The sequence below is a fragment of the Shewanella sp. S23-S33 genome, assembly GCF_043359565.1.
In the GTDB taxonomy this organism is placed as follows: domain Bacteria; phylum Pseudomonadota; class Gammaproteobacteria; order Enterobacterales; family Shewanellaceae; genus Shewanella; species Shewanella oncorhynchi.
Genome location: NZ_JBHFFD010000011.1, coordinates 1 through 57,671 on the forward strand (window position 1 = coordinate 1; position 57,671 = coordinate 57,671).

The 57,671-nt window shown below is 45.0% G+C and carries 54 protein-coding genes and 3 tRNA genes (1 of these 57 running past the window's edge); 34 read left to right on the forward strand and 23 right to left on the reverse strand.

Features of this window, described 5'->3' with window-relative positions:
* Positions 1-675: 675 nt before the first annotated feature.
* Positions 676-1,509, reverse strand: coding sequence for a CDP-diacylglycerol--serine O-phosphatidyltransferase (pssA, locus tag ACHA99_RS01880; protein ID WP_393940728.1), 834 nt, complete (start codon positions 1,507-1,509; stop codon positions 676-678).
* A 94-nt stretch (positions 1,510-1,603) separates the two neighbouring features.
* Between pssA and ACHA99_RS01885 the strand changes: the two genes are divergently transcribed.
* On the forward strand, positions 1,604-2,071 hold the full coding sequence (locus tag ACHA99_RS01885; RefSeq protein WP_393940730.1) for a DUF4124 domain-containing protein: 468 nt from the start codon (positions 1,604-1,606) through the stop codon (positions 2,069-2,071).
* A gap of 278 nt (positions 2,072-2,349) precedes the next feature.
* Here the strand turns inward: ACHA99_RS01885 and clpB are convergent, their stop codons facing one another.
* The 3 genes from clpB to rluD form a co-directional block, all read right to left on the reverse strand.
* Positions 2,350-4,923, reverse strand: coding sequence for an ATP-dependent chaperone ClpB (clpB, locus tag ACHA99_RS01890; RefSeq protein ID WP_105249964.1), 2,574 nt, complete (start codon positions 4,921-4,923; stop codon positions 2,350-2,352).
* A 199-nt stretch (positions 4,924-5,122) separates the two neighbouring features.
* On the reverse strand, positions 5,123-5,857 hold the full coding sequence (gene pgeF / locus ACHA99_RS01895) for a peptidoglycan editing factor PgeF (RefSeq protein WP_393940732.1): 735 nt from the start codon (positions 5,855-5,857) through the stop codon (positions 5,123-5,125).
* Entirely contained in the window at positions 5,858-6,832 is a 975-nt protein-coding gene (rluD, locus tag ACHA99_RS01900) for a 23S rRNA pseudouridine(1911/1915/1917) synthase RluD (protein WP_105249966.1), read from the reverse strand.
* A gap of 122 nt (positions 6,833-6,954) precedes the next feature.
* Here rluD and ACHA99_RS01905 point away from each other — a divergent pair, with 122 nt between their 5' ends.
* From ACHA99_RS01905 to hmpA, 6 genes are all read left to right on the forward strand, one after another.
* Positions 6,955-7,716 (forward strand): outer membrane protein assembly factor BamD, encoded by a 762-nt coding sequence (locus ACHA99_RS01905; protein WP_105249967.1) that lies wholly within the window; start codon positions 6,955-6,957, stop codon positions 7,714-7,716.
* A gap of 227 nt (positions 7,717-7,943) precedes the next feature.
* A tRNA-Phe gene (locus ACHA99_RS01910) sits at positions 7,944-8,019 on the forward strand.
* A 54-nt stretch (positions 8,020-8,073) separates the two neighbouring features.
* Positions 8,074-8,160 (forward strand) — tRNA-Leu (locus ACHA99_RS01915).
* A 68-nt stretch (positions 8,161-8,228) separates the two neighbouring features.
* Positions 8,229-8,315: transfer RNA gene (locus ACHA99_RS01920), tRNA-Leu, on the forward strand.
* A 165-nt stretch (positions 8,316-8,480) separates the two neighbouring features.
* Positions 8,481-10,106 (forward strand): methyl-accepting chemotaxis protein, encoded by a 1,626-nt coding sequence (locus ACHA99_RS01925; RefSeq protein WP_306682936.1) that lies wholly within the window; start codon positions 8,481-8,483, stop codon positions 10,104-10,106.
* A 250-nt stretch (positions 10,107-10,356) separates the two neighbouring features.
* Positions 10,357-11,550, forward strand: a complete 1,194-nt coding sequence (gene hmpA / locus ACHA99_RS01930; protein ID WP_306682937.1) for an NO-inducible flavohemoprotein — start codon at positions 10,357-10,359, stop codon at positions 11,548-11,550.
* 95 nt (positions 11,551-11,645) lie between these two features.
* On the opposite strand, the gene ACHA99_RS01935 is transcribed toward hmpA, so the two are convergent.
* Positions 11,646-12,368 carry a pseudouridine synthase gene (locus tag ACHA99_RS01935; protein WP_173496963.1) on the reverse strand — a complete coding sequence of 241 codons (723 nt, stop codon included), beginning with the start codon at positions 12,366-12,368 and terminating at the stop codon, positions 11,646-11,648.
* Between the two features lie 160 nt (positions 12,369-12,528).
* On the opposite strand from ACHA99_RS01935, the gene ACHA99_RS01940 reads away from it, so the two are divergent.
* Positions 12,529-13,455: a TPR end-of-group domain-containing protein gene (locus ACHA99_RS01940; RefSeq protein WP_105249971.1), complete on the forward strand. Its 927-nt coding sequence runs from the start codon at positions 12,529-12,531 to the stop codon at positions 13,453-13,455.
* A 106-nt stretch (positions 13,456-13,561) separates the two neighbouring features.
* Here the strand turns inward: ACHA99_RS01940 and ACHA99_RS01945 are convergent, their stop codons facing one another.
* Positions 13,562-14,197 (reverse strand): metalloregulator ArsR/SmtB family transcription factor, encoded by a 636-nt coding sequence (locus ACHA99_RS01945; protein WP_263178455.1) that lies wholly within the window; start codon positions 14,195-14,197, stop codon positions 13,562-13,564.
* 147 nt (positions 14,198-14,344) lie between these two features.
* On the opposite strand from ACHA99_RS01945, the gene ACHA99_RS01950 reads away from it, so the two are divergent.
* Positions 14,345-14,959, forward strand: a complete 615-nt coding sequence (locus ACHA99_RS01950; RefSeq protein ID WP_263192057.1) for an NADPH-dependent FMN reductase — start codon at positions 14,345-14,347, stop codon at positions 14,957-14,959.
* 56 nt (positions 14,960-15,015) lie between these two features.
* Positions 15,016-15,432 (forward strand): VOC family protein, encoded by a 417-nt coding sequence (locus ACHA99_RS01955; protein WP_028759264.1) that lies wholly within the window; start codon positions 15,016-15,018, stop codon positions 15,430-15,432.
* Positions 15,433-15,524: 92 nt separating this feature from the next.
* Here ACHA99_RS01955 and ACHA99_RS01960 read toward each other — a convergent pair whose 3' ends face one another.
* Positions 15,525-15,863, reverse strand: a complete 339-nt coding sequence (locus tag ACHA99_RS01960) for a DUF1971 domain-containing protein (RefSeq protein ID WP_168825047.1) — start codon at positions 15,861-15,863, stop codon at positions 15,525-15,527.
* 241 nt (positions 15,864-16,104) lie between these two features.
* Here ACHA99_RS01960 and ACHA99_RS01965 point away from each other — a divergent pair, with 241 nt between their 5' ends.
* On the forward strand, positions 16,105-16,575 hold the full coding sequence (locus ACHA99_RS01965; protein ID WP_219250433.1) for a YcxB family protein: 471 nt from the start codon (positions 16,105-16,107) through the stop codon (positions 16,573-16,575).
* 68 nt (positions 16,576-16,643) lie between these two features.
* On the opposite strand, the gene ACHA99_RS01970 is transcribed toward ACHA99_RS01965, so the two are convergent.
* A complete protein-coding gene (locus tag ACHA99_RS01970; protein WP_173496958.1) occupies positions 16,644-17,207 on the reverse strand; it encodes an acetate uptake transporter in 564 nt (187 codons plus the stop codon).
* Between the two features lie 806 nt (positions 17,208-18,013).
* Here ACHA99_RS01970 and ACHA99_RS01975 point away from each other — a divergent pair.
* The 5 genes from ACHA99_RS01975 to ACHA99_RS01995 all read left to right on the forward strand — a co-directional run bounded on the left by ACHA99_RS01975 (position 18,014) and on the right by ACHA99_RS01995 (position 21,885).
* Complete coding sequence (locus ACHA99_RS01975; RefSeq protein ID WP_028759260.1) at positions 18,014-18,250, forward strand: hypothetical protein; 237 nt, start codon at positions 18,014-18,016, stop codon at positions 18,248-18,250.
* A gap of 362 nt (positions 18,251-18,612) precedes the next feature.
* The gene (locus tag ACHA99_RS01980) at positions 18,613-19,476 is read left to right on the forward strand and encodes a MipA/OmpV family protein (RefSeq protein ID WP_219250276.1); all 864 of its coding nucleotides are present in this window, start codon (positions 18,613-18,615) and stop codon (positions 19,474-19,476) included.
* 5 nt (positions 19,477-19,481) lie between these two features.
* On the forward strand, positions 19,482-19,892 hold the full coding sequence (locus ACHA99_RS01985; protein ID WP_028759258.1) for a DUF3019 domain-containing protein: 411 nt from the start codon (positions 19,482-19,484) through the stop codon (positions 19,890-19,892).
* Positions 19,892-20,605 (forward strand): response regulator, encoded by a 714-nt coding sequence (locus ACHA99_RS01990; protein ID WP_006080570.1) that lies wholly within the window; start codon positions 19,892-19,894, stop codon positions 20,603-20,605. Before ACHA99_RS01985 ends, ACHA99_RS01990 begins: the two co-directional genes overlap by 1 nt.
* 11 nt (positions 20,606-20,616) lie before the next feature.
* Positions 20,617-21,885, forward strand: a complete 1,269-nt coding sequence (locus ACHA99_RS01995) for an ATP-binding protein (RefSeq protein ID WP_393940739.1) — start codon at positions 20,617-20,619, stop codon at positions 21,883-21,885.
* 104 nt (positions 21,886-21,989) lie between these two features.
* Here the strand turns inward: ACHA99_RS01995 and ACHA99_RS02000 are convergent, their stop codons facing one another.
* On the reverse strand, positions 21,990-22,295 hold the full coding sequence (locus ACHA99_RS02000) for a DUF1289 domain-containing protein (RefSeq protein ID WP_198573003.1): 306 nt from the start codon (positions 22,293-22,295) through the stop codon (positions 21,990-21,992).
* 176 nt (positions 22,296-22,471) lie between these two features.
* Between ACHA99_RS02000 and ACHA99_RS02005 the strand changes: the two genes are divergently transcribed.
* The gene (locus ACHA99_RS02005; protein ID WP_393940742.1) at positions 22,472-23,008 is read left to right on the forward strand and encodes a DUF4136 domain-containing protein; all 537 of its coding nucleotides are present in this window, start codon (positions 22,472-22,474) and stop codon (positions 23,006-23,008) included.
* A 94-nt stretch (positions 23,009-23,102) separates the two neighbouring features.
* On the opposite strand, the gene cysM is transcribed toward ACHA99_RS02005, so the two are convergent.
* Positions 23,103-23,981, reverse strand: a complete 879-nt coding sequence (cysM, locus tag ACHA99_RS02010; protein WP_263164178.1) for a cysteine synthase CysM — start codon at positions 23,979-23,981, stop codon at positions 23,103-23,105.
* A gap of 212 nt (positions 23,982-24,193) precedes the next feature.
* On the opposite strand from cysM, the gene cysP reads away from it, so the two are divergent.
* The 4 genes from cysP (at position 24,194) to ACHA99_RS02030 (ending at position 28,237) form a co-directional block, all read left to right on the forward strand.
* Complete coding sequence (cysP, locus tag ACHA99_RS02015) at positions 24,194-25,201, forward strand: thiosulfate ABC transporter substrate-binding protein CysP (RefSeq protein ID WP_393940745.1); 1,008 nt, start codon at positions 24,194-24,196, stop codon at positions 25,199-25,201.
* 187 nt (positions 25,202-25,388) lie between these two features.
* On the forward strand, positions 25,389-26,234 hold the full coding sequence (gene cysT / locus ACHA99_RS02020; RefSeq protein WP_105249982.1) for a sulfate/thiosulfate ABC transporter permease CysT: 846 nt from the start codon (positions 25,389-25,391) through the stop codon (positions 26,232-26,234).
* A 9-nt stretch (positions 26,235-26,243) separates the two neighbouring features.
* Positions 26,244-27,110, forward strand: a complete 867-nt coding sequence (gene cysW / locus ACHA99_RS02025; protein ID WP_028759251.1) for a sulfate ABC transporter permease subunit CysW — start codon at positions 26,244-26,246, stop codon at positions 27,108-27,110.
* Complete coding sequence (locus ACHA99_RS02030; protein WP_131523841.1) at positions 27,107-28,237, forward strand: sulfate/molybdate ABC transporter ATP-binding protein; 1,131 nt, start codon at positions 27,107-27,109, stop codon at positions 28,235-28,237. Before cysW ends, ACHA99_RS02030 begins: the two co-directional genes overlap by 4 nt.
* A gap of 309 nt (positions 28,238-28,546) precedes the next feature.
* On the opposite strand, the gene ACHA99_RS02035 is transcribed toward ACHA99_RS02030, so the two are convergent.
* The 4 genes from ACHA99_RS02035 to ACHA99_RS02050 form a co-directional block, all read right to left on the reverse strand.
* Complete coding sequence (locus ACHA99_RS02035; RefSeq protein WP_393940748.1) at positions 28,547-29,245, reverse strand: hypothetical protein; 699 nt, start codon at positions 29,243-29,245, stop codon at positions 28,547-28,549.
* Between the two features lie 299 nt (positions 29,246-29,544).
* Entirely contained in the window at positions 29,545-31,056 is a 1,512-nt protein-coding gene (locus ACHA99_RS02040) for an AAA family ATPase (RefSeq protein ID WP_393940750.1), read from the reverse strand.
* A gap of 94 nt (positions 31,057-31,150) precedes the next feature.
* Positions 31,151-32,296 (reverse strand): HlyD family secretion protein, encoded by a 1,146-nt coding sequence (locus tag ACHA99_RS02045; protein WP_393940752.1) that lies wholly within the window; start codon positions 32,294-32,296, stop codon positions 31,151-31,153.
* A gap of 1 nt (position 32,297) precedes the next feature.
* On the reverse strand, positions 32,298-32,690 hold the full coding sequence (locus ACHA99_RS02050) for a DUF3302 domain-containing protein (protein ID WP_028759246.1): 393 nt from the start codon (positions 32,688-32,690) through the stop codon (positions 32,298-32,300).
* A 275-nt stretch (positions 32,691-32,965) separates the two neighbouring features.
* Between ACHA99_RS02050 and purT the strand changes: the two genes are divergently transcribed.
* From purT to ACHA99_RS02080, 6 genes are all read left to right on the forward strand, one after another.
* Positions 32,966-34,141, forward strand: a complete 1,176-nt coding sequence (gene purT, locus ACHA99_RS02055; RefSeq protein ID WP_263178460.1) for a formate-dependent phosphoribosylglycinamide formyltransferase — start codon at positions 32,966-32,968, stop codon at positions 34,139-34,141.
* A 250-nt stretch (positions 34,142-34,391) separates the two neighbouring features.
* A complete protein-coding gene (locus tag ACHA99_RS02060) occupies positions 34,392-36,116 on the forward strand; it encodes an RluA family pseudouridine synthase (protein WP_198572997.1) in 1,725 nt (574 codons plus the stop codon).
* Between the two features lie 143 nt (positions 36,117-36,259).
* On the forward strand, positions 36,260-37,726 hold the full coding sequence (locus tag ACHA99_RS02065; protein ID WP_393940754.1) for a DUF3142 domain-containing protein: 1,467 nt from the start codon (positions 36,260-36,262) through the stop codon (positions 37,724-37,726).
* The gene (locus ACHA99_RS02070; protein ID WP_393940756.1) at positions 37,716-40,001 is read left to right on the forward strand and encodes a hypothetical protein; all 2,286 of its coding nucleotides are present in this window, start codon (positions 37,716-37,718) and stop codon (positions 39,999-40,001) included. Before ACHA99_RS02065 ends, ACHA99_RS02070 begins: the two co-directional genes overlap by 11 nt.
* Before the next feature lie 756 nt (positions 40,002-40,757).
* Positions 40,758-41,663 (forward strand): hypothetical protein, encoded by a 906-nt coding sequence (locus ACHA99_RS02075; protein WP_263178464.1) that lies wholly within the window; start codon positions 40,758-40,760, stop codon positions 41,661-41,663.
* A gap of 85 nt (positions 41,664-41,748) precedes the next feature.
* Positions 41,749-42,090, forward strand: coding sequence for an SMI1/KNR4 family protein (locus tag ACHA99_RS02080; RefSeq protein WP_393940758.1), 342 nt, complete (start codon positions 41,749-41,751; stop codon positions 42,088-42,090).
* A gap of 135 nt (positions 42,091-42,225) precedes the next feature.
* Here the strand turns inward: ACHA99_RS02080 and ACHA99_RS02085 are convergent, their stop codons facing one another.
* The 5 genes from ACHA99_RS02085 to ACHA99_RS02105 form a co-directional block, all read right to left on the reverse strand.
* Positions 42,226-43,179: a D-2-hydroxyacid dehydrogenase gene (locus ACHA99_RS02085; RefSeq protein WP_393940760.1), complete on the reverse strand. Its 954-nt coding sequence runs from the start codon at positions 43,177-43,179 to the stop codon at positions 42,226-42,228.
* A 35-nt stretch (positions 43,180-43,214) separates the two neighbouring features.
* A complete protein-coding gene (locus ACHA99_RS02090) occupies positions 43,215-43,847 on the reverse strand; it encodes an outer membrane beta-barrel protein (protein ID WP_393940762.1) in 633 nt (210 codons plus the stop codon).
* A gap of 41 nt (positions 43,848-43,888) precedes the next feature.
* Positions 43,889-44,677 carry a co-chaperone DjlA gene (gene djlA, locus ACHA99_RS02095; protein ID WP_219255254.1) on the reverse strand — a complete coding sequence of 263 codons (789 nt, stop codon included), beginning with the start codon at positions 44,675-44,677 and terminating at the stop codon, positions 43,889-43,891.
* A 69-nt stretch (positions 44,678-44,746) separates the two neighbouring features.
* Positions 44,747-45,424 (reverse strand): N-acetylmuramate alpha-1-phosphate uridylyltransferase MurU, encoded by a 678-nt coding sequence (gene murU, locus ACHA99_RS02100; RefSeq protein ID WP_198572992.1) that lies wholly within the window; start codon positions 45,422-45,424, stop codon positions 44,747-44,749.
* The gene (locus tag ACHA99_RS02105) at positions 45,421-46,464 is read right to left on the reverse strand and encodes an aminoglycoside phosphotransferase family protein (protein WP_393940765.1); all 1,044 of its coding nucleotides are present in this window, start codon (positions 46,462-46,464) and stop codon (positions 45,421-45,423) included. The genes murU and ACHA99_RS02105 overlap by 4 nt, the downstream gene beginning before the upstream one ends.
* A 159-nt stretch (positions 46,465-46,623) precedes the next feature.
* On the opposite strand from ACHA99_RS02105, the gene lptD reads away from it, so the two are divergent.
* From lptD to ACHA99_RS02140, 7 genes are all read left to right on the forward strand, one after another.
* The gene (lptD, locus tag ACHA99_RS02110) at positions 46,624-48,921 is read left to right on the forward strand and encodes an LPS assembly protein LptD (RefSeq protein ID WP_393940767.1); all 2,298 of its coding nucleotides are present in this window, start codon (positions 46,624-46,626) and stop codon (positions 48,919-48,921) included.
* Positions 48,922-49,163: 242 nt separating this feature from the next.
* A complete protein-coding gene (surA, locus tag ACHA99_RS02115) occupies positions 49,164-50,468 on the forward strand; it encodes a peptidylprolyl isomerase SurA (RefSeq protein WP_105249993.1) in 1,305 nt (434 codons plus the stop codon).
* A 6-nt stretch (positions 50,469-50,474) separates the two neighbouring features.
* Entirely contained in the window at positions 50,475-51,461 is a 987-nt protein-coding gene (pdxA, locus tag ACHA99_RS02120; RefSeq protein WP_105249994.1) for a 4-hydroxythreonine-4-phosphate dehydrogenase PdxA, read from the forward strand.
* A 15-nt stretch (positions 51,462-51,476) separates the two neighbouring features.
* Entirely contained in the window at positions 51,477-52,283 is an 807-nt protein-coding gene (rsmA, locus tag ACHA99_RS02125) for a 16S rRNA (adenine(1518)-N(6)/adenine(1519)-N(6))-dimethyltransferase RsmA (RefSeq protein ID WP_393940770.1), read from the forward strand.
* Positions 52,284-52,331: 48 nt separating this feature from the next.
* Positions 52,332-52,712, forward strand: a complete 381-nt coding sequence (apaG, locus tag ACHA99_RS02130; protein ID WP_028761528.1) for a Co2+/Mg2+ efflux protein ApaG — start codon at positions 52,332-52,334, stop codon at positions 52,710-52,712.
* Positions 52,713-52,733: 21 nt separating this feature from the next.
* Positions 52,734-53,558, forward strand: a complete 825-nt coding sequence (locus tag ACHA99_RS02135) for a symmetrical bis(5'-nucleosyl)-tetraphosphatase (protein ID WP_393940772.1) — start codon at positions 52,734-52,736, stop codon at positions 53,556-53,558.
* A gap of 97 nt (positions 53,559-53,655) precedes the next feature.
* Entirely contained in the window at positions 53,656-55,677 is a 2,022-nt protein-coding gene (locus tag ACHA99_RS02140) for a methyl-accepting chemotaxis protein (RefSeq protein WP_131523852.1), read from the forward strand.
* Positions 55,678-55,912: 235 nt separating this feature from the next.
* Here the strand turns inward: ACHA99_RS02140 and ACHA99_RS02145 are convergent, their stop codons facing one another.
* The 4 genes from ACHA99_RS02145 to ACHA99_RS02160 all read right to left on the reverse strand — a co-directional run.
* Entirely contained in the window at positions 55,913-56,326 is a 414-nt protein-coding gene (locus ACHA99_RS02145; protein WP_105249997.1) for a DUF3718 domain-containing protein, read from the reverse strand.
* Positions 56,327-56,545: 219 nt separating this feature from the next.
* Positions 56,546-57,028: a type 3 dihydrofolate reductase gene (folA, locus tag ACHA99_RS02150; protein WP_028761532.1), complete on the reverse strand. Its 483-nt coding sequence runs from the start codon at positions 57,026-57,028 to the stop codon at positions 56,546-56,548.
* Positions 57,029-57,055: 27 nt separating this feature from the next.
* Positions 57,056-57,529: a threonine/serine exporter family protein gene (locus ACHA99_RS02155; protein WP_028761533.1), complete on the reverse strand. Its 474-nt coding sequence runs from the start codon at positions 57,527-57,529 to the stop codon at positions 57,056-57,058.
* Positions 57,526-57,671, reverse strand: the final stretch of a protein-coding gene (locus tag ACHA99_RS02160) for a threonine/serine exporter family protein (RefSeq protein ID WP_113939893.1). 616 nt of this gene lie beyond the right edge of the window; only the last 146 of its 762 coding nucleotides appear in the window; the start codon falls outside the window, past its right edge; the stop codon is at positions 57,526-57,528. The genes ACHA99_RS02155 and ACHA99_RS02160 overlap by 4 nt, the downstream gene beginning before the upstream one ends.

Genomic DNA, 57,671 nt, shown 5'->3' on the forward strand with positions numbered 1-57,671 from the left:
ACTTAAAAGCAGAAACAAACTGTACATATTACTATGAACACTCATTGTTACATTGATTTAAATTTTTGACTGCCAACCCGAAGGCTAAGCAGTTTCGATTAACTCAACACCTGTGAGTGTCCACACAGATTTCTTGTTTTATCTTGTTAAAGAGCAACTCAATATTCGTAAGAGAACTTGAGTACCACACTGAGCGTCGAACGCTTCCAGTTGGCTAGGGCTGCGTATTCTACGCATTTCCCGTTTCGCGTCAAGGAGTTTTTGCAAACTTTCTCAACACTCATCAATCAGTAAACTCATCGATGAACTGTCACATCAGGCTGCTTAACGCTGTCTGCCGTGTCAGTGGATGCGCATTATAGGCAGCAGAAGATTTTGTGCAAGGGCTTTTTTAACAATCAGCGCCAAGCGAATGAATAACCACCAAACTGCAGAAATATACTGCAATACTGAGCAATATTGCTGTTTGGGTTGATAAGTTTGGCAAAAGAAATCGCCTATTGCAGGGATTTTAATAGATTGAATGGGCATAAACAGAAGTTGATAGCGATTTTTCGCTATATCTATCAGTAAACCTCTAAAAGCGTTATGCCCAGTGTGATGTCTTACTCTTGTTTGCACCTAGCTAATGATAAGCACTGATCAAAAGCACGAGCCCTAAGATTTATGCTCTTCTTATTTCTCTTTTTCGATATTTGTAGCGCTTTGTGTTTGTGCTGCAGCTTGGGTTGAGGAATTGATCTCGACATTCGTCACCGTATCATCACCGACAATATGAGCGACTTTAAGTTTTCTCACAGTTCGAATCGTAATGATCGGACCTGAAATCGCATATAAGTAAAAACCGACGCATAAGATCAATGCAGGTTGAACTGACACCACCACAAATACACCGACGACCAGTAAGATCACGATAAAGTTAACCTTGCCACGCCAGTCAATTTCTTTAAAAGAGTGATAGCGAAAATTACTGACCATCAATAGACCAGTTGCCGCAGTCACAAGGGCTGCAATCCAACTGATATTTTTTCCATCGAGACTGTATTGATTACCAAGCCAAATGCTGCCAGCAATAACAGCTGCAGCGGCCGGACTAGCGAGCCCTTGAAAATAACGCTTATCGGCAACGCCAACTTGCGTATTAAATCGAGCGAGCCTGAGTGCCGCACCTGCACAATAAATAAATGCCGCCAACCAACCAATTTTACCTAAGTCGGCTAATGCCCAATTGTAGGCGAGTAGTGCTGGCGCCATTCCGAAGGACACCATATCCGCCATACTGTCGTATTCGGCACCAAAATCACTTTGGGTATTAGTCAGTCTTGCCACTCGACCATCGAGACCATCACAGATCATGGCTATAAAAATGGCTATTGCAGCAGCTTCAAAGTTAGCATTCATGGAAGCAATCACAGCATAAAAGCCAGAAAACAATCCTGCTGTCGTAAAAAGATTAGGCAGTAAATAGATACCTTTATTCTTTACTGTTTGATTTGAAGAATTTTGCATACACTTATTACGCTAGTTCAGTGAAGAGAAGTTAGCTTTCAAGATAACATATTTTATTATCATGTCGATGAGAGACCAGTTAGGGATAATTTCGATGTTAAAAGTGAACATGTTCAGAATAATACTTTATCGATGGCTCTGGCTCGGCCTTTTCATTGGCCCCGTTTCTGCGGGCGTTATTTATACTTGGGTCGATGAAAATGGGGTGACACATTACAGCCAACAAGCCCCGCAACAAGAAAACATCAAAGCAGAAAAGCTCTACAGTGAAGATTTAGAGCAGGCGAAAGTGGGTTTTATCGCGCCGATAAAGAAAGCTGAGTCGACTGCTGAAGCCAATGAATTAGAAAAGTCAGCGGCACTGATTAAAGAAAAAGACGCCAAACAGGCTAAATCCATTTGTGAGAGTGCAAAACACAATTTAGAAATACTCACAACGCATACTAAGCTTATCCGCCAAACTTCCGATTCGGGTGAATCTGTCACTATGACAGAGGAAGACCGCCAAGCCTCGATTGCTCAGCAACAGGAAAGAATCAAACTCTTCTGTGATAAGAAGTAGCCAAATTTACTATGCCACTACATTAATGAACAACGATTAACGCTAATGCAATAAAAAAGGAGCCGAGTTAAAAACTCGACTCCTTTCGTTTTAGTGCTTGAAGCGGGAACGATACTGACTAAAACAGCGCTATCTCTTATTGCAAGATAGTTTATTTCAAGCTCGTTCATTCAAGAACGCTTATTGCAGTTCGCCTATTTCAACGTATCCAACTTCAAGCTTGCTGTTAACGTATCGCATTCAAACAACACACTAAGTGACTAGCTACTGGTCACAGGTTATTGCTCGAACACTAACTCGCCACCCGCACAACTGACCTTGATCGGTTTACCCGGTAACAAGTCACCACGCAGTAATTTCTGCGCCAGCGGGTTTTCGACTTCTTGCTGCAATGCCCGTTTCAACGGTCTTGCACCATACACAGGATCGAAACCAATTTCCGCAATCAGTGATAATGCGTCGTCGGTGATCTCCAATGTATAGTCCTTTTCTGCCAAACGTTGGCGTAAGGAAGCAATTTGTATCGAAGCAATACGCTTGATATTGGCAGCATCCAATGGATGGAACACCACAGATTCATCGATACGGTTTAAAAACTCGGGTCTGAAACTGTGAGTAACCACATTCATTACCGCCGCTTTCATCTCTGCATAGGTCACTTGACCAAATCCTTCTTGGATAATGTCGGAGCCTAAGTTCGAGGTCATGATGATCACTGTATTTCTAAAATCTACAGTACGACCTTGACCATCGGTTAAGCGTCCATCATCAAGCACTTGCAGTAAGATGTTAAACACATCGGGATGCGCTTTCTCGACTTCGTCGAGCAATATCACTGAATAAGGTTTGCGACGAACGGCTTCCGTTAAGTAACCGCCCTCTTCATAACCTACGTATCCAGGAGGCGCCCCCACTAAACGCGATACTGAGTGTTTTTCCATAAACTCAGACATATCAATCCGCACTAAGGCCGATTCGGTATCAAATAAGAACCTCGCCAGTGATTTACACAGCTCAGTTTTACCTACACCCGTTGGGCCTAAGAACAAAAACGAGCCAATCGGGCGATTTGGATCCGCCAGACCCGCGCGGCTACGACGAATCGCATTCGCGACCGCATCAACGGCTTCGTTTTGGCCGATCACTCGTTCATGCAGCGCCACTTCCATTTGCAGTAATTTTTCGCGCTCGCCTTCAAGCATTTTCGATACGGGTATTCCCGTCGCTTTCGACAATACTTCGGCGATTTCGAACTCAGTAACCTTGTTACGCAATAACGTCATGTCCTGCATTTCGGCTTGCGATGCCAAATCGAGCTGTTTTTCAAGTTCAGGAATACGACCGTATTGCAGCTCAGACATCCGAGTTAAATCACCCGCACGACGCGCCACTTCTAAGTCCATTCGAGCCTGTTCGAGATCGGCTTTTATGTGCTGAGTGCCCGCTAATGCGGCTTTTTCAGTACGCCAGATTTCGTTCAACTCTGAAGCTTTCGCTTCAACGTCACGTAATTCCTCTTGCAGATGGTCAAGCCTGCGACGACTCGCCTCATCATTTTCTTTGGCTAACGCTTGCTCCTCCAGTTTGAGCTGGATAGCACGACGTTCGAGCCTGTCGAGTGACTCAGGTTTTGAGTCCATTTGCATACGGATACTCGATGCCGCTTCATCGATCAAATCGATCGCTTTATCGGGTAACTTACGGTCCGACACATAACGGTGCGACATGGTCGCTGCCGCCACAATCGCCGGATCGGTAATTTCCACATGGTGATGCAGCTCGTAACGTTCTTTCAGTCCACGCAAAATAGCAATGGTGTCTTCAACGCTTGGTTCATCCACCAACACTTTTTGGAAACGTCGTTCAAGCGCCGCATCTTTTTCAATATACTGACGATACTCATCGAGCGTTGTCGCACCCACACAGTGCAAGTCACCACGCGCTAACGCAGGTTTGAGCATGTTACCCGCATCCATTGCGCCTTCACCTTTACCGGCGCCGACCATAGTATGCAGCTCGTCGATGAAGAGGATCACTTGACCTTCTTCCTGTGACAACTCATTAAGTACCGCTTTTAAACGTTCTTCGAACTCACCGCGATATTTAGCGCCCGCAATCAATGAGCCCATATCGAGGGATAAAACGCGCTTATTTTTAATGCCCTCGGGGACTTCACCATTAACGATACGCTGGGCAAGTCCTTCAACAATCGCCGTTTTACCCACACCCGGTTCACCGATAAGGACGGGGTTATTTTTACTGCGACGTTGTAACACTTGGATCGTACGGCGAATTTCATCGTCACGGCCGATCACAGGATCTAACTTGCCTTGTTCGGCTCGCTCGGTGAGATCGATAGTAAACTTCTTCAACGCTTGGCGTTGATCTTCAGCGTTCGGATCATCCACTTTTTGGCCGCCGCGCATTTGTTCAATGGTTTGTTCCATCAACTCTTTGGTCGCGCCGGCTTTTTTCAACGCTTGTGCAAGAGCATCGGCACCTTCTAACGCAGCTAATACAAATAATTCGCTAGAGATATATTTATCTTTACGCTTTTGCGCCAATTTATCGCACAGATTTAATAAACGGATTAAACCTTGGGATAATTGTACATCGCCGCCAGTCCCTTCAACTTGAGGTAAGCGTTCCAGCTCTTGACTCAAGAGCGATCGCAGCGCACTCACTCGAATGCCAGCTTGGGTCAATAAGGGATGGATTGAACCTGAATCTTGGTTCAACAATGCCATCATCAAATGCAGCGGTTCAATAAACTGATGATCACGCCCAAGTGCGAGTGACTGGGCATCAGAGATGGCAAGCTGAAATTTATTGGTCATACGATCGAGTCGCATACAGCCTCCTAACACTCATATAGTAGAGATATGCCAATCCACAAGACATCTTGCCAATTTAGTGGCTTTAAAATCAGTACCGCTAATGGAGAGATCTAAATAGGATTGGTATTACATTTCGTTAGTTAAAAGATGGGGGCTATTTAGCCAAATTCAAGCGAATAACGCGCAAATAAATACAAACTGTAGGGGAATTAGCTTAAGACTTAAGCCAGATCAATGAAGCCATGCGTCCCGTCACCTTATCGCGACGATAAGAGAAGTAATCCGTGTCGCTGACTGTGCAGATATCTGCGCTATAAATATGGTTTATCCCGAGTAAACTCAAGCGTAATGTAGCCAAGCCAATAATATCGGCAAGATACTTGTTACCACTTGGAATAAAACACACTGCCGACTGCGGATGTAAAGTACAAAAGGCTTGCTGTACTTCAACGCCGACTTCAAATTTTTGTGGACCAATTGCCGGGCCGAGGTAGGCAATCAACTCATCCATAGGTGAACTAAACTGCGCCGCGGTGGCCTCAATCACGCCATCACATAAACCACGCCAACCGGCATGGGCCGCAGCCACTTCTGTTCCCGCTTGATTACACAACAACACAGGTAAACAATCGGCAGTCATTATAGCGCAAACTTGGCTAGCCGTTTGGCTGTAACTGGCATCGGCAATCGGTGTATCCACAGCAGGAGCTAAGCTCAGCGCATCTAAATTAAGCACATGAGTACCATGCACTTGCTCGAGCCAGACAGGCTCGGCGGTTAACGCTAATTGTTTGCAGAGTAATTCACGATTAGCCATCACCAGCTCAGGCGCATCACCGACGTGCAGTCCAAGATTCAAACTGTCATAGGGATGCACGCTCACACCGCCATGACGATTTGTCATAGCGATGCTGACATTAGCGGGAACAGGCCAATCGTGATTAAACACTTACAAATACTCGATCGGATGCTCGACCGTGTCTTGACGCAATGCTTTCGTCAAAATCACCATATCCTCAGGAATTGGCGCGTGCCAGCTCATGATTTCACAACTCACAGGGTGCGCTAATTCAAGACGCACAGCGTGCAGCGCTTGGCGCTTGAAGTTTTTCAGAATATCAAAAAACTCAGGGCTGGCCCATTTCGGCGGTTTTGGACGACCACCATACACAGGATCGCCCACTAATACGTGGCCTATATATTCCATGTGCACACGAATTTGGTGAGTACGACCCGATTCAAGGCGCAATCTTAGACGAGTGTGATTACGGAATTTTTCCGCCACACGATAATGCGTCACTGCAGGTTTACCTGAGTGATGCACCGCCATATGAGTACGTTTCGTTGGATGACGACCAATCGGCTCATCAACAGTACCGCCACCTGTCATAGTCCCCATCACAATCGCTTCGTATTCACGAGTGATTTCACGGGCCTGCAAGGCGGCAACTAAATGGGTTTGCGCTTCAACGGTTTTGGCTACAACCATTAAACCTGTAGTATCCTTGTCCAGACGGTGCACAATACCAGCACGTGGTACATGCTCAATATCGGGACAATGGTGCAATAGTGCATTCATCAAAGTGCCATCGGCATTGCCAGCACCAGGGTGAACCACGAGTCCCGCTTGCTTGTTGATCACAATAATATCGTCATCTTCATAGACGATATCTAGATCAATGGCCTGTGCCGCTGCGTGAACTTCTTCTTCAAGAGTGGCATCTATGAGTATCTGTTGCAGCTCATAAACTTTCTCTCGGGGCTTATTAACGACAACGCCGTCAACATAAACTGCATCAGATAGGATCCATTCCTTGATGCGCGTGCGCGAGTAATCTGGGAACAACTCTGCTAGAGCCTGATCTAATCTCAGTCCAGTTTGTGTTGCCGAAATCTCGCTTTTTAGATTAATCTCTTGTGTCATAGGAACCGTATCCCCATTTAGGGGTCAAAAAATGTGTGCTATCTGTTACAATCGGATGTTTTCTATTTTATAGTGAAATGGAAAAATTCTTAACTACAACTTAAAAAGAATTGAATTCAAGTATGTATAAATTTTCCAAAGGCGTTACCTTAGTCCTATTTTCACTAGCGTTATCAGCCTGTAGCAGCAGCCCTGATGATAACGATATTGCCGCCAAAACGTCACCTGATGTACTTTATACTCAGGCAAGAACCTCTATGGAGCTTGGCAATTACTCTAAAGCTGTCCGTTCTTTGGAAGCGCTAGACTCACGCTTCCCCTTCGGACCTCACAAAACTCAAGTCCAGTTAGACCTGATATATGCTTACTATAAAATGGACGATGTCGCTTCTGGTATTGCGAACATAGACAGATTTATCCGTCTTAATCCAACTCATCCAGATGTAGACTATGTGTTCTATATGCGCGGTTTAGTGAACATGCAAGCCGACAATTACATGTTCCACGACATGCTTAATATCGACCGAACCGATCGTGACCCTAAAAATGCTCAAGATGCTTTCAAAGATTTTGATCGTCTTATCAAAACCTACCCTAACAGCAAATATGCCGCCGATGCGCAAAAACGCATGTTAGCGTTGAAGAATCGCTTAGCAAAATATTCAATTCAAGTTGCCGAGTATTATCTCAAGATGAATGCATGGAGCGCAGCAGCAATCCGAGCACAATCTGTAATGGAAACATACCCTGGCACCCCTTCAAATGAACGGGCATTAGAGATAATGATAGAAGCTTATGGCGAATTAGGTCAGAGCAAGCTGAAGCAAAACGTGCTCATGGTAATGCAAGCTAACTTCCCAAACAATGAAATCTTATCAAACTAACCGAGAATGCCCCTTTAATAGGGGCATTTTTTGCTTGGTTACCCTAATAAGCCATAAATAGATAACGCTAAGTTCTCAGTGTGGATAGTGGTTTGGCTATTTTTACATCCTCAATACCAACACAAATGACACTTTCGTGTAAATCTTATCCAACTGAGTCACTTTTTCCGTTATTTAGTAAAAATCTATTGACTCAAAACCCGAAAAGCCTTTAAATTGCGCCCGTCGCCCGAATAGCTCAGTCGGTAGAGCAGAGGATTGAAAATCCTCGTGTCCCTGGTTCGATTCCGGGTTCGGGCACCATCTTTAAATGGGTTGCGATAGCGACTTATGTTAGAGAACTGCGATAGGTACAGTGCAGGTGTGGTGGAATTGGTAGACACGCCAGCTTCAGGTGCTGGTGCTCGCAAGGGCGTGGAGGTTCAAGTCCTCTCACCTGTACCAAATTGCAGTTCAAAAGTTAAGATTCACAGTGTTAAGATTGTCAATTCGATGAAATATCGAATAGCCATGCAGATGTGGTGGAATTGGTAGACACGCCAGCTTCAGGTGCTGGTGCTCGCAAGGGCGTGGAGGTTCAAGTCCTCTCATCTGTACCAACATTTAAACCTCGCCAAGCGAGGTTTTTTTGTATCTGAAGCAAAATAAATTTTCTGTAACTCTCCCCTCTTTCCTCAGATTTGCTATACCTATTGTTACAGACTCATCATAGGGATAGATAGAGTTCTGCCTAAAGGACTCTTTAGTTCACTGAGGCTATCCATATGAACGGTTTACAAATAAAACAAAAAATGTTTATCGGCATTCTGGTTCCCCTTGTAATGCTAATGACGATTGGCTTTCTCGCCATTAATATGATGGGTAAAATTGAATCGGGTGTTGAACGTATCTATGGCGATAGAGTTGTGCCACTAGACGATTTAAAAGTGATTGCTGATAAATACGCGGTCGATGTTATCGATGCGGTCAATAAGGCGAACGCGGGTGGTTTCACCGCCTCTCAAGCAGCTGAAGCGCTAGACAGTGCCAAATCTACCATTACCCAGCATTGGCAAAAATACCTAGCCACTGAACTTACCTCAGAAGAATCCCGACTCGTAAAACAAGCCGAAGTACTGTTCTCACCCGCGAATCAACAGATTGACACTCTGGTCTCACGCTTAAGAGGATTAAATGGTGATGTATCAAGCCAATTAGCGGCCAATATCCTGCCGCTTTACCAAGTAATAGACCCCATCAGTAACCAAATATCTGAACTGATTGCACTGCAAATTCGCGTGGCAGGCGAAGAAAAAGATCGTGTGAATGCCATTTACCAATCTTCAATCACTATTTTTGTAGCATTAGCCTGTGCCGCCATGATTATCAGTATTATGATTGGGCTCTGGGTCAATCGTAGCGTGATGAATCCTATTAATGACATTCTCAGTAAACTGAAGCTGATCCATCAAGACTCAGATCTTACCGTCAAATTCACTACTTTTAATCACGATGAGCTAGGACAAATATCCACTAGCCTCACCCAAGTTATTGAACACTTGCGGGGCATTCTTCATTCGATTGCCGAAGCGGCAAATACCGTTAATAGTTCAGCAAATGAGTTAAGCAGCTTCACGCAGGCAACCAATAAACGTATGCAACAGCAGCAAGCTGAAACGGAGCAAACTGCAACGGCCATGAATGAGATGACGGCAACGGTCGCAGAAGTCGCCCAAAGCGCATCTGCAGCGGCAGATTCAGCCAAAGATGCCGATACCTATGCCGCCAATGGCAATAATATTGTGATGCAATCGATTAGCAGTATGTCGCAATTATCTGATCAAATTCAAAAAACGGCACAAGTCATTGGATTTCTGTCTAATGAAAGCCAAAATATCGGCCGCGTACTCGATGTGATAAAAAGCATTGCCGAGCAAACCAATCTATTGGCATTAAATGCCGCCATTGAAGCGGCCCGTGCGGGGGAACAAGGCCGCGGCTTTGCAGTCGTTGCAGATGAAGTGCGGACCCTTGCGCAGCGCACCCAAAAGTCTACCCAAGAAATTGAGGCCATGATTGCCACACTACAACAAGGCGTTAAAGAAGCAGTTAACGCTATGGAAATAGGTATAAATCAAGTAGATGATGCTAATGATAAAGCTAATCAAGCAGGCCAAGCATTGAAAGAAATCGTCTCCTCAGTAGATAGCATCACAGAACTTAATACTCATATTGCGACCGCTGCCGAAGAACAAAGTAGCGTTGCCGAAAGCATTAATCGCAGTATTATTGCCATCAGCGATATTGCCGAACATTCCACCGCATCGGCGGCTGAATTAAGTGAATCTGTGGTTAATTTAACTAAACTCGCCAACAGCATGCGCAATCAAGTGAGTGCATTTAAACTCTAAGTCAAAAAACCACACTATGACTGCAATAAGCTTTGCTGTTGCAGTTAACCTCCCTTAAACCATCTATAATATATTGAAATAATACATTTATTTATCATTCCCCGATCTCATACCCGCTTTGATAAAGCACTTCAAATGACCTTAATCACGCTTATCGGTAGCACGAATTGCGATAATCACTATTGATCCAAATCAAATAGATCTTTAAACTTATTTAACATTCATAATATTTGCACGTTAAGGATTTTATATGTTGGACAGCCGTACAATCCAAGTTATCAAGAGCACTATCCCCTTACTCGAATCCGCAGGCCCTGCGCTGACGATCCATTTTTATGAACGTATGTTCAAACATAATCCTGAACTAAAAGATGTATTTAACTTGGCACACCAGCATTCTGGTGGCCAGCCTGTTGCCCTATTCAACGCCGTCGCGGCTTATGCTAAAAATATTGAAAACTTAGCGGTGCTAAGTTCGACTGTCGAGCGCATTGCCCAAAAACATACAGGCTTTCTGATCAAGCCTGAGCAATATGCGATCGTCGGCAGCCACTTATTGGCCACCCTTAAAGAGTTAGGCGGTGATGCAGTAACAGAAGAAGTATTAGAAGCTTGGGCGCAGGCCTATGGATTTTTAGCAGATATGTTTATTCAACGAGAAGCTCAAATTTATCAGTCAAATGCAGAACAAGATGGCGGTTGGTTGGGTGAGCGTCAGTTTATCATTAGCGCGAAAAAGACAGAGTCCACAGTCATTACCTCCTTCATATTGACGCCCGAAGATGGTAAACCAGTTAAAGATTTCATTCCCGGTCAGTACTTAAGTTTGAAGCTAAAACATCCCAATTTAGCATATGAAGAAATCCGCCAATATTCCCTATCCGATGCACCGAATGGCAACAGCTACCGCATCAGTGTGAAACGTGAATTAGGTGGCCAAGTGTCTAATCTGCTACACGATACCATGCATATCGGTGACAAAATTGCAGTTATGCCGCCGGCGGGAGATTTTATCTTAGAAGTTGGGGCGGACATCCCCGTAGTGCTCATTTCGGCAGGAGTGGGTCAAACACCGATGAAAAGCATGTTGAATCAATTGATCAAGTTGCAACATCCAAGTGCTATTACTTGGCTACATGCCTGTGAGCAAGGTGATGTACATGGTTTCAAACAGGCTATTCACACCAAGCGCCAGCAACATCATAATCTGAAGAGCCATGTTTGGTATCGCAAGCCGAGTTCAACCGATGTGGTAGGTACAGATTATGATTTCGAAGGACAAATGGAATTAAGCAAAGTCGCAGATCAACTGCTTCCCCATGCACATTACTATTTCTGCGGACCTATTGGATTCATGTCAGCCATCAAGCAACAATTACTCGCTCTGGGTGTCTCAGCTGAAAACATGCACTATGAAGTATTCGGCCCCCACGCCGATCTCTAATCCCATGTCACGGGCTTGGGAACCTGACTCTCAAGTCCATTTTTATATTTAGAATACGCAGAATAATGGCTGATAAATTGAAGTGCCCTATGTCTCTAAGCTACCGGTTTACAGCGGATAGAAGCCACTTCTGCGGCAGTCAGCATACGACTTTCGCCCGACGCCAGAGCTTCATCCAACACAATATCACCTATTGATAATCTATGTAGACCAACAACTGGGTTTCGAAAGCGACCAAACATCCGCTTAATTTGATGGTACTTACCTTCCTTTAAAGTCACTTCAGCAACATGATCAGCAAGGATCACCAATTTAGCAGGCTGAGTCATTATATCTTCAAAGCTGAAATACATACCTTCGGCAAATGCGGCGATATATTCTTCAGTTAATGGATTAGCTAAGGTGACGCGATACACTTTATCGACCTTATACGTCGGTGACATTAGTGCATCAGACCAGCGGCTGTCATTGGTCAGTAATAACAAACCCGAAGAATTTAAATCTAGTCTACCCGCGATATGTAACTCATCACGGGCTTCGCAATCGAGCAAATCCATCACGGTTTTATGCTGAGTATCTTTAGTCGCGCTCACCACGCCAATCGGCTTATGCAACATCAAATAAACTGGCGTGTTGGCCTGTAATATTTGCCCATCGAGTTGGATGTGAGAAAACTCATCCACTTGCCTATCCATGTCCTTCACTATCAATCCATCAACGCGTACTCGGCCCAAGAGTAACAGTTCACGTACCGCTTTACGGTGAGTGTGTAACTGGGTACAGAGATAACGATCGAGTCGGCCGCGCTTAGACTGCATAACACCACAAATGACGAAATATGAATGGGATAGCCATTCTAGCAGGATGCGAGTTCAGGTCATAGCGAGCCAATACAGTAAGCATCACAGAGCTTATTTAGAGCAAAATTAGATCAAACTAGGCAAAATTTGTTAAGCTAGGCGTTCAATTCATCTTATTGTGAGTGGTTACCGCATCAAAAACTTATCTGCAAGTCCCGTTATGATACGTTCGAACCTGCTATTTTTAGTCTTGTTTTTAGTGATACTCGCGAGCTCATTCTTCACTCAAGCGAGCGATGCAGAAAATCCCCCTGAAGCGCCTCAACCTTTCGCAATCCATGATAAACCGCTGATAGAGCGCTACGTCTTCGATGAACTCAAATCCCTCAGATACGATCAACAGGATCTTGAGCGGCGCCTCACCATAGATATCACAGATCGCGAACTGGCCGTTGCCGACAAGTCGATGAATTACGCCAATGTCACTGTCACTTACTTCTTTTATATGATCGCCGGCGTCGCCTCTTTAGTCGCCTTTATCGGCTGGCAATCCCTACGGGAAATCAAGACACATACCGCCAAACTGGCCGCGAATCAGCTACAGAGTATTGCCGAACAATACGAAGAAAAGTTCAAATTACTCGAGCAAGAACTCAAGCATAAGAGTCGTACTATCACAGACAATAATCGTGAAATAGAAGTGATTAATGAAATTCATAATCTGTGGCTACGCGCCCAAAGTGCCCAGACACCCGAACAAAAAATTGAAGTCTACGATGAAATCCTCACGATTCGACCTGGAGACTTGGAAGCGCTGACCTACAAGGCCGATGCCGCAATGGAAATGCGCGAATTTAATTGGGCACAAAGCCTATGTAATCGTGTTTTGGAAGTTGACCCAACTAACGCCCATGCTTTTTATCAAAGAGCCTGCGCCTTTGCGTGTTTAGGTGTTGAAGATAGGGCAATTTCTGATTTGGAACGTGCAATCCATAACAGCGCATCCTTCAAAGAGCTAGCGTTGGATGAAGCTGATTTCTCACAACTTAAAGGGCATCCTCGTTTCGAAACCTTATTGGCCTATCACGAACCTGATAAGCCCTAAGCTCCTAAGTTTAAGCCCAGAACGAATGCTTAATATGTAGCGTTAGCTTTCAGTGACGTTTTATCCCACAGATAAAACGCCTCAAGCAAACAACTTAAGTGCACTACTAGGCTATCGTCGCAACTTTAATTACCGCAATCTTATATGCACAGCGGCGAGCACCTTCGATGATATGCTCTTCGCGGCTCACCACGGCAATATCAGCGAATAACTGCTGGAAAAGTTGCAACTCAGAGCGGCAAAAGTTCAAACACTTAGTCGCTGCGGCGCAGATTGGACAATGATTTTCGAGTAAAAAATACACGCCATCGATGTGTTCCATGGTCGCCATATAACCTTCGTTCGAGCGTAATTTTGCAAGTATGGCCAGACGTGTCGGAATATCAGTAGCCCCTTCCATTGCCGCACGATATTGGACTAACGCACTTTGCTCCCTGTGACCGATAAGCTTATCCAAGCCTTGGTCGCCAAAGATCATTTTTACCGAGTCAATTAGCTGTACCGTCAATTCCTCATGGCGATCGGCAAAGTGAGTACGGCTTTGTTCGGTCAATCCCCAGTAACGTGTTGGGCGACCGCGGCCTTCAACTCGATCCTCAATATCCACATCACCCATATCTTCCAAAGCCTGAAGATGTTGACGCACTCCCATAGTCGTTAACGCCAATTCCTCCGCTAAGGTTTTAGCAGTAAGCGGGCCATGCAACTTGAGTAATTGAATAATCTTATCAGTAGTTTTCATTGAGTCTCCCCGATTTCAGCCGAAGCATTATCTCCCAATCTCCGTAGCTTTAACAGATTAAATAAACTTTTTTATTTACTTTATCCTTTACAAGATTAAGTAAAGCAATTACCTTACAAATAATTTATAAACAAATAGGTTTACTTAATGGAATTACTCATCATCAGCACCAGCCAAAGACCCGATTCACAAAGTGCTAAAGTCGGTCGTTATATCGCGGAAAGCAGTTTCTCATCTCCCCACAACATGGGTTACGACACGATACATCACTTAGAACTATGCCTGTTTAATCTGCCCTTTTGGGACGGAGAAGAAGACAACAAAGGTGAACACTGGCCCGAAATAGAGCACAGAGTCGATGAAGCCGATGCGCTAGTGCTGATCACCCCAGAATGGGGCGGCATGGCATCACCATTACTGAAGAACTTTTTGTTGATGTGTACTCGCGAAGAAACCGCCCATAAACCCGCCTTATTAGTCTCAATATCGGACGGTATTAGCGGTACCTATCCTATCGTTGAAGTGAAGATGAATGCCCTTAAAAACAATAAATTAGTGCCCATACCCGATCACTTAATCATCCGAAATGTCAGCCATGTACTCAATGCAATCCCTGAGAGTGCCCGCGATATCGCGCTTAGGGAAAGAGTGCAATACAGCTTATATATGCTGCATCAATACGCCCAAGCATTAGCCCCCATTCGTGAACAACATGCCAATCAAGCGTACCCAAAACAGCAGGAATACTGTTACGGTATGTAAGCGGCTTGAGATTTTAACCACCAGCAACAGACTAAAATCATTACAAGGAACGCATTATGATTCATTTAGAGCATATCAATTTAGTGGTAGACGACATCCCCGCAGCACTGCGCTTTTATCAAGCGGCTTTCCCCCATTGGCGTGTTCGTGGTGGTGATAAAGGCACTTGGTACGGCAAACCCCGTAATTGGATTCATTTTGGTGATGATTATCAATACATTGCTTTTAGTGACAATGGTGAAGGTGAAAACCGCGATTTGGCAGGTCATCAAATTGGACTGGCACATTTTGCCTTTGTGACCGACAACTTAGATGCTGTGATAGCAAGACTGACCCAGGCAGGTTTCCCTATTGCCAAAGATGGTATGGAAGATCCCTATCGACGCAATATTTACTTCTTCGATGCCCATGGCTTTGAAGTGGAATTTGTGGAGTATTTAACTGATATTCCAACGGAACGAAATCGCTATTAGCTATTAGCTATTAGCTAGCGTAAATCGTTATTAAAAAGAAGTAGCCAAGAACCGCATGTAGTGAATAGTGTGTAGGAGCTAGGTACTAGACACTATTCGCTTCGCTCGGATTGTTGCTGCGCCACAATGGCCGAATCCTTATGGGCATAAAAGTGGAGTCTAAACTGAGTATCTTCGGTCAGTAGCTCCACTTTATGCCAATATTCAGGATGTGAAATGGCGGTTTCACCTGCGCGAATAATAATTTCTTTATCTAACTCGCCCCTGCTACCCGTATAGCCATAAAACTTTAAGCTGCCCGTTAACACTTGGATTTGCCCATATACGCCAGCCTTAGTATTGTGCATGTGCAGCAACATTTTAGGGACGTTGTCATGGTTGAAAACCGGCGTTGATTTGTAATTTACAAAATCTTTGGGGACTAAGGCCATGATGTTTTGCACTCCTTGTGTCAAATCACGAAAATCGAACAATGCTTACGGCAAGACTAATATAGCCGTTGCCGTATTTCTGTCCAACTCATATCTTGACCTGTATAAACGAGCGGGTTTGAACGTCGAATTTGAAAACACCAAAGTGCTCATTCATGCTTGCAATAGCAAGGTTAGTTACTTTCATCACTGTAATCGCTACACTAGCCCGCATTAAGTGCCACCTCAATTAGATGACATGATGCCAACGCCCTATTCATACTCCACAACGTATATTTTAGATAAAGCCCATTTCGATGAATGCTATACGCAATCAGTGGTACCAGATCCCACGCTCAAACCTTACTACAAAGCCATTGGATTAACCCTGATAGGTATCGCGCTTATTTTCACCGATATTAGCCTTTATTTAGCTTACTTTTTTGTTGGGTTAGGTGTTATCGAAGCGCTCAATGTGAAGTATCACAAAGCATGGTGGTTGATGCGTCAGATGATGAGTAAAGCGGCCAGCAATGAGGTCACACTCACCATTGATGAGCAAGGGATTCACACTCAATCGATGTCTGTGACCAGCCAAATTTTATGGACCGACATTTACCGAATTAAAGAAACTGAAAAAGGCTTCTTGATCACCCACAAGGCAGGCACGAGTTATGTTTCCCTTCGTAGCTTAGATGAAGCAGCTGTGGCCTATATTAAAACTAAAATCTAGTACAGCTAACACCCATAAAAAAGGCTGATCTTCATCAGCCTTTTTTACAGCTCTGCATTGCCGAATTGTTATTTTTTCAATTCACCCACCGGTAAAATCGCACGGCCATACTCATTATTAAGCACCTGCGCCATCGCAAAATAAATCGCACTTGCGCCGCAAAGTATCCCTTCAAAGCCCGCAATAGTGCCAATCAAGGCGCTACCCGTAAAATCACGCGCCGCCAGCAGAAAAAATAAGATAGTCAAAGAAGCAAACACAAACTGTTTGGCTCTTGGATAACGCAAAGAACCCACAAACATAAATGCCGTGAATATGCCCCAAAGCGTTAAATACCAGCCCATAAAATACGTTGGACTCGCCGCAATGCCAGCATTAGGCATTAAAATGAGGCCCACTAGCGTTAACCAAAACAAACCGTATGAGGTAAATGCCGTCGTACCGAAAGTATCGCCGCGCATGAAACACATAATCCCCACAATCACTTGACCAATGCCACCGTAAAAAATCCCCATGGCTAAGATCATAGAATCAATAGGGAAATATCCCGCATTATGAATGTTTAACAAAATTGTTGTCATACCAAAGCCCATTAAACCTAATGGCGCTGGATTAGCCAGTTTTGTAGACACAGAGTTCCCCTAGAGAAAAATCAACAATTCAATAAAAATCAATAGCATTTGCCATTAATCTTATGCACGCGCACCTGCGAGAGCGGCGCATTCTAGAGGATAGCTATAATCTTAGCAATGTAATCATCAAAAACAAACGAACACATAAAAATAAACAATAAAAACATAAAGTTAAAATAATAAACTGTAAAATAAAATTTAAACTAAAAAACACATAAAAATTAATTCTTTTTAATTCAATATTCTAGAAAAAAACGGCCTACAACATGCGTCATATCTCATTTTATATGACTTCTTATAACTACCGCATAATTCAGTTAACAGCGGCGATTAAACCTTCATTAAAAATCGACCATAAACAGTGATAATAATGCACTTTATCGCAAATAAGTCCTTAAAGTGATGTAAGTAGCACTTTTGAAAGAAATCCAAGTTCTACTGTACACACAATTAAGCCATAAGTTAAGCACATAAGTTTATGTGCAGAGTTTCATCAATTAATTTCAAACACAAGTTCAGAAGAGCCAACTTAGCACGCATGAGTTCAGAGTGGGGGGGGGTGAACCTAACTCAAGCAGCAAAAGATGCTGAGAATGAATCAAACTAGAGCAAATAAAGTACACTCAGCCAGCCCATTTACTTGAAGCGAATCAAGGGAAAACAAGGTAAAAAACCTTAATCAAGAAAGGTGAAAATTATTTATATCTAAAACAGAATAGCAGTGATAAATTGCTGATGTTGGCACAGTGGTATTAAGAGAATGCTTCTTAATCTGTGGTTGGCAATACATAACTAAAGGAAATAAAATGAATAAGTTATCAGCTGTTTTTACTCTATTGGCATTAGTAAGTTTCACTTCCTTTGCTGACGACTCCTCTTTACCGCCTGCACCAGCAGCCGATCTCGCTCAGCTGAAAGAAGTGTGCCAGCAGATGGCCTCTGAAGATCAAGTCGAAAATGCTGAGCTAAAACAATATGTGCTTGATTGTGTAAACGATCAATTGACAGAAATGGGCTACAAGTCAGTTACTGAGGTCAATTAATCTTCATTCTAATCTCTGTGTTATTACCGCAAAGTAGGTTATTCGGCTTCAGTCTGTGCCATTCACACTTGCGAATGGCATTATTATTTCCAAGCAACACAGCTTTTACATCATAATTAACATCATTTCAGTTACACTCGAAACTTATAAAACACAAAATTTAACATCCACAATTAACCGTACGAAAGCTGCCAAGATAAGCTTTTAGCATGACTATCAACATATTGTGCAATCCATAAATTTATTATTTAATTGATAGCTGTATCATTTTGCATCTGCGTGAATGAAACCACTGTTGAATTGAGCATAAAATGCTAATCTGTTTTCCTGTATTGTTAACCTCAGCCCTTAATCGTTAAATCATGTATCGTATTCTTTTTGTCCTCATTACAAGTTTAAGTATTTTGCCTGCAATCGGAATGGCGAAAGAAGCCTGTGCACCAGAAAATCAATGTATTGAGATGAACAACTGGGATCTAGGCATCGCCATAGGCTGGGGACAAAAAAGCAATCCACTCAGGGATTTTGACGATATTCCATTGTTCTTTATTCCAACTGTGGCCTATTACGGCGAACACTGGTTCTTCGACAATGGTAATTTAGGTTATACCTTAGCCGAGCAAGAAAGCTTTACAATTAACTTAGTAACAAGTTATAGCTTAGATAGGGCCTACTTCTATCAATGGGACCCATCGAATATCTTTTTGAATCGTGGCACTCAAGTTGAAGCCAAAGCCATAAATAGTATGGCTTTGTCGACTGAGCCAGAGCCTGAGTTTAATTCCTTAGAGACTCGGAACTTCACCTTACTTGGCGGTGCCGAAGCATTCATCTATACGCGGCTCGGTATTATTAGATTGGCGTACACTCATGATATGTTTAATGTTCATCAAGGTTCAGAAGCACAAATAAAATGGACCTATGGCTGGGATTACGATCGTTTCATTTTTGAGTTTGCGTTGGTATTTGATTGGAAAAGCCAAGCCGTAGTGGATTATTATTACAGCGTTAGACCCAGTGAAAACGCCTATTGGAGCGAAAGATATCAAGCAAAATCAGGTTGGGATAAAGGTGCGGAAATGACGGCCCGTTACATATTAACTGACAATTGGGATCTACTGTTGGCAGTTCGTTACACTCTAATTGCCGATGAGATTGCCGCCAGTCCCTTGTTAGACCAAGACTATAGCAGCACCTACTTTATCGGCGCAGCCTATAGGTTCTAACGTTAGTGACACTGCCTCAGTTAAGCTTGCTTTGCTTTATAGGTCTAAGCCTCGGCTTGATGGGCCAAAGTTCAGCACAAGCCAAAACTCGCGACTCGGCACTCAAACTCACACCCGAAATTTGCATCACAAGTTCAGAAACTGAGGCCTGTGACGTCTATATAGAACTACAGTGGGAACTCGCTAAAGATGAGCTGATCTGTATCTTGTCCGACAACGCCGCCTATCCCAAATGGTGCAGTGATTCAGTTTCAACCCATACATTAAGCATGAAAATCCACACTATGACGGATATTCAATTTGTCATGGTGAGTAAAGACAGTAACCAAACTTTGGCTGGTGCCAAACTTAAAATCACTTCTGCATCACAACCTCAGGTTCGCAGACGTTACCGCAACCCTTGGAGTTTATTTTAATGACAAGCCCACAATCGAACCACAGAGTATTATTGGTTGAAGACGACGTTCGCCTAGCAAACTTGATTGTAGATTACCTAAAATCCCATGGTATGCATGTTGAAGTTGAACGCCGTGGCGATACAGTGCTAACACGATTAATCAATTACAAGCCAGATATCATACTGTTAGACATTATGCTACCGGGCATGGATGGCCTCACTCTGTGTGAGAAACTGCCCGATTATTTCGCAGGTCCAATCCTATTGATGAGCGCACTTGGCTCAAGCGAAGATCAAATCAAAGGACTAGAACTCGGTGCCGATGACTACGTGGTCAAGCCCGTCGATCCTGCTCTGTTAGTTGCGCGGATCAACAACTTACTTCGCCGTCAGAATCAGCCACCACAGGCAGAATCACACTGTCTAACCTTCGGTAAATTGAGTATCGACCCGCATACCCATGCGATTCGTCTTAATGAAACTGAAATTGATCTCACCAGCCATGAATTCGAATTGCTATGGTTACTGGCCTCGCAAGCGGGCCAAGTGCTCAGCCGTCAGTATATTTATCAGTTGTTACTCAATATTGATTTCGATGGTAAAGATCGAAAAATTGACGTGCGGATCTCTAGATTACGTAAAAAACTCAACGATAATATTGAGACACCTTTCAGAATTAAAACCGTTTGGGGACAAGGTTATCTCTTTGCTCCTGAAGCTTGGAATAACTAAGCACAAATACAGTGAAACGTCTCTTTATCAGTTTATATCTGCTACTCAGTCTCAGCGTGCTTGGGATTGGCTGGACACTCGACAGCCTGTGGCAGAAGAATGTTGATGACAATAATGCCCTCGATGCGCCGTTAGTGGCATTGGCGCAATTATTAGCGGAATTACCTCCCGATGCCCGCCAACGGTATCTGGAGGCGATCCCAGCGAACCCTGTGATGCCACTGCAATTACTCAATGCAGATCAAGTCGCGCTGGCAGATAATCAAGCGTTAAGCACAAGCAAGGTGTTCACCACCACGGCCAATGATGATAGCCTGCTGCAATTTATTCGAGTAGACGATCAAGTCTTAATGGCGGGGCCGCTGGACATAGATCCCAGAGCCAACCTTCGCAGCCTGTTCACCCTGTTCTTTTATTTATCACTCGCCCTTGTTGCGCTAATTTGGGTCGGCCCGCTTTCACGGGATTTGAGCATACTGCGTAAGGCCACCAAAGAATTTGGCGAAGCCAAATGGGACACGCGGATTACCCTGTCAAATCGCTCCCAAGTTAAGCCCTTAGCCAATACGTTTAACGAAATGGCGCGACATATCAGCGCCTTGATTGATAACCAGAAACACTTATCTAATGCGGTATCCCATGAAATCCGCACGCCACTGGCGAGGCTCAAATTTGCTCTTGCACTTATGCCTATGTATTGTCAGCCAGATTCGGACGAACAGAAGCGACAAGACTTTCTCGATGAAATGCAGCTCGACATCAAAGAAATGGAAGACTTACTTCAAGAACTGCTGACCTACGCCAGCTTAGAGTCACAGCGAGAAGGTATCCAGTTGGATGAGTACGATTTAATTAATCTCATCAATCAAAGTATTAAGCGCCTAGAAACCTTAAGTCCAACGCCTATAACGCTCAAGGCCGAAGTCGAAAAACTGCCCTTATTCGGAGAACCCGCATTAATCGAACGGGCACTACAGAATTTACTGACCAATGCACAACGCTTTGCCCGCACTGAAATCATCATTGAAGTTAAGCAGACCCAGCATAGGGTCAATTTAAGTGTGAGTAACGACGGCGAACCTATCCCTGCGGTGGATTTACCGAAAGTGTTCGAGCCATTTTATCGCAGCCAATCGGTACAGAATGGCAATAAAGGACATGGTTTAGGCCTTGCGATCATCAAACGGATTATGCAACGACATCAAGGGAATGTAAGTGTTACCAGTGATGCACAACATACTCGATTTAGTTTAATCTGGCCGAAGAAGCGTAAGCTGTAATAGGGATTGGGATAGGGATTAAACGACTGCGGGTCTGTTATTCGTCTAACGCGCTAATTCTACAAGTCAGTTAAATAAGACTATTTAACAAAGTATTCAACCTATTAGTCTAGCTCGAAGCCACCAAAATCCAGATCGACTTCGGGCTCAGGCTCAAAATTCAACTGTGGATTTAACGCTGCCCTTTCTTGCTCTATTTGTGCTTGCCTTGCTTTCATCATCGCCAACTGGCGACGGCGTTTACGTTGAGTACACAGGCGAATGACATCATACTTTTGCGCATCTGAAAACGTTAACCAATTGAATCTTTCGTCACGGCTTCGCAGGCAACCATTACAGTAACCGCGCGCATCGGTAACACACACACCGATACAAGGACTCGGGATATCAAAAAAGGCTAACTGTTCCATAACCCGCCGTTATTCCTATCTAAAAATGAACCATACTCAAAACGACCAGCGCTAAAAAAGATACCGTTGGATTGCATTCAAAGCGATTCAAATACAACACACTTATCTAAAGTACTTGCAGAAACAACCTTAATCAAGGCACATTGAACAGAGTTTGTACAACTTGGAGCACTATCATGGGATACCGTCACTTTGCCAGTCTGCTCGTCGCTGTTGCCTTATTAAGCGCTTGCAACAGTAAACCGAAAAACGATTATGATCTCAATTACGACTTCACCGCACTACGCAGCTTTACCCAGTTAACACCACAGCCGACGGATGACCCGTTAAGCGCCCAGCGTATTCAAGTAGAAATTAACAACCAATTGACTCAAAAAGGGTTTGTAGAAAATACAGCGTCGCCCGACTTTAACGTCGCCTACGCCTTACTCACCCAAGATAAGCCCAAAGATTCAGGGCTATCCATTGGATTAGGCACAGGCACATTCGGAAATTCGGGCGGGATTGGCATAGGCACCAGTGTTGGCGTGCCGCTGGGGAGTGATAGCGCTAAAATTCAAACTATTCAAATAGATATTGTCGATCCTAAGACCAAAGCTCTTATTTGGCGTGGCAGCGACAGCTATGATTTTGATGCAGGCGGTAACGAGAAAGCCCAAGATACCGCCAAAGCCGTCAACCGAATTTTGGCGCAATTCCCACCGAAAAAATGATCACGTTTAAAAGGGTAAAAATGGGCGTGTCTCGCCCATTTTTATCAATCAAACATTTATATCGCTCAATATGCTTAGAGTAAAAATCTAGGACTCAGGAAAAAAGCCCTGACGAAAGGTAACGATCGCCCCTATCACAGACAATCGCCACGACCACAGAACCCGGATATTGTTTAGCAATCTCCAGCGCAGCAAACACGGCACCGCCCGAACTGACTCCAGCACAAATCCCTTCCTCTCGCGCTAAGGTTCTCGCCATGGCTTTTGCATCTTGCTCTTCAATATCCATAACTAAATCAACCCAAGAAGCATCAAAAATCCCAGGCAAATATGCCTGCGGCCAACGCCGAATCCCTGGAATAGCACTGCCATCGGCAGGCTGAAGACCGACGATAGTGATGTCGGGATTACAAGTTTTAAGGTATTTAGACACACCCATTATGGTACCTGTCGTCCCCATACTTGACACAAAGTGGGTAATTTTGCCTAGACTCTGTTGCCAGATCTCAGGGCCTGTCGTGAGAAAATGGGCATTAGCGTTATCTTGGTTATTAAATTGATCCAGCACCTTACCTTTGCCTTCGCTTTGTAACTGCAGCGCCAAATCCCGCGCAGTCTCCATGTTATCCACTAGCATGAGCTCTGCGCCATAGGCTTGCATCGCATCCTTACGCTCCTGAGTCGAATTATTCGGCATAATCAGGATCATCTTGTATCCTTTGATTGCCGCCGCCATCGCCAGCGCAATCCCAGTATTGCCACTCGTTGCCTCAATAAGCGTATCACCAGGACTTATTTCTTGGCGAAGTTCGGCCTGAATAATCATATTGAGTGCAGGACGATCTTTTACTGAACCCGCGGGGTTATTGCCTTCCAATTTTAACAGTACAGTGGAAGTACCACAGTTAAGCCGCTGCAAGCGAACCAGCGGAGTTTGCCCGATGCAGGCTTCAATTGTCGGAAAGTCAGACACTAGGATTATCCTTTACTTGATAAAAACAACTAAGCGATAGCCTATTCTAAGTCGGTTACCACTGACAAACACGGTGAATACTGCTTATAACATAAAATAAATCGCTCATAGTTATTCAAAAAAGTTCTATTCAACTGGCTTTTTATAAACAATTAATTCTATTACTCTAGGTGCCATGACGCTGACAAAATTGCCAGATTAAGGAGTTAAAAATGTCCGTAAAATTGATAAAGGCCCTGCTAGGAACCCTCATTCTGGGAACCTCACTCAATGTGACTGCCGCAGATCAAACCCTGCTTAATTCCTCTTATGATATCGCACGGGAATTATTCAATGCCTACAACCCCGTTTTTGCCAAACATTGGGAAGAGAAAACAGGTAAAACCGTCGAAATTAAACAATCCCATGCAGGCTCATCTGCACAGGCACGCTCGATTCTGCAGGGATTACCCGCAGATGTGGTAACGTTTAATCAAGTGACAGACGTACAAGTTCTGCACGATCGCGGTAAATTGATCCCAGAAAATTGGCAACAATTACTGCCTAACGCCAGTTCGCCTTACTATTCCACCATTGCATTTTTGGTGCGTAAGGGTAACCCAAAGCAAATCAGCGACTGGGGCGATTTAGCTAAAGATGACGTTAAACTGGTCTTTCCTAACCCAAAAACCTCTGGTAATGCTCGCTACACTTATTTAGCCGCATTAGGTTATGCTCAGAAAAACTATGGTAAGGATAATCAGGCTAAACTGGATCAATTCCTGAAAAAATTCCTCGGTAATGTCGCAGTATTTGATACTGGCGGCCGCGGTGCGACCACCTCCTTTGTTGAACGTGGGATCGGTGATGTATTAATTACCTTTGAATCGGAAGTGAACAATATCCGCCAGCAGTATGGTACGGACGATTACCAAGTAGTTGTACCAAAAACCTCGATTCTGGCAGAGTTCCCCGTCGCTGTAGTTGAGAAAAATGCTAAGCGTAACGGTACACAGGAACTCGCAACTGAGTATTTGAATTATCTCTACAGTGAAGAAGCACAACGTCTACTGGCAGGATTCAGCTATCGTGTACACAACGAAAAGATAAAAGCTGAGTTTGCTAAACAGTTCCCTACCGTTGACCTGCTGACTGTTGAGCAAATCATCGGTGGTTGGGATAATGCGATGAAAACGCAGTTTGCTAACGGTGCAAAACTCGATGAGCTATTAAAGCGCTGATATCGTCCTTAATGTAGTAAGATATCAACATTGAACCCGAGCAAAGTCTCGGGTTTATCGCTAATTGGCATTTATCAATCAGTGTTAGCCGTAAAGATTGCATCCTACAAATGGCTTGAGCCAACAACGAGCGAACCGTATAAATAGTATTGGTTTAACACAATTAACCTGATCGGGTGATTATTCTGTGATTTTTAATAACGGGCGTTTACGCCATAAGCGGGTTCTTCCCGGTTTTACCATCAGCTTAGGTGTGTCCCTGCTGTTTGTCAGCCTAATCCTATTATTGCCGACCACAGGACTAATCATGCAGACCAGTTCAATGAGCTGGTCCGAATACTGGGGCGTGATTGCCGATCCCAGAGTGGTTGCCAGTTACCGAGTCACCATACTATCGGCGCTCGCGGCATCATTATTTAACTGCCTTTTCGGATTATTACTCGCATGGGTACTCGTGCGTTATGAATTTCCCGGCAAACGCATTTTAGATGCCTTGGTAGATTTACCCTTTGCCTTGCCGACCGCCGTTGCCGGTATCACCTTAGCCACCCTTTATGCGGAAAACGGCCAAATCGGTAGTCTATTGGCTGAATGGGGCATAAAAGTTGCCTACACCCCGCTAGGCATAGTGGTCGCGATGATTTTCACCAGTATTCCCTTTGTGGTTCGTACAGTACAACCCGTTCTCGAAGAGTTATCCCACGAGGAAGAAGAAGCGGGAATGACGCTTGGCGCCTCGGATCGTTCGGTATTCTGGCGGGTTATTTTGCCCTCCCTTTGGCCAGCATTAATGATTGGAACGGCACTATCTTTTACCCGCAGTCTGGGTGAGTTTGGTGCAGTGATCTTTATCGCTGGCAATATGCCTTATATCAGTGAAATCACTTCGTTAATGATCTTTGTCCGCCTACAAGAATTTGATTTTGCAGGTGCCAGCGCCATTGCCTCTGTGGTTCTGATGACCTCGTTACTGCTATTACTGCTGATAAACCTGTGGCAGGCGCGTTATCTGCGCCGCATTCATGGACGATAAGGAGCAAATATGAACTCATTTAAACCCTTAAGAGTCGGTGAAGCGCCCCTGATCAAATGGAGCCTTATTACCCTCGCCGTGCTCTTGGGCTTGCTATTGTTGCTATTGCCGTTGGTGAGTATTTTTCAGCAGGCGTTTGTCGGAGGTTGGGAGCGTTATATTGGGCACCTAACTCAACCGGATTCGCTGCATGCGATTGGTTTAACACTGATGGTGGCAGCACTCACAGTACCAATCAATTTAGTGTTCGGAATCATGCTGGCCTGGAGCGTGACTCGCTTTGAATTCCCCGGTCGCAAGTTACTGATCACGCTGATTGATATTCCATTTGCGGTCTCCCCTGTCGTCGCAGGTTTGCTCTATTTGCTGCTCTATGGCAACAGTGGTTGGCTTGGCGAATGGCTATATGAGCACGATCTGCAGATCATGTTTGCTTGGCCAGGAATACTATTAGTGACCATTTTTGTCACTTGCCCCTTTGTGGCCAGAGAACTGATCCCATTGATGCAACAACAGGGCGCATCGGAAGAAGAAGCTGCAGTGATCCTTGGAGCGTCATGGTGGCAACTCTTTCGCCGCGTGACCCTACCCAACATCAAATGGGCACTGATTTACGGTGTGATCCTCACCAATGCCAGAGCCGTAGGAGAATTTGGTGCCGTTGCTGTCGTGTCTGGCAACATTCGAGGCGAAACCAATACCTTACCTTTACATGTGCAATTATTGTACGAAGATTATCAGGCCGAAGCCGCCTTCGCGAGCGCGTCATTACTGGCCCTGATCGCCCTATTTACCCTAATGTTAAAAGCCGTAGTGGAATGGCGGCAACAACGCAGTTTAACCGCCAATGACAATAAAGAGCAGAGCCAACTATGAGTATTCGTCTTACTAATATTTCCAAGAAATTTGGCCAATTTCAGGCGCTTTCCCCACTTAATCTCGATATTCAAGAAGGGGAAATGATTGGTCTGCTGGGACCATCAGGTTCAGGCAAAACTACACTGCTGCGGATTATTGCCGGTCTTGAAGGAGCCGATAGCGGCCAAATTCAATTCGGCAACCGAGATGTCACCCAAGTGCATGTGCGTGAAAGACGCGTGGGTTTTGTGTTTCAAAACTACGCGCTGTTTCGCCATATGACGGTCGCCGATAACGTCGCCTTTGGACTCGAAGTCATGCCGAAAAAACAAAGGCCTTCGGCGGCAGAAATTCATAAGCGAGTGACACAACTGCTAGAAACAGTACAACTAGGCCACCTCGCACAGCGCTATCCTGAACAACTCTCGGGAGGACAAAAACAGCGCATTGCGTTGGCCCGTGCACTCGCAACCCAACCAGAAGTCTTGCTACTGGATGAACCCTTTGGCGCCTTAGATGCTAAAGTGCGTAAAGAACTACGCCGCTGGCTACGCAGCCTGCATGATGAATTGAAATTCACCAGCGTGTTTGTGACCCACGATCAGGATGAGGCGCTTGAGCTTTCAGATAGAGTGGTAGTGATGAGCAATGGTCATATAGAGCAGATTAATACACCTGCTGAGCTATACTCGCACCCCAATAGTCGCTTTGTGTTTGATTTTCTTGGTAACGTCAATGTCTTTGAAGCCAGTTGGCAACAAAAACGTTGGGAAAATGGTCAAGCATTTTTAACACCTCCAGAACAGCAAACACTGCAGCAAGATGGTGTTCTCTATGTACGCAGTCACGAATTAGCGCTGTCAAATAAGCCCAATAGTCAGGCCAATTTGCCGTTCAATATTGTCGCCATGACCCCCATTGGCGCCGAAGTAAGACTGGAATTAGCCCCACACGGCTGGCATAGCGAAGAACTGTGGGAAGCCAAATTCACCCACCATAATCTGCAGGAACTCGGGTTGCAAAAAGGCAGTGTAGTTTACGCTACCCCAAGAACAGCTTACTTCTTTGGTGCGCAGGGTGAGAGTTCACCGACGCGTCTAAGTTGGCCATTCCTGACTCCGGGCAGTCTCGCCTTTGATATCTAATGTCATCATGATAGGAATAAGCAGCATTAGCGGTACCACAGGGAGTGGATACCGCTAAGATTCAAACCATTTAGAAAGATATTGTCACGCCAAATACTGAAGCACTCATTAGGCATTGTCGCGACAACTTTTGCTGATAGCGACAACTTTGATTTTTGATGCAAGCGGTAACGAGAAAACCCAAGATACCTCCAAAAACGTCAGCTAGATCTTGGCGCTGTCCCCTCCGAAGAAATAATTAATCAACTAGCGGCTTAATTGAAGAGTGCCGCACTTCGGAGTTGAACTATGGAATATTATGTATATATTTCATCCGCTAATAGCACTAATAGTTGCTAACAGTGTTAGATAAGCAACATATAGAGATATTGCACCTATAATTACAGCAGTGAAAGCTAAAAAGCTATTTGATATAAGTTCATACATGTAACTAGACATGCTTTTCCGCCTTATATGGCTCCTTAATTCCAACAATGCTAATTTCAACCGATCTAAAACCGAAAGTTTTCGACGGATACTAGTTGCATGAACATAGAAAAGCATTGTTTTTATGAATCCAAGAACCTTTTTATTCGTAAGTTCCAGAGGGTCATCTGTATAAAAAAGTAATAAATCAGGATTTTTTCGCGTTGAAATGTCGCATTTTGGTCGTTTGAGGAATACGTGAAATGTACCTATAATCGAATGATTTATATCTAGGCAAACTCCATAATCTTTTTCGTGCTGCAATGTCTTCTTCCCATTATTTATTGTCCATCTACCAGTCCCAGTAAACTTGTCATTTTGAATGATTTGTAACGAATCAAAACCCCAAAAGCCAGTATTTCCACAATCACCATTGGTCTTAGATATTGAGAAATCACGAAACACTTGAGGATTATCCTTAAATATGGATTTAAGGAATAACAAAAGATCATCACAAACAATCGGCCAATTTAGGTTAGCAAACCTCTGTCTTGAGTTAATTTCTTGCTCTTTAATCTGATAGTTTTTAAGCCAAGATTTCAAATAAAACCTCCACATAGATAGCATCGAACGGTATACAAACCTTAGAGAAACTTGTTATCTAAGCAATGTTAGCTAATAGCCTTATAGAAGTGATTTCGTCATGAAAATACTACTCCGCTCATATAGTTTCAAATCTAGAAAAATAGTAAAAACATATCACATAGCTTTCATTTAACTTCGAGTTACACTGAATTTTATAAATCTAAAGCGTCTATTTCCACGCCGTAATGATTTAAGTACTTATTTTATAGTTTTTAATATGGTGACAATTTAAAACAATATCTCTTGAGAGAGAAATCTTACTCATGGGCATTCACGGTTCGGCCTGCAGCCCATTGTCGTAGCGCATTGATTTTATCGCTCATGACCACAGATAAAGGCCGTGTCTTACTAAGTTCTTCAAGTAATAGCACTTGGTCGACACTACACCCGACACTTCTTGCGGTATACATGGCAGCAATTACCGCTTGTTCGATTTCGGCGCCGGAAAATCCTTGGCTACGAGCTGATAAAAGGGCGAGATCTAAGCTCGCCACATCGATTCCACGGCGCTTACAGTGGATTAAGAAGATGGCTTTGCGTATGGCTTCGTCGGGTAAATCGACAAAAAAGATTTCATCCATCCTGCCCTTTCGCATCAACTCTGGCGGCAGAGCTTGAATATCATTAGCGGTAGCCACCAAAAACACTTCAGATTTACGCTCCGCCATCCAAGTGAGTAAGGTGCCGAGTATCCGCGTCGAGGTGCCCTCATCACTGCTACTCCCGCTTAAGCCTTTTTCAATTTCATCTATCCAAAGCACACAGGGCGACATCATGTCAGCCAGATCCAGTGCATTACGCAAGTTCTTCTCGGTTTCGCCTATGTATTTGTTATATAAGGCGGCCATATCGAGCCTAAGCAAAGGTCGTTGCCAAACGCCCGCAACCGCCTTAGCCGCGAGGCTCTTACCACTGCCCTGAACGCCCAGCAGTAAAATCCCCTTGGGCGCATCGAGCGCTTTGACATGCTGAACTGGAGTCGGCTGGCCGCCTTGGTCAATGGCGCTGACAGCCACTATGGGCGAGCGCTGCTTGAGCCATTTTTTAAGGTTATGCAGTCCGGCAACCTGTGAAAAATCACTGGTGTCGTATTCAAATTGCAACACACCATTAAGATCGAGTAGCTGAAACTTGGCTTTATTGATGGCCTCGATATCTGACAAGGTAATAGCACCGTCATTGACTATGGCTTTGCGTACGAGACGACGGGCATCGTCTAAAGTCACACCCCGCAGATTATCGGCTAATTTGACCACAGCCGCATCATCGACCTGTAGCGGCGTACCTTGGTGACGAATTTTATCAACTTCAAGATAAATCAGATTTTGCAATTGCACAGTACTTGGTAAAGTTAAGTGAAAATAAGCGCAATAACGTTTGATTTCAGGCGGAATTTCAAAGGCATGGCTTACCAGCACTAATGTGTGTTGCAGCGTCTCGTACTCAAGGGCGATTTCTTTAAGCAAACGAACATTCTTAGGTGCATCAATCATAAAGGGATGGAAGTCGCACAGCACATAAATTCCCTGCTGCGAGGTTGATTTAATTTGCCCGAGCAGATCTGTAGGTTCGCTATTAAACTTTTGCGCCGCCAAGGGCTTATCGACCCGTGCTAGGCCTTGGGTGATGCTCCATGTAAACACAGGTTGATAGAGCACACTGGCGACCCGCTTAAGCAGCTCAACCACGCGATATTCTTCATAGGTTTCAATCACTACAATTGGCGTATTGGAGCGCAGCACTGAGGTTAAATCGTGAATATCTTGCATGCTTTCAAAATCCTTTTTATTCACCCCAAATGGGTCACAAAAAAGTCCAGCGAACTGGACTTGATACAACAGACAAAAGTTAACCGATTAAGGGTTAATGTCCATCAAAAAACAAGTAATTCAGCCAACCTTGCATCCTCAGCAATACTTTACGCATCACAGCGACATGATGGAAATGTTCAGTATAAATTGCAACCTGCCCAGAAACACCCGCAGGAAATTGCTTACGAATAGCATCATCTTCGATATCAATCAGCACAATAACGCGACCATTTTGAAATAAACGAGCCGATGACTGCAGCGCGCCGCCCATTTGAATTTCACCTTCAGCCATAGCGGGTAATATTTTCGCCACTTTCCCCTTAAAGATTTGTCCTGGAGCGGCATCCAATATCACTTCAGCCTCATCACCTTCCTGCAAACGCATTAACGAGTTTTGCCAGAATGCCCCCGCAAAGTAGCGCTGCTCGTCGGGAATAAAGCTCATTACTGGACGTAATGGTAAAGGCACTGCCATCGCTCCCGCACGAAGCGCCATTTGCGTCACCACACCATCTGAGGGTGCCCGCACGACTGTCTGTTCTAAATCGTAGAGTGCACTGGCTAAATCAGCTTGCAAGCTAGCTACTTTAGTATTGACACCATCAATATTAGATTCATAGGCCAGCTTGACACGCAGTTCTTCAGCATTCGCGACGGTCAGCTGTGCCTCTGAGGCTAAGTACAATTGACGCCTATTATCGAGTTCCAGTTCAGTAAAAGGCGAATTCGCGCCCCCTTTCTTGCGGCCTAACTCATAACGCTCGAAGGCAGATTTATTACGGTCTTTATCGGCCCTAGCGCGCTCTACATTAGCCTTAGCCGACTCCCATGCCGCGGCGAGTTGTGGCACTTGGAGCTCTGCTTCCATCAAAGCAGCGCGTTTACGTTTAACAACGGCTTCGAAGGGAATAGGATCAAGACGAAATAACACATCCCCTTGTTTAACTGGCACATTAGGCTGCACTTCCACCGAAGTCACTAAGCCTTTTACTGCGGGGGTGATAGGGATAGTGACAAAATATTCACGGGCAAAACGAGAATAAGGATGGTTGTAATTCATAACGAGCAATAAGGTACCAATAATGAACACCCCACCCAGCACTGCGGTGGGAACAGTCCATTTATTCATCGGAATTTTAAAGACTTTAAAGATAGCAATACACACGGCCGCATAGGTGAGTATGAGTAATAAATCCATGTTATACCTCAACTTTGTCTGTTTTTATCGCATCCACAGCAGGCGCTATATTCATGGGAGTTATTTGCTCTAACTGTTCAAGCCGAGTCTGAAGCCCTCTGACCGTCTCACGCAATGAATTCACATCCTCCTCTAAAACTAATTCTCGCTTCATTACAGTATTGAACCCCCAACCGCGATCTTCACGGTATAAAGTCGCCCAGATCCATAAAAATGGCCAAATAGCATGTAGGGTGAATAGACTCACCCACCCGGCGATATGCAATGCATCTTGCTGGGGATGATTACGTTTTTTGGCTATTTCATAGGGGATATCATGAATGGCAATGACACCATAAAACATAATAATGATGACAAAAAACAAAATACCTAACGCAAAGTAATCTAAGAACATCCGCATCTCCTTGTATTAATAATATGTATTCCATCCCAAAGATTAGTGGATGGCCCCTAAACATGCCACCAATATTACATTAACATTTGACTTTGCTCTCAACCTCAATATTAACCAAAGATATGCTGTTTCGTTTTTGCCCCCAGTGATCCGGGACACACTTGTCAATTTACTCCATGATCCTAAAGCCTGTTCAGGCTAAACTAACCACATCATTGCGGCATAGAACGCAAGCATAAAACTCATCATCCCTACAATCTCAAAGGTACCCACACATGATAGGCACTCCCTACACTGAGGGCGCACGACGCGCCATGTTGCTCGGCTGCGGTGAACTTGGCAAAGAAGTTGCCATTGAACTACAACGCTTAGGCGTTGAAGTGATTGGCGTTGACCGTTACGCCAACGCCCCCGCCATGCAAGTCGCGCATCGCTCCCATGTGATCAATATGCTCGATGCCAACGCCCTGCGTGCGGTTATCGAGTTAGAAAAACCGCACTTAGTCATCCCAGAGATTGAAGCCATCGCCACCCAAACCTTAGTGGACATGGAAGCCGAAGGGGTAAATATTATCCCGACTGCTCGGGCAACAAAGCTCACTATGGACAGGGAAGGTATTCGTCGCCTCGCCGCTGAAACCTTAGGTTTACCAACCTCGCCATATTTTTTCTGTGATACCGAAACCGAATTTAATCAAGCGATTAGTGAAATTGGCGTGCCCTGTGTGGTGAAGCCAGTCATGAGCTCCTCGGGCAAAGGCCAAAGCGTTATTCGCGATATCGCCCTCAGCCATAAAGCGTGGCAATACGCCCAAGAAGGCGGACGCGCCGGCGGCGGTCGCGTAATAGTCGAAGGCTTTATTCCCTTCGATTATGAAATCACCCTGTTAACCATCAGCGCAGTCAACGGCATACACTTTTGTGCGCCTATTGGCCACAGGCAAGAAGATGGCGATTATCGCGAGTCATGGCAGCCACAAGCCATGTCCGATGAAGTGTTAGCAAAATCCCAAGCGATTGCGAGCAAAGTCGTCGAAGCCCTTGGCGGTTATGGACTATTTGGCGTAGAACTGTTTGTTAAAGGCAATGAAGTGTATTTCTCTGAAGTCTCGCCAAGACCCCACGACACAGGCTTAGTCACACTCATCAGCCAAGATTTATCGGAATTTGCCCTGCATGTTAGAGCGATTCTTGGCCTACCTATTCCCAATATCCATCAGCATGGTCCAAGTGCCTCAGCGGTAATTTTGGCCGAAGGCACCTCAAGCAATATCCGCTACCAAGGGATTGGTGCGGCATTAGAAGCGGTCAACACTCAGCTTAGATTATTCGCCAAACCCGATATTGATGGTCGCCGCCGTTTAGGTGTCGCGCTTGCCCGTGATATCGATATCGACAGCGCAATCAGCAAAGCACTCGATAGCGCCAGTAAAGTAAAAGTCATCTTTTAAGCGGGTTTAACCGTTTAAAATTGGCTTTAAGTACAAGCGACACATCAAAGGGAAATGCGCTTTAATGCTATTTCCCTTTTTCAACACAGAGCCGCACCAATAAAAAGTGACAGCCCAAAATCGACAGTCCCAAATCGACAGAGTAAACTAGCGCCCTTTCTTGCTAGCCATCATCCTAAGTTGTGGCTTAACTCAGATAATTAACTCCGATAATTAACCCAGATAAGTAAAACCAACAGTAGACCCCAATATGCATCTTCAGCCTTCTTGCTTTACCTCTTTCACACAAGCCATTGATGCCTATGCCCTGCCGCAACGTTTTACCTTTCCTTTCTATTACGAACCGCATCCATTATGCGTGATCGCAGCCAACGAATTACAACGCCACCTTGAGACTCAAAACGATTGGCAACATAACTTTGGCCTCACGGGGGAGTTAACCGGTGCCATTGGTAAAATGTTTGGTGTACTTTTAGTACAAGATCCGCAGGGAGATGTGGGCTATTTGTCGGCATTTTCGGGCAAGTTAGCTGAGCAGAACCATTGGCCACGCTTCGTTCCACCTGTGTTTGATATGCTGGCTAAGGACAATTTTTTCCACGCCGAAAATCTGCAAATCAACCAAATTAACGAGCAGCTACTTGCAGTAGAAAATCACCCCGATATTCCTCGGCTATCGAGCGAACTCAACGCTGAGCAAGCTCAAGCACAGGCCAAGCTTGCCGCCCACAGGCAAGTGATGATCGACGGCCGTCAATCCCGCAAGACGCAGCGCAATCAACTCGCAGTGCAATGGGCAGCCAATCCAACTGATGAGACTTTACGTGAAAATACTGCAATCGAAGCTAAACTCAGCCAAGAAAGCATTAATGAAAAGAATCAGTTAAGAGATATTAAACGCTATTGGGATGAACGTATCCATGCCATCAGCCAAGCGTTAACTCTGCTCACTGATAAGCGTGACGCGTTAAGACTACAGCGTAAACAGCTCTCGGCGGCGCTGCAGCAAAAGCTGTTTGAGCAGTATCGTTTTTTGAATATTCGCAGCGCAGAAAAAAGCCTTAACGGCATATTTAACGGGACGGTTGAGTTAACACCGCCCGCAGGCTCAGGGGAATGTGCCGCCCCTAAGTTGCTACATTACGCCTTTAAACACGGTCTTAAACCATTGGCGATTGCCGAATTTTGGTGGGGGGCGCCGCCAAAATCAGAAATTCGCCAACATAAGCAGTTTTATCCTGCCTGTCTGCGCAAATGCCAGCCTATCTTGGGGCATATGCTCGAAGGGCTTGTTGTCGATGATAATCCGCTGCTGACGAACCCCGCCGAAGGCAAAACCTTAAGCATCCTCTACCAAGACGAGGCGATGGCGATTGTGAACAAACCCGCCGAGTTTTTATCAGTGCCCGGCAAAGAGATTGAAGACTCAGTGTATTCGCGCATGCGGCAAACGTTTCCCTATGCCACAGGGCCACTTATCGTCCACAGGCTCGATATGTCGACCTCGGGATTAATGGTGATCGCATTGACAAAAGACGCCCATAAACAGCTGCAAAAACAGTTTATCCAGCGCACAGTGACTAAGCGTTATGTGGCACTTTTAGCAGGGATCCCTACAGCAATGGCAGATAAACAGGCCGCAGGACAAATCTCTTTACCCCTACGTGGCGATTTAGACGATAGACCGAGACAACTCGTTTGCCATGAGTTTGGCAAAGCGGCCCAAACCTATTGGAAATTAAGCCATATCGATGAAATGGCACGTACAGCCCGCGTGTATCTATCCCCAAAAACGGGCCGAACCCATCAACTCAGAGTTCACTGCGCCCACTCAGAAGGGCTAAATACGCCCATTGTAGGTGACGATCTGTACGGCACTCGCGCCAATCGCCTGCATCTGCATGCAGATTTATTGATGCTTCAACATCCCGTCACCCGTGAACAGATGCGCTTTCAAGTCGATCCTGATTTTTGAGATCTGAGTTCTGATATTGATTAACAAGGCACCAAAAGGAAAACCAAGCTTAGTGGGCATTATCAGAAGTTTGACCGCGATGTATAAGTGGCATTTTTCGGGCATAGTAATGCCTCACTCAAAACGGAATCGACAGCGGTAGTATGGGCATAGGCAATCTGGTTAAAAACATAAGCCGAAATCAATGGTTCTTATTTGCTTTGTTGAGCGCCGCCGTATTTATGAGCGCCTGTCAGCCAGCATCAAATCCCAACGAAACCACGGCTAGCCCAAATACCAGTGTCGCAGTAAAAGCCGCTACAGAAGCAACAACCCTTCGAGCGCCACTTTCACAGGAAGTCTATATCTGGCAGCGCCAATGGCGCCCCGCCAATCAAACGGCATTAGTGCAAAGCCAAGATGCATTTCAAGGATTACGTATTTTAGCGCTGCAAGCGCATCCAAAACCCAATGGCGCAGACATTTGGTTTGAAGTTGCGGTCAATCATGCTTGGTTGCAGGCAGATCCTAGGCCAAAAATTGCCGTGATTCGCTTAGATGGTCAGTTCGTGCATTTAAATGATGAACAAGTGATCAATAAAATCAACCAAGTACTAGCAACTTGGCAGGCAAAAGGCACGCACATCGCGGGGGTTGAAATCGACCACGACAGTGCCAACAGTAAACTGCCAGCCTATCGGGATTTTCTTAAAAAACTTAAAGCGCAGTTACCCGCAGAACTCAAACTCAGCATTACTGCACTGCCCGCTTGGCTCAGTAGCGCCGATTTTCCCATGTTACTCACCAGTATTGATGAACTGGTGCTACAAATTCACAGCGTAAGCGATCCACGCCTCGGACTATTCGATGCGACTCAAGGTTGGCAGTGGGTGCAGCAACTCTCAAATATCAGCACTGTTCCTTACCTTATTGCGCTCCCCGCCTATGGTTCGGCGGTCATCAGTACAGCTTCAGGTTATAAAGTTGAAAGTGAAACACCGCTGCGCGATCAACTCCAATCAGCCAATGCAGTACAGGAACTGATGGCCGATCCTCTAGTATTACAAGCCTTTGTGCAAAAACTACACACTCAAAAAGATGCCAAACTCAGAGGCATTATCTGGTTTCGGCTGCCGCTGGAAGGGGATAAAAGGGTTTGGCCACTCAACACCTTAATCGCCGTTGCACAGCAAGGTGAACTTGCCGCCAAGATTGAATTAGTGATATCAAGCGATAACAAGGCCACAGCCCAAACGATATTAGCCGCTGAAAATAAGCCAAAAAATCTGGAAATCCGCAAGCCACAGCTATTCCAACTGAGCTTAATGAATCACGGTAATATTGCAGGTGAAATTCCTCCTCTTTTGTCGCTAGCGGGACAAGCTTGCAGCGGGTATGATGCGCAAAATGGCTATAGCGTAATACAAAAAGATGGGCTGTTAACGTGGCAATGGCGAGCTGAGAATACAGCAGCGTTGACACCAACCAAAACAGTTTCACGCACTGCAATCATGCCTATGCCGCAATCAAACAGAGACATTCAAACACACATGCTCAACCCTGGCGGCCAAAAAGTGATAGGCTGGGCACGTTGTGAGTCATTATATTTACAGGGAATTTATGCGCCATAAGCCAAAACTATCGTTTACCATGGCAACACCCAATCGGGCTTTTATGCTTAAAAAGACCACGCTCATTTGTTTAAGCTTATTTTCCCCTATGCTATTGGCCTGCGGCCCCGATTTTCCTTTGCAACTCACTCAGGATAGGCAGAGCAATCTCAGTTATTTACCGCAAACCTCCTTTAGCCAGCAGCTAACCGCCCTCGCAAAACCTTTGCCTTGGCAGTATCAAGATGCACCCGCTGCACAGGAATATCTCTGGGATGAAGTGCATAGCCGTTATCTTTCACAAACTCGCGCCTTTGAAAACAGCGAGTTAAGTGACGCCCATTTAGCCTTAGTGAACACTTTGCGGGATGCAACGGGCCCCATTGAAGCCGAGCAAATGGCCGCTAAGTTAGACAAAGATCTACCACAAGCGCTAACTTGGTACACCTTAGGTGCCGTAGCGTTTGAAGCAAAAGATTATGAGAGGGCAAGTAACTATTTCATCAAAATCATCAAATTACCACAAAGTGAACGCGCATCTCGTAGCCTGTGGGCACTCTATTCGCTGTCGCGTATTGAGCTTATCTTAAGCAAGACTTCGGCTGATCCTGAACATTTTAATCGTGCTAATGCTTACCTGACACAATTACAAACCGAAGTCGCACAAGGCGCCGCCGATCCCCTGCGTTTGAGTTTAGCGAGCTTAGGTGAGCAAGCCTATATCCTGTTACACCAAGGTCAGCCGCTCCCGCAATTGACCAATCAAGGTACAGGTGAAACTGAGTCAGAGCTGCAAATGACTCTCACCCCTGATGCACTGAATAAAGCTATTGAGCTCTATGCCACCCAATCGGTACAGGGCGATAGCGGCGGTTATGATTCCTTATTGATGTTAAGCCGCACTTTGATGGGTAAAGAGATTGCTGAACTTAAGCCGCTACTGCAACAGGCGAGCGTGCAGCAGTTATTGATTGCCTATTGGCAAAGCAGCACTAATGAATTCGCCTACAATGGCCAGCTTTCAGAAATGGGATTAAAGGTTGCTGAGCTCCTTAAAGTATTTCCAACCGATGGCTTACAGCTCAACCATGGCGATAAATTAGCGGCGATTTATTACCAGTTAGGGGATTATGCCAGTGCTGAGCGCCTATTAACGCTAGCGAAACCGAGCGGCCTCACTTGGTGGCTCAACGCAAAATTAATGCTACAAAAGGGCGATCAAGCAGAAGCTGCCAAGGCCTATGCTCAGGCAGCGCGTCACTTCCCAGAGCAACTCAATAAGATCTCGACCACAGTTGACGCTAAAGAAACTCAGCAACAAGCCATTAATGCCGATGAAGATACAGCCACTTACTGTCGTATTCGTGCAGAGCAAGGGGTGTTGTCACTAGAGCGTGGCGAATATGTCGATGCGCTCAGTCACTTACTCGCCAGCGGTGATGAGTACTGGCAAGACATCGCCTATGTGGCGGAGCGCGTGCTCACCACGGCTGAACTTAAGTTATTTGTCGACGAACATGTGCCATTTATCGCCTTTGAATACCCTAAAGACAGCGACTGGTACGATAATATTGAGCCAATTAACAACCGCTTGCGCTACTTGCTAGGTCGCAGGCTATTACGCGAAGGCGCGATAGCTGAAGCGCCGGTTTACTTCCCTAATCCTAAACTGAATGCCAGCGCCCTTGCCTACGGCACAGAGTTGAATGCAGCGAAAAAAACAAAAGGCATTGATAGCGCGAAAGCCTATTGGGCTGTTGCCGAACTTGCCCGCCACCAAGGCATGGAACTCTTAGGGTTTGAATTAGCCCCGGATTACACTATCTACCAAGGTGTCTTCGATCTAAGTGATTGGAATGAACCGAGCAAACTGGCTGAGAAAGAACAGCTGCGGATCAGTGCCAGCCAAGCAATCCCCGATAAACGCTTCCATTATCGCTACACGGCGGCGGAACTAGCCAACAAGGCATCGGATCATGTACCCCACAACAGCCAAGCCTATGCAGCGCTACTCTGCCAAGCCACAGGTTGGGTATTGTATCGAGATCAAGAACTTGCCCTGCGTTACTACAAAAAATACGTCGCCAACGGCCCCTTTGTGCCTTGGGCCGAGAACTTTGGTTTGCAGTGTGAAGCGCCCGATTTTGACGGTGCAGTAAAACGAGCGCAGGCGAATGAAATGGCAGAATGGAACGCCCTGTACCACAAGCTGAAAAAGCCCGTGGTCTTGAGCTTTGCCGTTATCGCAACACTGCTGGGGATTTACACATGGCGCAGAAGAAAACGTAAACAGTAAGTACACAAAGAGCCTTTCTTATATTCCTAAAGAAAGGCGCTAAAGCTAAGCTGATGAATTGCTGGTGTGCAGGGGGAATTGCCATTGTTTCCCCAGTGACAATCTTAACGACCATTGAACTGTTTATCTGGCTAAAAGCTTTTGCCCCAAAGTGTGTTTTGCTGTTCAAAAGGGAATCGGCCAAGTAAAGCTTTGCCTATAGAAAAGTTGATGGTTCGACTTAGAAGTTATGTATCCCATCTTTTTCGTAGTTTGAATACTTTAATCAAAATCAAAGTCGTGGGGCTTCACCCCACACCCGACCAAGGAGGACTGCTCGTCCTATCCTCCTTGGATGCTCCAAGACGCCCCCAACGTAGTTGAAAGCCCCTTGTGCTCATTGACAAATTTGCTATCGTTTCCGAAGGATGCGTCCCTGCACCTGCGAAAGCTAGCTCGCCCTCCATGGCGAGACTCACGCAATTTGTCTATTCGCCCTGCGGCAACTCCGAGGGGAGGTGTATTCCTTAGAGTTTTGAGTCGTTAGATAGCGATTCATCAGCAAAAAATAAGTGTGAAAAAACGAGAAAGGTAAAACGATATCAAGTGATTACCCTCTAAACTGTATAAAAAACCGCTACCGCAAAAAAGCAAATTCCTATAGCATCATTCATACCAATTGACATGGATGTGGCAGCGGCCAAGTCCAACAAGCGATTTATGCCCTGCAAACAGCGCAGCGCATAAATACTAAGAAGTTAGCAATCAAGGGAATCTATGGACAATCCTGATAAAAGAGAAAATTGGTTTGTGAGAGTGCTAATAGTACTTTTCTGTCTTCTATTGGCCTCGATGATCGGATTCAGTTACTTTAGCGTTGAGCCCAAAGGACAAATAAACTCTGGCATTATTACTTTGCTTCTGCTGTTACTTGTTTTGATTTTGTCGGAAAGTTTCGACAACTTTTCCATTGGCAAGTTGATTTCAATAACCCGTGAAGCCAAGAAAAAGGAAAAAGAGGTTCAAAAACTCGAAAAGGAGAAGTCTGAACTTCTAACTCAGTTGATTACCATTTCAAGCAGTCAGCATCAGACTCAACAACACACAAATGTCTACGGGGATTATCACGCAGGCAAGGGAGCCTCAGTTGAGCGAGCCTCTGAGCAAGAAGTTGAGGCTAAAGCATCCGATGAACGATCAAGAGTTATCGAGGCTTCAGGCCCAGAGTTTCGTGTTGATTGGCGAAAAGTTGAATTGGTTGCAATGCAAAAATATGTGCTACAAAAAGGCATTCATGCGTCAAATATTATAAGTGAAGCAAAACTTGTTACGCAGTTTCATGGAATCGATCCAGTAAGCAATCATCAGCCAATATTTGATGGTTATTACAAAAATGATGATAAAGAAATATTTATCGAGTTTAGACCAAATCGTGGAATTCACATGATGTTTAGAGAGCGGCTTTATATGATGCTCTCTAAGTTAAATCATTATCAAAATGTTAAGGGTGCAAGCGTACATCTCGACTTTGTTTGGTTGAATGTTCCAGAGGAAGAAAATAATCATCGAAGCAGCGATCGATTTATGCAGGATTTCGAACCAGCGATTGCCTCTGGTCTTTTGCGAATAAATGAAATTGAAATTACAAAAGAAGAAATGGATTCCTGCAAGCGTGAAGTGTAGCAATGCTAACAAAGCGCGAGGGCGGACAAATTTTCCGCTGCGCTCCAAATTTGCCGCAGAGCGCGGCGTTATGTGAAGTCTCACCATGAACATCGAAGATATAGAACTGTATTTTGGGGCGAAGCTACCAAGGTCGTATCGTGAGTTCATATCAACTCACAAAATAGAATCTGAAGGAGACGTACACCTATATCTTCCAGAAGATATCATAGAGCGCAATGAGTGCTACGAAACAAAAAAATACGCGCCTGGATATATAAACATTGGAGACAACGGTGGAGGCGAAGCTTTCATCCTAAAGCTGAGTGAAGAGGATCCTGAGGTATCTATTATTGGCCACGGCAGCATGGATCCTGAATTAAAAGAATTTGTTTATAAGGACTTTAGTAGCTGGCTTGCTTCTGGATTAAAATACGAAATTGAGTAGTCACATAATCGGGTAGCCGGAGGTATCTAGCCTCCAACCTCCAGCCCCCACACTACCCTGCATGCGGCTCCGCACAGGGCGGTTCATTTAGAACGCCTAACCTGTTTTCTGGTTCTGATAGTGACGTATATTGCTTTATCTGTTTACGCAGTTAATCACTTCCCCCTTCAAATAACCGTTCAAATTCGCCACTGCGATATTGAGTAGACTTTGCCTTGCTTCCTTCGTCGCCCACGCATTATGCGGGCTGATGCTGATATTAGGCGCATGCAGTAAGGGATTATCTGCAGTGGGCGGCTCAGTCGATAACACATCAACACCTGCAAATAAGCGGTTTTGCAAAAGCGCAGCAGCAAGCGCGGCTTCATCAATTAATCCACCGCGCGCTGTATTAATCAGCAGCGCATTAGGCTTCATCAAGGCGAGGGTTTGCTGATTGATAAATTGCTCAGTTTCTGGTGTTAGCGGGCAATGGAGCGAAATAATATCTGATTCGCTAAGCACAGTATCACATTGCGCCCACGTCACGCCTTGGGGTAAATCCTTGATTATTGAACGAGTATTGACAAGCACTTTCATCCCGAATGCGAGGGCGAGCGTTCCCACCTGCTGACCGATATCGCCATAACCTATTAAGCCTAAAGTCTTGCCTTTTAAAGATTGCAACGGCATTAAAGTAAAACAAAAATCTTGGCAGTTCACCCACTGGCCATCGACCACTGCTTGATGATGAGCGGCCACGGCTTGGGTGTGATGCAGAATATGGGCAAACACCATTTGCGCAACGGCATCAGGCGCATAAGCGGGCACATTAGTGACCACTATACCTTGCGCTTTAGCTGCCGCGATATCGACAACGTTCATGCCCGTGGCCAATACGCCTATGTATTTGAGACTAGGAAGTTGCGCTAGCGTCTTTGCATTCAAGGGTGTTTTATTGGTGAGAATGATTTCAGCACCTTGGGCTCGCGCGACAATATCAGCGCCACTTGTGCGGGAAAAACACGCAAACTCGCCTAATTCATTTAAGGATTGCCAGCTGAGATCGCCAGGATTTAAGGTTTCACCATCAAGTACGACTATTTTCATGCCACTAAATCTCCTTTTAAGACGATGCGTTAGATCTAAAAACTGACTTTGAGCCCAAGGTTAGCCTGAGCCTGCCACATCACATCTGACGTAATGTGCCATAGGCAATCATCTTCATTGCAAAACAGCGAAGTGTCACTGTTGATAAACGTCGCATAACCCCGAATATCCGCAAACAGGCCAAAGTGTGGCGTCACTTGATACTCTACCCCGCCACCAATCCCCATGGAGAAACGCGTTTCGCTCGACCAACCGCTAGGCAGCATGCGGGTGATCCCCGCGCTGGCGGTGACATAGGGCTGGATATCACCACGGGGAAAATATAAAGTGCCACCCAAGTGGATGTAATCTAAATCTAACGAGGTAAGAAAGTCTGGCGTAAACAAGCCGCCACTTTTCAGTTCAGAGGCTTGATGACTATATAAAAGATAAATATTACCAGGATCATTCGTGCCAATACCCACCATCAAACCGTAATGACTCGACTCCTCAACCTTAACATCGGCCTTATCACCCGTTTGATCTGTGTTGACCTCATATTGATTCACATCAAATTGACCGCCCCCCAGACTATAACCACCAAAAGGAGCGATAAACACCTCGGCCTGCGTAGACATAGCCACAGGTAACAAACTCGCCAACAGCAACAAATGGTAAGTGTTTTTCATAATGAATTCCTTATCTTTTACAAAAACCAATTTTATCAAGGCTAACGCATACCGCGCTCAGACTTGACTCTGTCATAGGCTGCTTGAATATCCTGAGCCTTACGATTAGCGAGCTCCATCATTTCTGGTGGTAACCCTTTCGCCACTAACTTATCGGGATGATGTTCATTCATCAATTTACGGTAAGCCCGTTTAACTTCTTGGTCGCTAGCTTCGTTCGTAATGCCAAGTAAACTGTAGGCATCAGTAATCGATGTTTTATTGCCACTCGATGTTTGATGGAAACGAAACTCCGCCTGCCAGCGTTTAAGTAATTCATCTAACTGCGCTCGACCATAACCTAACTCTTGAGCAATCGTCATCAAGATAGCGTGCTCAGCAGGATCCAATTCACCATCAGACAGTGCCGTTTGGATCTGGATTTCGATGAACATCTGCACTAACTCTTTGCGTCCCATCGTAATAACACGGAAAGCTTGTAAGCTGCTGCGCAGATCAAAATCCGCCGATTTACCCTCACGAAATGCCTGTTGCGCCTCTTTACGGGCTTCCCCCGTTAAACGCATTTGCTCCATTAATAAGGTCGCAATGCGAATATCGGTTTCGGTAACATGTCCTGATGCTTTCGCCACATGCCCCATTACTGCAAATGTGGTATTAAAGAAAATGGCTTGGCGATTCTTAGCCTGCCCTAGAATCTGTCGAAAACCCACGCCCGATGCCGCACGCTTATCGTAAAGATGACCGAGCCACAAACCTAGCAGTGCACCAAAAATACGGCCGAACATAAAGCCAATGACAAATCCAAAAAACTTACCCCAAAGCCGCATCTTATTTCCTGATTTCTATTATGTATGTGATGCACTAGCTTAATCCTATGGATATGCCAGCACCGAAATTTACTTGTTACTTTGTAACCTTAGTTCAAGCGCTTGCAATCGTGCAATGGTACCGACATCACACCAAAATCCATTAAACAAGGCACCACTAACTCTGTCTTGAGCCATTTGCGATCGGAGCAACGGACCCAGTGCAAAGGCGCCCTGCGGCGTGTCATGAAATAGCGCAGGGTGATAAATGCCCATGCCCGAAAACGTGTACTTAACATCGCCACGCTCCTGCACTTGATGACCATTCAAAGCAAAATCGCCATTTGGATGCTGCTCAGGATTAGGCACTAACCATAAGTGAGCGAGCCTATCCGCAGCCAGTTGCGTGATTGGCGGTAAAGCATCAATAAACACATCACCATTAATCACTAAAAAAGGTTCGTCGCTTCCGTCCTCACACAATAAAGGCAAAGCGCGTTTAATGCCGCCGCCTGTTTCTAACGCGCTCTCTTCAGCGCTATACCGAATGCGCACCCCAAAAGTGCTGCCATCGCCCAGAGCTTCGACTAACTTATGCCCTAGCCAAGCATGGTTGATGACGATATCGACTATGCCTTTCGCGGCAAGTTTTTCAATATGATAAACAATCAGCGGCTTACCTAACACTGGCACCATAGGTTTAGGCAAACTGTCCGTTAACGGCCGTAACCTTTCCCCTCGTCCAGCGGCCAAGATCATGGCTTTCATTGCTTAACCTCAGATGAAGACTGACTCACACTAAACGCAGGTAACACACGACGAGTTAACCAGTGTGCAAATGGCACGAGTTCGGGATACCGCAGCGAGATGTCGACAATATACGTTAATGTCAGTGGAATATCCGCCATATAAGCAGGTTTACTATCGCGATAGTTTAATCGTGCAAAAATCCCCACCGCCTTAATGTGGCGCTGTAAGCCCATGAGATCAAACCAAGTTTGATATTGCTCAAAAGGAGTCTGTACAGGAATAAAACCAAGCGCTAATGCTTGCTGATAATGATATCGCATCAAGTCTGCGACTAACGGCTGTGGCCAACGAATATAACAATCGCGCAGTAGTGATACCGCATCGTAAGTTACAGGACCAACGACAGCATCCTGAAAATCAATCACGCACAGCTTGTCCGCTTGCAGCATAAGATTACGACTATGGAAATCCCTATGCATTCCCACACTAGGTTGAGACAGCGCATTGCCGACGAGGCGATCAAAAGTATCATTCAGCAACTGCAACTCTGCCGCGTCCAAAGACAAATTAAGATGTGTTCCTAACAGCCACTCAGTAAAAATGTGTAATTCACGGCGCACAAAAGCTTCATCGTAGTTAGGTAATGCCTGTACTAAACCGCTATCAAGATTCTTGCACTCAATTACAGCGGCCACTTGCGGTAATAAATCGAGCGCCTGACGGTAAAACCGTTCCACATTTTGTACCGTCAATACAGATAAGAGTTGGGTATCGCCCAAATCACTCATCAACATAAAACCCAAATCGGCATCGGCGTGGATTACTTTTGGAACTGTCAGTCCCACGGCTGAATAAGCATTCGACAGGGTAATAAAGGGGGCGATAGGCACTAACTGAGGCGGTGAATCGGCGGCGATAAAGGTAGCATCAGGCATCGAAATCCGAAAGTAACGCCTAAAACTTGCGTCTCCGGAAATCAACACAGGCATCACCTCACAGGAAAAATAAGCATTCAGCCACTGATTAAGGGAAAGAAATCTCGGATCGGATAAAGTCATTTCATGGCTCTTAAAGAAAAATTGCTTTATTATAGCTGGCATAGAATTTGGAAACAGCTAAGAAATTGAGAGATTTATTAAGCGATGTTGCGTTTGTCAATTGCAACTTTCCCCATCCATACTTGTCCAGAATAAGAAATCATAATTACTGACCTAAAGATGCAGATCCGATACCTTCTGGCCCTGAGCCTGTTACCGCAATTAGTCCTGGCAGACGACTCTCTAACCGCTTCGGCATCCCAATGCTTAATCGAACCGCCAGTACCCCGTATCGTATCTCAAACCCAAGGGATGAGTGCGGCTGAACTCAACAAAATACGTATTGCGTCTGATAACACCAATGCCGAAATGGGGAAGCAGGCGATTTTCCGTGGCGATGTGGTTTTTAGCCAAGGCGATAGGCACATAGCAGCCGATGAGGCGATTTTAGATCAAGCTACTGAACAGTTTGATGCCAATGGTAATTTAGTCTTTCAAGACAGTAACTTCACCGTTACAGCCGAATCCTTACAAGCTCAAATGCGGACAAACCGTGCCACCCTTAAAGGCGCACAATATTGGATCCATGGCCAACAAGTTCACGGTGATGCCGAAAAACTGCAAATTACTATCAATAACAATTTAATTTTAACGAATACCAACTTCACTACTTGCCCTCCTGACAATGTGTCTTGGCTACTCGAGGCCGAAAAGATCAAGATCAACAGTGAAGAAGAATGGGGCGAAATTTGGAATGCCAAACTAAGAATTGGCGGTGTACCTGTATTCTATATTCCCTACATGACAGTCCCCGTTTCAGACAAACGTAAATCTGGCTTTCTCTACCCTAGTTTTAGCACTAGCACTACTGATGGTGTCGAAATTTCCGCACCCTATTATTGGAATATTGCCCCAGAGTACGATTTAACATTTACACCTAGCTATATGTCAAACCGTGGTTTATTCACTAAAACAGAGTTTGGTTATCTGGCGGGTGAGGCCCAAAATGGCCGAGTCAATTTAGAATATCTAGGCAATGACAAATTGATCGATGGTAGCCCGAATCGCTACTTATATAACTGGCAGCATCAAGGGGCGATCGACAAAAATTGGCGCGTATTAGCGAATTTTACCGATGTATCAGATAACAATTATTTCAATGACTTAAAGTCAGATGTTAACCGTGCAACCGATAACCAGTTATCACGCATAGGTGAAATCAGCTACTTCGAAAGTAACTGGGATCTAAGCACCCGAGTACAAGATATTAAAGTACTGGGTGAGGATGAAAAACCATATCAAGTCATGCCTCAGGTTAACTTTAACTATCGCGCTGCTGATTTTTGGAACAATTTAGATTTTGGTTTCAATTCAGAGCTAACGAATTTTGCCCATCAGGACAACAATGTTAATACGGCAACTCGTTTGCACATGTCACCGAGCGTAACTCTGCCAATACATGGACCTTCAGGCTCGCTCACCAGCCAAGTTAAGCTGATGCAGACCAATTATTGGCAACAAAATAACAATCCAAGTGAAGAACTAGACGATACAGTGAATCGCACCATCCCGCAGGTACGGATTAATGGTCAAATCAACTTCGAACGTTTTACTGAGCTTTTCGATCAAAACTACCGCCAAACGCTCGAGCCACAATTTCAATATCTTTATGTCGGCTACGAAGATCAACGCAACATAGGCATTTATGATACGGCTCAATTACAGGACGACTACTTTGGTCTATTCCGTGATCGTCGCTTCTCGGGTCTGGATCGGATTTCCGATGCAAATCAAGTCACTCTAGGTGTTACTACACGCCTGTTTGATAGTCACAACCAAGAAGCCACTAAATTCAGCCTAGGACAAATTTTTTACCTGCAAGACAGTAAAGTCGGTTACGAAGACAGTATTTTTGAGTCTAATCAATCAACTTCAGTACTTGCTGCAGAGTTAGATACCCGCTTGTCCCATGATTGGTATATGGGGGCTGCGATTCAGTACGATACCAACACCAGTGACAATAAAAAATCTGAAGTCACCTTAGATTTCAGACCTGAAGCGAATAAATTGCTGCAATTTAGCTATCGCTATGTTCCAGATTTATTGAACTCAAATACCAATGATACAGTGAACATCTCCCAAGCGGGCGTTCGTGGCGCTTGGCCAATCAGTGATGACCTCTACTTTGTTGGTAATTGGTATTATGACCTTAACGAAAGTCGCAGTATTGAAACTTACACAGGTATCCAGTACGAATCATGCTGTTACGCAGTAAGACTTAGTTATCATTACCGCATTAAAACCAACTATGACGACAATATAGGTTCTGCCACAATTGATCCTCGTGAGCAGTTTGATAGTGGTGTCTACCTGAACTTAATCATTAAGGGACTCGGTGGTTCTGGCCCATTAGGCGTATCCGATATGCTCAATGACGGCCTGTTTAACTACAGAAAACCGCTTTATCTGAGGAATTAGCAAAGAATTGTGATAGATTGCTGAACCTCAACAAGGACTAAGAGTCCAAACAGATTAATGAGTGCTTTACCGTTCACCTTTTGCTAAAGCGAATAAAAACGGATCTTAAGGTCTAACCTTGCACTCAAATGCGTCGCCAAAAAATTACATTAGGGCAACTCACTGTAATTTCGATATAAATGGTAAAGTTATTTCAATTAAGCCGTCGAACCTGACCTTAGAACGTGCCAAGGATTTTGTGGATGAAACCCAGTAAACATCTGATTTTTGCTTTATTTGCACTCGCGATCAGCCAACCTACATTGGCCGCACCCCAGCCGCTCGACCGCGTTGCAGTCCAAATTAACGACGGCATAGTGCTCGAAAGTGAAATCACTAACATGATTGACACTGTTAAAGCGAATGCCAAAGCAGCAAACCAATCGTTACCTTCTGACAGTGCCCTGCGCACTCAGGTGATTGAGCGTTTAATCTTAACTCGCCTACAATTGCAAATGGCCAGTCGTATAGGGCTGAATATTGGTGACTTACAACTAGACCAAGCGATTGAAAACATCGCGCGTGAACAAAAAATGTCTGTCGCGCAGATGCAACAAAAAATTGAAAGCGAAGGTTTAAGTTTCAGCCAATACCGCGAACAATTGCGCGAAGAAATCACTCTAGGTGAAATTCAACGTATTCAAGTACAACGCCGTATTCAAGTATCACCACAGGAAATTACTAGCCTAGTCAAACTCATCCAAGAACAAGGGATGAAAGATGTGGAATACCAAATTGGCCATATCCTGATTGACGTGCCTAATAACCCCACCAGTGAACAACTCGAAGCATCAAGCAAACGCGCCAATATCGTATTAGAACGTTTGAAGAGTGGTGAGGATTTCCGTCGTACCGCTATCGCTTCTTCTTCAGGTCCTAAAGCACTCGAAGGTGGTATTTGGGATTATATGAACATCAACGAAATGCCAACTCTGTTCGCCGAAGTGATCAACGGTGCGAAAATGGGTGACATTATCGGCCCGATTAAGAGTGGTGCAGGTTTCCATATTATTAAGATCATGGATGCTCGCGGCCTACAAACCAAAGAAATCGAAGAAGTTAGAGCGCGCCACATTTTGCTCAAGCCATCTCCGATCCTGTCAGAAGACCGCGCTAAAGCCATGCTTGAGCAATTCCTGAAGCAAATCCGCTCAGGAGAAGCTAAGTTTGAAGACCTAGCGCGTCAGTACTCAGAAGATCCTGGTTCGGCCACAAAAGGTGGTGAATTAGGTTGGGCAGAACCAAGCATTTACGTACCTGAGTTTGCTCAAACGCTCAATAGTTTGAAAAACGACCAAATTAGTGAGCCATTCCGTACGACTCACGGTTGGCATATCACTCAATTAGAAGAACGCAGAAAAACCGACGCCACGGATCAGTTCAATAGCAACCGTGCGCACCAGTTGATCTTCCGTCGCAAATTTAACGAAGAACTGCAAAACTGGCTAGACGAAATGCGTTCAGACGCATACATTGAAATCTTCCAGCCAGAGACCAATCGAGGTTAATTCTAATTGAGCACTAAACGTATTGCCGTTACCCCAGGTGAACCCGCAGGTATTGGCCCCGATTTAGTCGTACAACTCGCTCAGCAGGCTTGGCCTGCTGAGTTAGTCGTTTGTGCGGATCCAGAATTACTTGCGAGCCGTGCGAAACGACTCGGTTTGCAAGTGACTTTCCGCCCTTACCAGCCAAATCAAGCTCCTAAGCCACAAGAAGCGGGCACATTAACCATAGCGCCCTTTAAGTTGGTGAGCGAATCGATTTGCGGTCAGCTCGATGAGCAAAACAGCACTTATGTAGTTGAAACCTTGCGTTATGCGGGCGAAAAAAACATGAGCGGCGAGTTTGATGCTGTCGTGACAGGCCCAGTGCATAAAGGCATTATCAATCAAGCAGGTATTTCCTTTAGTGGCCATACTGAGTTTTTTGCCCATCAAGCAAATTGCCCCGATGTAGTGATGATGCTGGCAACGCCGGGTTTGCAAGTGGCACTCGTGACCACCCATATTCCTCTGGCCTATGTTGCAAAAGCCATAACACGCCAACGCTTACAGCATATTATCAAGATTCTACATGCCGATCTCATCAGTAAATTTGGCATAGTTTCACCGAAAATTTATGTCTGTGGTCTCAATCCACACGCTGGTGAAGACGGCCATTTAGGGCGTGAAGAAATCGACGTGATTATTCCTGCACTCAACGAGTTGCGTGAAGAGTTCCAAATGAATATTGTCGGCCCATTACCGGCCGATACTCTGTTCCAACCTAAATATTTACAGGACGCCGATGTCGTCTTGGCCATGTACCATGACCAAGGACTTCCCGTTCTCAAGTCACAAGGATTTGGCAAATCGGTAAACATCACCTTAGGTTTACCTTATATTCGTACCTCGGTTGACCACGGTACGGCGCTCGATCTCGCGGGTACAGGCAAGGCCGATATTGGCAGTTTTGTCTGTGCTCTGAATAAAGCCATTGAGTTATCCTCAAAGAACTAAACGATTACATTATTAATGAGCAACAAAGTACATTTAGGCCACACGGCCAGAAAGCGTTTCGGACAAAACTTCCTTACCGACGGCAATGTGATTGACCGCATTGTGGGTGCAATTGCACCCGATAATCACCATGTGATGGTCGAAATCGGCCCTGGCCTTGGTGCCTTAACAGAACCTGTAGCCGATGCTGTGGATAATCTGACTGTCGTCGAACTCGACCGCGATCTGGTTGAACGCTTACATCAACACCCAGTCCTTAAAAATAAACTGACTATTCACCAAGGTGATGCACTGCAGTTTGATTTTGGCCAACTGAGTGTGCCTGGCAAAAAGATGAAAGTATTTGGTAACTTACCTTACAACATTTCAACGCCGCTGATGTTCCACCTGTTCGAATTTGCCGAACAGATTGAAACCATGCACTTTATGCTACAAAAAGAAGTAGTCCTGCGTCTATCGGCAAGCCCAGGCTGTAAAGCCTATGGCCGTTTAACAGTCATGGCACAATACTTCTGCCAAGTGGTTCCGGTTCTCGAAGTGCCGCCCCACAGCTTTACCCCTGCGCCTAAAGTGGACTCAGCAGTCGTACGCTTATTGCCATACGCCGTAAAGCCGTTCCCTTGTAAAGATGTGACCGTACTACGCCACCTTTGTACTACCGCATTCAACATGCGTCGTAAGACTCTGCGTAATAACTTAAAGCACATGTTATCTGACGATGAGTTCGAGCAGTTAAGGATTGACTCAAGTCAACGCCCAGAACAGATTAGCGTGCAGCAGTATGTTGCTATGGCTAACATGGTTTGCGATAAGAAAGCATAAATATGTCAGGGCACTTAGGTGCCCTTAGACCAGAGCCTAGGAACAAGAATGAGCGCATTGGACACCTCCATTCGGGTCGAAGTCAAAACTGAGTATATAGAGCAGCAGTCCTCGCCCGAGGATGAAAAGTACCTCTTCAGTTACACCATCACTATCATCAATTTAGGTGAGCAAGCGGCTAAACTTGAAACTCGTCACTGGATAATCACTGATGCCAATGGCAACACCAGTGAAGTCCAAGGTGCCGGTGTTGTCGGTGAAACGCCAACCATAGCGCCGAATACTGCCTATCAATACACCAGTGGTACTGTGCTCGATACGCCACTTGGCATAATGCACGGCACTTATGGTATGGTCAGCGAATCGGGTGAGCGTTTCCAGGCGACAATCCGTCCCTTCCGTTTAGCGACCCCAGGCTTACTACATTAATATCGTTAGGAAAGGGGTACTGTGGCGCATTATTTTGTTGGTGATATTCAAGGCTGTTTCGCTGAGTTACAAAAATTACTAGCTAAGGTCGATTTTAATCCTTCCCGCGATGAACTCTGGGCTGTAGGTGATCTTGTTGCACGCGGACCTGACTCCTTAGCTACGCTACGTTTTTTTCGCTCCTTAGGTGATTCCGCTAAAACGGTTTTAGGTAACCACGATCTCCATCTAATGGCATTACACGGTAAGCTCAAGCGCGCTAAACCCAGCGATAATCTCACTGAAATTCTAGAATCCCCCGATATCTCTGCCTCAATTGACTGGCTGAGACAACAACCTCTTATGCGTGAATTACCTGAACACCAACTCATTATGAGTCATGCGGGTGTACCACCTCAGTGGACGCTGGAGGTATTAAGAGAAGAATCCGCACTCGTCAGTCGCGCCCTCAAGCACGATGATTATCTTGAGACATTAATAAGCCAAATGTATTCAGATACCGCCGAGCAATGGGATCCAAGTGCAATTGGCATAGAACGCTTACGTTATTGCATCAATGCATTAACACGCATGCGCTATCTTTATGTCGATGGCCGACTTGATTTTGATTGCAAACAACCTCCTGAAAACTGTACTAATCCACAACTCAAACCTTGGTTTGAGTTTGCTTCGCCGCTGCGCCAGAGTCATACCTTAGTATTTGGCCATTGGGCTGCGCTGATGGGCAAAGTCGACGATACTAAATTAAAGGCTTTAGATACAGGCTGTTGTTGGGGTGAGCACTTAACCTTATGGCATCTTGAAAAAGACCAAAAAATTACGCAAAAAAAGTTAAAAAAGAGTTAAACTAAAACAGCTTAAAGTCGATAACAGACTGAGCCGCCTAACCCTGAATATCACCCTGTTTTCATTTGGAAAAATATAATAAAAATCGGAGTATCCTATGAAATTTAATGTAGCCACCAGAGTGATTGGCGGATTTGGTATTGTCACACTTTTACTCGTGTTGCTAGGATTTACATCTTATTTAACCAACAATAGCCTAAAAGCCAGCTCTGCTATGATGCAAGAATTAAGCTTGCCCGCGCTGAAATCGACAAACCACCTTAGTGAAGCATTGAGTGAGCAACAAAGACAAATCCTCATTGCCTATAACACCCCTAGATCAGCAAATATCCCGAATATTCGTAAAGTGTTTGAAGACCACGGGACTCAGTTCAAAAACGAAATTGCCACCCTCACTCAGTTAGTCAAGAGCCAGCAGAATCTATCTTCTTTAATTGCCCAATTAAGCGGCAGCTTTGCCACCTTTGAGCGAGATAGTATTGCCATGATCGCCGAACGTGAGGCCTCATTGAGCAAGCAAGAACAGCTCGTTGAACTAAAGAAAAAGCTCGAAAATGCCGCCGATGATGCCTCATCAGAACTACTCGATATTGTTGATTTAGAAAGCAGTCAGAATCCCGATGAGCAGAGTCTTGCTGCATCAGCCAGCGCTATTGATACTAGTCTCGGAAATATCATCACCACTATTGCAGATTTAGTAACAAATGACGAAGACAGTAAGCACGAACTGATCTCAAAGGAACTTGACTACATTATCAGCGAAACCAAGAACAAACTTGAATATGTGAATCGTCACGGTCAAGGTATCGTCGAAGCGGATACCTTAAGCTCGGTCACTAAAGATATCGAAAAAGTATTAGCGCTCGTCACCGGTCCGCAATCTATGTTGCAGCTAAAATCGAGTCAGCTCTCCCACTCCAAAGAAGCTGTGATAAAACTAGGCATTATCGAAAAAGATGTGAAAGTCATCAATTCCAACATGAATGATGTCAGCGATAACATCGAACTTGTTGCCGCGAACATGAGCAATGACACCATAGCCAAGATTGACTCTGCCAGCATACAAACCATGATTGTCGTGTTAATAGCAATCGTTGTCGCTGTGATTGTGAGTTTTGCTGTGGTGAATCCGTTAAAACGCTCACTCAGCCAAGTGAACAATGCCCTGAACGTCTTAGCCTCAGGTAACCTTACCCATAAACTAGATGACTCTGGACACGATGAATTTGCCGAACTAGCAAAAAACTGTAATCGTCTCGTCGATAGCTTACGCAGTTTAATCATAGGTATTTTAGATAGGTCAAATCAACTTGCCGCGGCAGCCGAACAAACATCAGCAATCACAGCGCAAACCACCTCAGGCATACAAGAACAAAAAAGCCAAGTTGACCAAGTGGCTACTGCGACAACTGAACTTAGCTCTAGTGCTCAGCAGGTGTCTTTAAGTGCCAATCAAGCCCTTGAGCAAATCAAACAGGCTGATCAAGAAACTCAGCACATGCGTGCCATTGCACAAGAGAACAAACTGACTATTTTGGCTTTAGCCGATGAAGTGGCCAAAGCGGGTGTTGTGATTAATAAAGTGCAGTCGGACAGCGCCTCTATTGGCTCAATTTTGGATGTGATCCGTGGTATTGCAGAACAGACTAACCTACTCGCCCTTAACGCCGCTATTGAAGCCGCCCGTGCGGGTGAACAAGGTCGTGGTTTTGCGGTAGTTGCCGATGAAGTGCGTAGTTTAGCCTCACGCACTCAAGTGTCGACCCGAGAGATCCAACAGATGATCGAAGTGTTGCAGCAAGGTGCAGAGCAAGCCGTTGCCGCCATGGATATGGGGCGTGCTCAAGCCAACGCCTGTGTTGAAAAAACGGAGCAAGCCAACATTGCCCTCGAAACCATTAGCCAATCTGTGCATAAGGCCTATGATTCTGGCACCCATATCGCCCATGCAGCGCAGGAACAGAATTTAGTAAGCCAGCAAGTTTCTGAAAAACTAGAGCATATTGCAGCAATTTCAGAAGAAACCGCTATCGGTGCAGATCAAACGGCTCAGTCTAGCCATCAAGTCGCCAAATTAGCCGAAGAACTCCAAGCTTCGGTCGGTGAATTTAGAGTCTAATGTTTATCACCACTAAAACCTAGGGTCGCTTAGCGGCCCTTTCTTTTGAGACGAATTCACTTGCCTATCTTACTGACGACTCGAACTGTCCGGCCTTTGCACAAATTAAGGCCATAAAAAATGCCAAACTTAAGTTTGGCATTTTTATCTAGCTTAATGCTAGATACTTGATATTAGACGCTTAATATAACGTAGCAGCAAATAGAGCTAAAGTGCCGCTAAGTTCAAATCCGCATTACTCTTCTTCACCGCCAGCAGCAGCGCCAAGACGCTCTTTCACTGCAGCGGTAATTGGGCTAGCACCATGACCGTTTGCTTCAGCCCAAGCTTGGATAGTCATCCCATCAGCTTCAGCAACACTCAATTCAGTCGCCGACAAACGCTTAGCCACAAACTCACCGGTATCGTTCGCACTCGCACCGTAAGCGGTGCGCAATAGACTTGCACCATCGCAACTGATACCACTGTAAATCTGACGTAACTTAACGCGGCTTTCTTTTAACTTTTTACGTAAGCGGTTTTTGTCGTTAGCTTTTACATAATCACAAAGACTCGCTACGAGTGGATCTTCCCCCGCAACAGCAGAGGTTGGTACAGCAATAGAACTAAATCCAATTAACGCAGCCAAGGCCACAGGCATAAGACGCATCCGATACTCCTTAATACTTTCTTATAGTTTTATTATCAATTCTGTATGGGCTGCATCTATTGTCTAAATGATATTGACCTCTTGGCTTTAGCTCTCGTTCGAAATCTAGGATAACGAAATAGGCTATCTCTTTCCGTGAAAACTAAATGTCCGATATGATGCAATACGTTAGATAAACTGACGTCCCATACACACAGGGTACACAACAGAAGCTGCAATTTAACATTTTTTTACCAAATTGATAAAGCGATATTCCAAACCAGCCGCATTTATACTCGCCAAAGATTCAGTTTCCTTCCAAGTCCCATCGTCCCAGTGGGGGAAAAATGTATCGCCTTCCACCTCAAGATTGATTTGCGTCAAATATAAGATATCGGCGCAGGGCAATAACTCGGCATAAAGCTGGCCACCACCTATAACCACTAACTCTTCACATTCACCAGCAGCTTGTTTGGCTGCATCAAATGAGGTCACACAGGTCACGCCCTCAATCACAAGATCCGTTTGGCGTGAAATCACTATGTTATGTCGACCAGGAAGGGGCCTACCGATTGACTCAAAGGTCTTACGTCCCATCACAACAGGCTTGCCTAGGGTCATCGCTTTAAAGTGACGTAGATCTTCTGGAAGATGCCATGGCATTTTATTATCTTTTCCGATGACTCGATTGTTTGCCATCGCGGCTATCATAGCAATGCGCATGCTCACTCCTGTTTTATGGAAATAGAATTATTGAATGACGGGGCGGGTCCTGAAATACAACAAACTTGGCATGGCCAAACCCACAGCTAACGCCCCTAGAATAAAGACAGTTTTAAGGCCATTACTAATCACTTGCCCCGTCAGTTCAGGACTGACTTGAGATTGAGCGGTCAATTGCACTAAGGCAATCACAGTATTAAATGCATAAGTGCCTGGGATCATAGGAATAATCGCGGCGACAGCATACATTAAAGGTGGCGCTAAGTGGCGCTTACCAAACCCTATGGTAATAATCCCTACTAATGCCGCTGCGGCGAAGGTTGCCCACTCGATTGGCAGACCAAACTGTAACATTAAAGTACGGGAGCTGTGGCCAATGGCTCCCGCTAAAGCGCAGTAAGGAAGAAATCGTTTAGGAACATTAAATACCATAGCAAATCCTACGGCGGGGATGGCAGAGAAAAAAGCATCGTGCAAAAGAGCTATCAGTAATTCCATCATAGGAAAATTCCGCCGATCTGCATCGCAATCGTAATGCCAATCACAGAAGAAACGGTCAGCAAAGTAGCATGACCCCAGCGGGATATACCGACATTCATGTGCCCTTTTACCATGTCAGAAATCGCATTAATCATCGGAAAAC

What these genes read in the sequence shown, in the direction of transcription:
- pssA (WP_393940728.1), bottom strand. Translation starts at nt 1,509, where the DNA reads ATGCAAAATTCTTCAAATCAAACAGTAAAGAATAAAGGTATCTATTTA.
- ACHA99_RS01885 (WP_393940730.1), top strand. Translation starts at nt 1,604, where the DNA reads ATGTTAAAAGTGAACATGTTCAGAATAATACTTTATCGATGGCTCTGG.
- clpB (WP_105249964.1), bottom strand. Translation starts at nt 4,923, where the DNA reads ATGCGACTCGATCGTATGACCAATAAATTTCAGCTTGCCATCTCTGAT.
- rluD (WP_105249966.1), bottom strand. Translation starts at nt 6,832, where the DNA reads ATGACACAAGAGATTAATCTAAAAAGCGAGATTTCGGCAACACAAACT.
- ACHA99_RS01905 (WP_105249967.1), top strand. Translation starts at nt 6,955, where the DNA reads ATGTATAAATTTTCCAAAGGCGTTACCTTAGTCCTATTTTCACTAGCG.
- ACHA99_RS01925 (WP_306682936.1), top strand. Translation starts at nt 8,481, where the DNA reads ATGAACGGTTTACAAATAAAACAAAAAATGTTTATCGGCATTCTGGTT.
- hmpA (WP_306682937.1), top strand. Translation starts at nt 10,357, where the DNA reads ATGTTGGACAGCCGTACAATCCAAGTTATCAAGAGCACTATCCCCTTA.
- ACHA99_RS01935 (WP_173496963.1), bottom strand. Translation starts at nt 12,368, where the DNA reads ATGCAGTCTAAGCGCGGCCGACTCGATCGTTATCTCTGTACCCAGTTA.
- ACHA99_RS01945 (WP_263178455.1), bottom strand. Translation starts at nt 14,197, where the DNA reads ATGAAAACTACTGATAAGATTATTCAATTACTCAAGTTGCATGGCCCG.
- ACHA99_RS01950 (WP_263192057.1), top strand. Translation starts at nt 14,345, where the DNA reads ATGGAATTACTCATCATCAGCACCAGCCAAAGACCCGATTCACAAAGT.
- ACHA99_RS01955 (WP_028759264.1), top strand. Translation starts at nt 15,016, where the DNA reads ATGATTCATTTAGAGCATATCAATTTAGTGGTAGACGACATCCCCGCA.
- ACHA99_RS01960 (WP_168825047.1), bottom strand. Translation starts at nt 15,863, where the DNA reads ATGGCCTTAGTCCCCAAAGATTTTGTAAATTACAAATCAACGCCGGTT.
- ACHA99_RS01965 (WP_219250433.1), top strand. Translation starts at nt 16,105, where the DNA reads ATGCCAACGCCCTATTCATACTCCACAACGTATATTTTAGATAAAGCC.
- ACHA99_RS01975 (WP_028759260.1), top strand. Translation starts at nt 18,014, where the DNA reads ATGAATAAGTTATCAGCTGTTTTTACTCTATTGGCATTAGTAAGTTTC.
- ACHA99_RS01980 (WP_219250276.1), top strand. Translation starts at nt 18,613, where the DNA reads ATGTATCGTATTCTTTTTGTCCTCATTACAAGTTTAAGTATTTTGCCT.
- ACHA99_RS01990 (WP_006080570.1), top strand. Translation starts at nt 19,892, where the DNA reads ATGACAAGCCCACAATCGAACCACAGAGTATTATTGGTTGAAGACGAC.
- ACHA99_RS02000 (WP_198573003.1), bottom strand. Translation starts at nt 22,295, where the DNA reads ATGGAACAGTTAGCCTTTTTTGATATCCCGAGTCCTTGTATCGGTGTG.
- ACHA99_RS02005 (WP_393940742.1), top strand. Translation starts at nt 22,472, where the DNA reads ATGGGATACCGTCACTTTGCCAGTCTGCTCGTCGCTGTTGCCTTATTA.
- cysP (WP_393940745.1), top strand. Translation starts at nt 24,194, where the DNA reads ATGTCCGTAAAATTGATAAAGGCCCTGCTAGGAACCCTCATTCTGGGA.
- cysW (WP_028759251.1), top strand. Translation starts at nt 26,244, where the DNA reads ATGAACTCATTTAAACCCTTAAGAGTCGGTGAAGCGCCCCTGATCAAA.
- ACHA99_RS02030 (WP_131523841.1), top strand. Translation starts at nt 27,107, where the DNA reads ATGAGTATTCGTCTTACTAATATTTCCAAGAAATTTGGCCAATTTCAG.
- ACHA99_RS02040 (WP_393940750.1), bottom strand. Translation starts at nt 31,056, where the DNA reads ATGCAAGATATTCACGATTTAACCTCAGTGCTGCGCTCCAATACGCCA.
- ACHA99_RS02045 (WP_393940752.1), bottom strand. Translation starts at nt 32,296, where the DNA reads ATGGATTTATTACTCATACTCACCTATGCGGCCGTGTGTATTGCTATC.
- ACHA99_RS02050 (WP_028759246.1), bottom strand. Translation starts at nt 32,690, where the DNA reads ATGTTCTTAGATTACTTTGCGTTAGGTATTTTGTTTTTTGTCATCATT.
- purT (WP_263178460.1), top strand. Translation starts at nt 32,966, where the DNA reads ATGATAGGCACTCCCTACACTGAGGGCGCACGACGCGCCATGTTGCTC.
- ACHA99_RS02060 (WP_198572997.1), top strand. Translation starts at nt 34,392, where the DNA reads ATGCATCTTCAGCCTTCTTGCTTTACCTCTTTCACACAAGCCATTGAT.
- ACHA99_RS02065 (WP_393940754.1), top strand. Translation starts at nt 36,260, where the DNA reads ATGGGCATAGGCAATCTGGTTAAAAACATAAGCCGAAATCAATGGTTC.
- ACHA99_RS02070 (WP_393940756.1), top strand. Translation starts at nt 37,716, where the DNA reads ATGCGCCATAAGCCAAAACTATCGTTTACCATGGCAACACCCAATCGG.
- ACHA99_RS02075 (WP_263178464.1), top strand. Translation starts at nt 40,758, where the DNA reads ATGGACAATCCTGATAAAAGAGAAAATTGGTTTGTGAGAGTGCTAATA.
- ACHA99_RS02080 (WP_393940758.1), top strand. Translation starts at nt 41,749, where the DNA reads ATGAACATCGAAGATATAGAACTGTATTTTGGGGCGAAGCTACCAAGG.
- ACHA99_RS02085 (WP_393940760.1), bottom strand. Translation starts at nt 43,179, where the DNA reads ATGAAAATAGTCGTACTTGATGGTGAAACCTTAAATCCTGGCGATCTC.
- ACHA99_RS02090 (WP_393940762.1), bottom strand. Translation starts at nt 43,847, where the DNA reads ATGAAAAACACTTACCATTTGTTGCTGTTGGCGAGTTTGTTACCTGTG.
- djlA (WP_219255254.1), bottom strand. Translation starts at nt 44,677, where the DNA reads ATGCGGCTTTGGGGTAAGTTTTTTGGATTTGTCATTGGCTTTATGTTC.
- murU (WP_198572992.1), bottom strand. Translation starts at nt 45,424, where the DNA reads ATGAAAGCCATGATCTTGGCCGCTGGACGAGGGGAAAGGTTACGGCCG.
- ACHA99_RS02105 (WP_393940765.1), bottom strand. Translation starts at nt 46,464, where the DNA reads ATGACTTTATCCGATCCGAGATTTCTTTCCCTTAATCAGTGGCTGAAT.
- lptD (WP_393940767.1), top strand. Translation starts at nt 46,624, where the DNA reads ATGCAGATCCGATACCTTCTGGCCCTGAGCCTGTTACCGCAATTAGTC.
- surA (WP_105249993.1), top strand. Translation starts at nt 49,164, where the DNA reads ATGAAACCCAGTAAACATCTGATTTTTGCTTTATTTGCACTCGCGATC.
- rsmA (WP_393940770.1), top strand. Translation starts at nt 51,477, where the DNA reads ATGAGCAACAAAGTACATTTAGGCCACACGGCCAGAAAGCGTTTCGGA.
- apaG (WP_028761528.1), top strand. Translation starts at nt 52,332, where the DNA reads ATGAGCGCATTGGACACCTCCATTCGGGTCGAAGTCAAAACTGAGTAT.
- ACHA99_RS02140 (WP_131523852.1), top strand. Translation starts at nt 53,656, where the DNA reads ATGAAATTTAATGTAGCCACCAGAGTGATTGGCGGATTTGGTATTGTC.
- ACHA99_RS02145 (WP_105249997.1), bottom strand. Translation starts at nt 56,326, where the DNA reads ATGCGTCTTATGCCTGTGGCCTTGGCTGCGTTAATTGGATTTAGTTCT.
- folA (WP_028761532.1), bottom strand. Translation starts at nt 57,028, where the DNA reads ATGCGCATTGCTATGATAGCCGCGATGGCAAACAATCGAGTCATCGGA.
- ACHA99_RS02155 (WP_028761533.1), bottom strand. Translation starts at nt 57,529, where the DNA reads ATGATGGAATTACTGATAGCTCTTTTGCACGATGCTTTTTTCTCTGCC.